Annotated in this window: 47 protein-coding genes; 21 read left to right on the top strand and 26 right to left on the bottom strand. The window is 32.9% G+C overall.

The genetic code is table 11. From position 1 onward, the window contains the following. Positions 1–469: 469 nt before the first annotated feature. The 4 genes from OH806_RS16395 to OH806_RS16380 all read right to left on the bottom strand — a co-directional run bounded on the left by OH806_RS16395 (position 470) and on the right by OH806_RS16380 (position 5,545). Positions 470–1,204 carry a hypothetical protein gene (locus OH806_RS16395; RefSeq protein WP_264744765.1) on the bottom strand — a complete coding sequence of 245 codons (735 nt, stop codon included), beginning with the start codon at positions 1,202–1,204 and terminating at the stop codon, positions 470–472. Between the two features lie 84 nt (positions 1,205–1,288). Next, positions 1,289–2,173, bottom strand: coding sequence for a tyrosine-type recombinase/integrase (locus tag OH806_RS16390; RefSeq protein WP_264744764.1), 885 nt, complete (start codon positions 2,171–2,173; stop codon positions 1,289–1,291). Continuing rightward, on the bottom strand, positions 2,170–2,997 hold the full coding sequence (locus OH806_RS16385) for a tyrosine-type recombinase/integrase (RefSeq protein WP_264744763.1): 828 nt from the start codon (positions 2,995–2,997) through the stop codon (positions 2,170–2,172). The genes OH806_RS16390 and OH806_RS16385 overlap by 4 nt, the downstream gene beginning before the upstream one ends. Before the next feature lie 28 nt (positions 2,998–3,025). After that, positions 3,026–5,545 (bottom strand): CHC2 zinc finger domain-containing protein, encoded by a 2,520-nt coding sequence (locus tag OH806_RS16380; protein WP_264744762.1) that lies wholly within the window; start codon positions 5,543–5,545, stop codon positions 3,026–3,028. Positions 5,546–5,681: 136 nt separating this feature from the next. Here OH806_RS16380 and OH806_RS16375 point away from each other — a divergent pair, with 136 nt between their 5' ends. Next, entirely contained in the window at positions 5,682–6,050 is a 369-nt protein-coding gene (locus tag OH806_RS16375; protein WP_264744761.1) for a helix-turn-helix domain-containing protein, read from the top strand. A gap of 87 nt (positions 6,051–6,137) precedes the next feature. Here OH806_RS16375 and OH806_RS16370 read toward each other — a convergent pair whose 3' ends face one another. From OH806_RS16370 to OH806_RS16345, 6 genes are all read right to left on the bottom strand, one after another. Next, positions 6,138–6,581, bottom strand: a complete 444-nt coding sequence (locus OH806_RS16370) for an Imm44 family immunity protein (RefSeq protein ID WP_264744760.1) — start codon at positions 6,579–6,581, stop codon at positions 6,138–6,140. Position 6,582: 1 nt separating this feature from the next. Further along, positions 6,583–7,260, bottom strand: coding sequence for a hypothetical protein (locus OH806_RS16365; RefSeq protein WP_264744759.1), 678 nt, complete (start codon positions 7,258–7,260; stop codon positions 6,583–6,585). 166 nt (positions 7,261–7,426) lie between these two features. Then, positions 7,427–7,873 carry a DUF4304 domain-containing protein gene (locus OH806_RS16360; protein WP_264744758.1) on the bottom strand — a complete coding sequence of 149 codons (447 nt, stop codon included), beginning with the start codon at positions 7,871–7,873 and terminating at the stop codon, positions 7,427–7,429. A gap of 7 nt (positions 7,874–7,880) precedes the next feature. Further along, a complete protein-coding gene (locus OH806_RS16355) occupies positions 7,881–11,468 on the bottom strand; it encodes a DUF6443 domain-containing protein (protein WP_264744757.1) in 3,588 nt (1,195 codons plus the stop codon). A 5-nt stretch (positions 11,469–11,473) separates the two neighbouring features. Then, the gene (locus OH806_RS16350) at positions 11,474–14,299 is read right to left on the bottom strand and encodes a hypothetical protein (protein WP_264744756.1); all 2,826 of its coding nucleotides are present in this window, start codon (positions 14,297–14,299) and stop codon (positions 11,474–11,476) included. Positions 14,300–14,303: 4 nt separating this feature from the next. Beyond that, entirely contained in the window at positions 14,304–15,881 is a 1,578-nt protein-coding gene (locus tag OH806_RS16345; protein ID WP_264744755.1) for a T9SS type A sorting domain-containing protein, read from the bottom strand. A gap of 614 nt (positions 15,882–16,495) precedes the next feature. Between OH806_RS16345 and OH806_RS16340 the strand changes: the two genes are divergently transcribed. Together OH806_RS16340 and OH806_RS16335 are read left to right on the top strand one after the other, a co-directional pair. After that, entirely contained in the window at positions 16,496–18,145 is a 1,650-nt protein-coding gene (locus OH806_RS16340; RefSeq protein WP_264744754.1) for an ABC1 kinase family protein, read from the top strand. A 297-nt stretch (positions 18,146–18,442) separates the two neighbouring features. Then, entirely contained in the window at positions 18,443–19,795 is a 1,353-nt protein-coding gene (locus OH806_RS16335; protein ID WP_264744753.1) for a DEAD/DEAH box helicase, read from the top strand. A gap of 29 nt (positions 19,796–19,824) precedes the next feature. On the opposite strand, the gene OH806_RS16330 is transcribed toward OH806_RS16335, so the two are convergent. Next, positions 19,825–20,271: a lipocalin family protein gene (locus OH806_RS16330; RefSeq protein ID WP_264744752.1), complete on the bottom strand. Its 447-nt coding sequence runs from the start codon at positions 20,269–20,271 to the stop codon at positions 19,825–19,827. Positions 20,272–20,416: 145 nt separating this feature from the next. Between OH806_RS16330 and tnpA the strand changes: the two genes are divergently transcribed. Further along, a complete protein-coding gene (tnpA, locus tag OH806_RS16325; RefSeq protein ID WP_264744751.1) occupies positions 20,417–20,869 on the top strand; it encodes an IS200/IS605 family transposase in 453 nt (150 codons plus the stop codon). Between the two features lie 101 nt (positions 20,870–20,970). Here tnpA and OH806_RS16320 read toward each other — a convergent pair whose 3' ends face one another. From OH806_RS16320 to OH806_RS16290, 7 genes are all read right to left on the bottom strand, one after another. Continuing rightward, entirely contained in the window at positions 20,971–21,627 is a 657-nt protein-coding gene (locus tag OH806_RS16320) for a GDSL-type esterase/lipase family protein (RefSeq protein ID WP_264744750.1), read from the bottom strand. Between the two features lie 60 nt (positions 21,628–21,687). Beyond that, positions 21,688–22,164 (bottom strand): lipocalin-like domain-containing protein, encoded by a 477-nt coding sequence (locus tag OH806_RS16315; RefSeq protein WP_264744749.1) that lies wholly within the window; start codon positions 22,162–22,164, stop codon positions 21,688–21,690. 195 nt (positions 22,165–22,359) lie between these two features. Beyond that, positions 22,360–23,523: an iron-containing alcohol dehydrogenase gene (locus OH806_RS16310; RefSeq protein ID WP_264744748.1), complete on the bottom strand. Its 1,164-nt coding sequence runs from the start codon at positions 23,521–23,523 to the stop codon at positions 22,360–22,362. Between the two features lie 70 nt (positions 23,524–23,593). Next, complete coding sequence (locus OH806_RS16305) at positions 23,594–24,520, bottom strand: hypothetical protein (RefSeq protein ID WP_264744747.1); 927 nt, start codon at positions 24,518–24,520, stop codon at positions 23,594–23,596. 88 nt (positions 24,521–24,608) lie between these two features. Further along, complete coding sequence (locus OH806_RS16300; protein WP_264744746.1) at positions 24,609–25,151, bottom strand: helix-turn-helix domain-containing protein; 543 nt, start codon at positions 25,149–25,151, stop codon at positions 24,609–24,611. 51 nt (positions 25,152–25,202) lie between these two features. Next, positions 25,203–25,820 carry a hypothetical protein gene (locus OH806_RS16295; protein WP_264744745.1) on the bottom strand — a complete coding sequence of 206 codons (618 nt, stop codon included), beginning with the start codon at positions 25,818–25,820 and terminating at the stop codon, positions 25,203–25,205. A gap of 40 nt (positions 25,821–25,860) precedes the next feature. Then, the gene (locus OH806_RS16290) at positions 25,861–26,265 is read right to left on the bottom strand and encodes a hypothetical protein (protein WP_264744744.1); all 405 of its coding nucleotides are present in this window, start codon (positions 26,263–26,265) and stop codon (positions 25,861–25,863) included. Between the two features lie 139 nt (positions 26,266–26,404). Here OH806_RS16290 and OH806_RS16285 point away from each other — a divergent pair, with 139 nt between their 5' ends. Further along, a complete protein-coding gene (locus tag OH806_RS16285; RefSeq protein WP_264744743.1) occupies positions 26,405–28,939 on the top strand; it encodes a phosphoenolpyruvate carboxylase in 2,535 nt (844 codons plus the stop codon). 48 nt (positions 28,940–28,987) lie between these two features. Here the strand turns inward: OH806_RS16285 and OH806_RS16280 are convergent, their stop codons facing one another. Next, the gene (locus OH806_RS16280) at positions 28,988–30,595 is read right to left on the bottom strand and encodes a S8 family peptidase (RefSeq protein ID WP_264744742.1); all 1,608 of its coding nucleotides are present in this window, start codon (positions 30,593–30,595) and stop codon (positions 28,988–28,990) included. An 88-nt stretch (positions 30,596–30,683) separates the two neighbouring features. Here OH806_RS16280 and OH806_RS16275 point away from each other — a divergent pair, with 88 nt between their 5' ends. The 4 genes from OH806_RS16275 to OH806_RS16260 all read left to right on the top strand — a co-directional run bounded on the left by OH806_RS16275 (position 30,684) and on the right by OH806_RS16260 (position 33,846). Then, positions 30,684–31,808, top strand: a complete 1,125-nt coding sequence (locus OH806_RS16275) for a DegT/DnrJ/EryC1/StrS family aminotransferase (protein WP_264744741.1) — start codon at positions 30,684–30,686, stop codon at positions 31,806–31,808. Positions 31,809–31,815: 7 nt separating this feature from the next. After that, a complete protein-coding gene (locus tag OH806_RS16270) occupies positions 31,816–32,274 on the top strand; it encodes a hypothetical protein (protein WP_264744740.1) in 459 nt (152 codons plus the stop codon). A gap of 11 nt (positions 32,275–32,285) precedes the next feature. Beyond that, positions 32,286–33,308 carry a UDP-glucose 4-epimerase GalE gene (galE, locus tag OH806_RS16265; RefSeq protein ID WP_264744739.1) on the top strand — a complete coding sequence of 341 codons (1,023 nt, stop codon included), beginning with the start codon at positions 32,286–32,288 and terminating at the stop codon, positions 33,306–33,308. Positions 33,309–33,405: 97 nt separating this feature from the next. Next, positions 33,406–33,846 (top strand): adenylyltransferase/cytidyltransferase family protein, encoded by a 441-nt coding sequence (locus OH806_RS16260; RefSeq protein ID WP_264744738.1) that lies wholly within the window; start codon positions 33,406–33,408, stop codon positions 33,844–33,846. Between the two features lie 36 nt (positions 33,847–33,882). Here the strand turns inward: OH806_RS16260 and OH806_RS16255 are convergent, their stop codons facing one another. The 5 genes from OH806_RS16255 to pnuC form a co-directional block, all read right to left on the bottom strand. Continuing rightward, complete coding sequence (locus OH806_RS16255; RefSeq protein ID WP_264744737.1) at positions 33,883–36,522, bottom strand: TonB-dependent receptor domain-containing protein; 2,640 nt, start codon at positions 36,520–36,522, stop codon at positions 33,883–33,885. Between the two features lie 156 nt (positions 36,523–36,678). Then, positions 36,679–37,704: an endolytic transglycosylase MltG gene (gene mltG / locus OH806_RS16250; protein WP_264744736.1), complete on the bottom strand. Its 1,026-nt coding sequence runs from the start codon at positions 37,702–37,704 to the stop codon at positions 36,679–36,681. A gap of 31 nt (positions 37,705–37,735) precedes the next feature. Then, entirely contained in the window at positions 37,736–38,503 is a 768-nt protein-coding gene (gene dapF / locus OH806_RS16245) for a diaminopimelate epimerase (RefSeq protein WP_264744735.1), read from the bottom strand. Between the two features lie 102 nt (positions 38,504–38,605). After that, entirely contained in the window at positions 38,606–39,262 is a 657-nt protein-coding gene (locus OH806_RS16240; protein ID WP_264744734.1) for a hypothetical protein, read from the bottom strand. 4 nt (positions 39,263–39,266) lie between these two features. Beyond that, entirely contained in the window at positions 39,267–39,938 is a 672-nt protein-coding gene (gene pnuC / locus OH806_RS16235; RefSeq protein WP_264744733.1) for a nicotinamide riboside transporter PnuC, read from the bottom strand. Between the two features lie 165 nt (positions 39,939–40,103). Here pnuC and OH806_RS16230 point away from each other — a divergent pair, with 165 nt between their 5' ends. The 7 genes from OH806_RS16230 (at position 40,104) to OH806_RS16200 (ending at position 50,682) form a co-directional block, all read left to right on the top strand. Further along, complete coding sequence (locus tag OH806_RS16230) at positions 40,104–41,735, top strand: APC family permease (RefSeq protein WP_264744732.1); 1,632 nt, start codon at positions 40,104–40,106, stop codon at positions 41,733–41,735. Positions 41,736–41,788: 53 nt separating this feature from the next. After that, the gene (locus OH806_RS16225) at positions 41,789–42,799 is read left to right on the top strand and encodes a WD40/YVTN/BNR-like repeat-containing protein (RefSeq protein ID WP_264744731.1); all 1,011 of its coding nucleotides are present in this window, start codon (positions 41,789–41,791) and stop codon (positions 42,797–42,799) included. A gap of 77 nt (positions 42,800–42,876) precedes the next feature. Next, the gene (locus OH806_RS16220) at positions 42,877–43,773 is read left to right on the top strand and encodes a sialate O-acetylesterase (protein WP_264744730.1); all 897 of its coding nucleotides are present in this window, start codon (positions 42,877–42,879) and stop codon (positions 43,771–43,773) included. A 110-nt stretch (positions 43,774–43,883) separates the two neighbouring features. Further along, positions 43,884–45,242 (top strand): oxygen-independent coproporphyrinogen III oxidase, encoded by a 1,359-nt coding sequence (hemN, locus tag OH806_RS16215; protein WP_264744729.1) that lies wholly within the window; start codon positions 43,884–43,886, stop codon positions 45,240–45,242. A gap of 46 nt (positions 45,243–45,288) precedes the next feature. Beyond that, positions 45,289–46,071 (top strand): hypothetical protein, encoded by a 783-nt coding sequence (locus tag OH806_RS16210; RefSeq protein ID WP_264744728.1) that lies wholly within the window; start codon positions 45,289–45,291, stop codon positions 46,069–46,071. 358 nt (positions 46,072–46,429) lie between these two features. Beyond that, complete coding sequence (gene secD / locus OH806_RS16205) at positions 46,430–49,342, top strand: protein translocase subunit SecD (RefSeq protein ID WP_264744727.1); 2,913 nt, start codon at positions 46,430–46,432, stop codon at positions 49,340–49,342. A gap of 116 nt (positions 49,343–49,458) precedes the next feature. Next, the gene (locus tag OH806_RS16200; protein WP_264744726.1) at positions 49,459–50,682 is read left to right on the top strand and encodes a TCR/Tet family MFS transporter; all 1,224 of its coding nucleotides are present in this window, start codon (positions 49,459–49,461) and stop codon (positions 50,680–50,682) included. Positions 50,683–50,756: 74 nt separating this feature from the next. Here the strand turns inward: OH806_RS16200 and OH806_RS16195 are convergent, their stop codons facing one another. After that, a complete protein-coding gene (locus OH806_RS16195; protein WP_264744725.1) occupies positions 50,757–51,701 on the bottom strand; it encodes a hypothetical protein in 945 nt (314 codons plus the stop codon). A gap of 248 nt (positions 51,702–51,949) precedes the next feature. On the opposite strand from OH806_RS16195, the gene OH806_RS16190 reads away from it, so the two are divergent. The 4 genes from OH806_RS16190 to OH806_RS16175 are packed head-to-tail and all read left to right on the top strand — an operon-like array spanning position 51,950 to position 54,161. Next, a complete protein-coding gene (locus OH806_RS16190; RefSeq protein ID WP_264744724.1) occupies positions 51,950–52,285 on the top strand; it encodes a Sec-independent protein translocase subunit TatA/TatB in 336 nt (111 codons plus the stop codon). 4 nt (positions 52,286–52,289) lie between these two features. Continuing rightward, complete coding sequence (locus OH806_RS16185) at positions 52,290–52,856, top strand: phosphatase PAP2 family protein (RefSeq protein ID WP_264744723.1); 567 nt, start codon at positions 52,290–52,292, stop codon at positions 52,854–52,856. Continuing rightward, a complete protein-coding gene (locus tag OH806_RS16180) occupies positions 52,853–53,671 on the top strand; it encodes a tetratricopeptide repeat protein (RefSeq protein ID WP_264744722.1) in 819 nt (272 codons plus the stop codon). Before OH806_RS16185 ends, OH806_RS16180 begins: the two co-directional genes overlap by 4 nt. A 31-nt stretch (positions 53,672–53,702) precedes the next feature. After that, complete coding sequence (locus OH806_RS16175; RefSeq protein WP_264744721.1) at positions 53,703–54,161, top strand: tRNA (cytidine(34)-2'-O)-methyltransferase; 459 nt, start codon at positions 53,703–53,705, stop codon at positions 54,159–54,161. 311 nt (positions 54,162–54,472) lie between these two features. On the opposite strand, the gene OH806_RS16170 is transcribed toward OH806_RS16175, so the two are convergent. Continuing rightward, entirely contained in the window at positions 54,473–54,826 is a 354-nt protein-coding gene (locus tag OH806_RS16170; protein WP_264744720.1) for a helix-turn-helix transcriptional regulator, read from the bottom strand. 175 nt (positions 54,827–55,001) lie between these two features. Between OH806_RS16170 and OH806_RS16165 the strand changes: the two genes are divergently transcribed. Next, positions 55,002–55,389 (top strand): hypothetical protein (locus OH806_RS16165; protein WP_264744719.1); only part of this gene is annotated, 388 nt, incomplete at its 3' end.

Below are 55,389 nucleotides of genomic sequence, written 5' to 3'. Positions count from 1 at the left end.
AAGGGCTACTCCTTCGACTCCGCTCAGGACAGGCTTTCAATGGAAAAACGCAGAGGGAGGGAAGCGGAGTGGTTTCCACGGAGTGTAGGAAAGCATTTTACATAATCTCAAATTATAGGCACTGAGGGATTTTGTGCGTAGCGAAGCCCTTCGACTTCGCTCAGGATGGCGGAGTGGAGAACAACGTTTTTGCGTTGGATGTGCGTATAATTTCGATTATGTAATTTGCTGTGGAGTTGGAGAAAGGAGAATATAAAAAAAGGAAGCCAACATCTTTAACAAGAATGCTAACTTCCTCAATGATATTGTTAATATCCTGAATCGGGATGCTAATATCTTTAATCAGCATAGGAACATCTTAAATCGGGATGCTAATATCCTAATCCCGAAGCCTAATATTTTGAACCAGGATTGTAATATTCTGAATCGGGATAGGAATATCTTAAATCGGGATGGCAGAATACTAATTTTATTTTGCTCTAGTAAATTGCAGCCCCGATACTTGTTTGTACTGCGGACTGGTTGCTCCAAACACGGATTTTACATATAATTTTACTTCCTGTGCGGTTTGTACTAATCCTATTAACGGGTCGTAAAGTTTTTGGTCTCTTTTTATTTTAGCATTGGAATAATCGGTATATGCATTAATAAGTGCTGTATTTTTCGCTTGTAAATCGGTAAGCTTATTTTGTAGAGCTGTTGTTTTCAATTCTTCTTCATTGGGGTTGTATTCTTGACTTTCGGTAAGGACTTGCAGCATATTGGAGAAGTGTGCAATTTTGCTGTCATAGCTTTGTTGTGATGTGGATATTGTTTTTGGGGTAGGTTCTCCGTCTTTAGCTATTGTTTGTATTTCTGTAGATTTTGCACTTTTACCCTGTAGTTTTTTGTTGAATCCTTTTGCATTGTCTACCGTAAGTTTGCTGACCCCTGATACAGCCAATGAGTTGATTATTTTGGTAGCTAAAGGATTAAGGTCTTTAAAAGCATTTATGCGGTCGTCTGTAGCATTATCAAATAATGTTTTTTTGTTTTGGGTTTCGGTGAGCTTTTGCAATGCATCTTGATAAAGGGTTTCTAAACTATCAATTTTAAGAGATTCTTTTACAGGATTGTATTGGTCTGCATATCCTTTGCAAAAAGAGATAAGGTCTTGCAGATTTGCAATATTCTTTGCGTGCCCTGTTTCTGAGGTACTTGCCATAATATGTGTTTTTAATGATTATTAATACAAATATAATTTTTTATTGTATAGGATGGTATTGGTTTATTATGGTTTGTGATTCTTTTACTTAATGAATAAAAACTTTTCCAGCTCCTGTTTCAGGTTTTCGAGTTCTGATTGATTAAAATATTCAAGACTTCGAATACATTTAAATCCTGCTTTGTATTGTACTTCTCTTAAATTATATTGTTTTAGCCAGAGATTGATTCTGCTGTTTCTGATTTGCTGTAAATTTTGGATTTCTATTTTTTTTCTGATTTCGGTGGTGATATTACTAAATTTGGTATTTCTGTCTGTGACGAAAAGTTTTTCAGTTTCTGTGTTTGTTTTCAAGAGTTTTACCAATTGGGGTCTTGTTTGTTTTATGTAATGATAGATGTCTAAAATCTGTGAAGCTTCTAAGGGTAAAATTCTCTCATTGAATCTGTTTTCTGTGGCTTTTGGGACTCTGATGAGTCCTTTTTCCAAATCAATATTTTTGAGTTCTAATTCTCGTAAACATCCTGAACTTAAAGCCTGATAAATGATTAATCCCAGAATGATTTTATCTCTTTTTCCGTAGATGTCGAACTTTTGTATTTGGTATTTTCTATTTGTAAATCTTGTGTAAATTTCGTTTAGCTCATCTTCTGTTAAAAATCCTGTAATTAATGGTCTTTTTGGTGTTTTTATTCTAAAGTTTTTTAATGGGTGGTCTTTCCTTTTTCCTTTCAATTGCAGATAATCAAAGTATTGTTCTACGGTTTTGATGTGATTGTTGATGGTATTCAGGGAGTATTTTTTCTGTAATAATTCTATTATATTTAATAATTCTTGTGTTGTTACGGTATCAAAATTCTGTTTTCGGGAACATTTGCTTTTCCATAATAAAATATGATTTTCTTTTTCTGTAACTGTTCTTTCTGCATAGTGATAATGTTCTTTTAAATAGTGTAAAAACTCTTTCATAAATGTGTATATCTCTGTGTGCTTTCTAAACTTCTGTGTCCTAAAAATGTACTTACTTTTTTAAGTTCCATTCCGTTTTTAAGAAGATGTGTTGCAATGCTGTGTCTTAGTAAATGAGGATATATTCTCTTTTTAATCTTGCTTTTTTCTGCAATCTTTTCGATGATAAATTCTATTCCTGAAGGCGTTAAATTCCCTTTTAATCCCTGTAAAAAACATTCTCCTTTAGGGATTCTTTCTTTTACATATTCTTCAAAAATTTCTAACGCTTTGCTATGTATCGGGATTTCTCTCTGATAGCCTGTTTTGGATTTTCTTACCAATACTTTTTGGTTTTCTAAATCAACGTCTTCCAATAATAATTCTGCCGCTTCACCGGCTCTTAATCCCAGATAATATAAGCAACATAAAACGGCTTTGTCTCTAGTGTTTAGGGTGGCTTCAAACAGACTTTGTATTTCTTCCGGACTTACTATTTCTATTTTCGGTATATAGGTTTTAAGACTTTTGCAGAAGAGGATATCTGTTTCTTTCCGTTTAATATTTTTTCTGTAATTTCTGTATAGTTTCAGGGCTGTTAAATAATTGTTTATCGTTCCGTTGCTCAATAGTTTTTCGGGATTATTTTTGTTTTTTCTTAGTTTCAGATAACTAATGTATTCTTTGGGAAGGTTTCCTTTTTCTCTGTATTCTTCGTATTCTTTGGCTATGGCTACTATTCTCTTGACATTCTTTTTCTGATAGTTCCTAAGTTCTAAATATCTTCTGAAGTTTTCCATATACGACTGTTTTGCTTTTGCATTATTTTGGATTTTTTCGGACACTAAATAACTTTTCTTTATTCATCAGTGTTTAATAATGGTTTGGTTTCCGATTGGCTTCCGTCTGGCTTCCGCTGGTTTCCGATTTTAATTGTTTTATCTGCTTTGCAAATTCTTCTTTCAAACCTTTTCTAACTTTCTGAATATTATCATTATAAGATATTTTATACTTAAATCCTCTGTTGGCAAAACCTATTTGTTTTAAATATTCTAATCGTACCAAATCATTGAGATAAACTTGTAACTGACTTTTCTTAAATCCTGTAATTTCCATGGCATCAAACCTCGTAAAGAGTGTATCGTTCTGACGGTTTTTTTCTCCAAAATGCTTTTTAAGTTTCTCAAAGAACTGTCGTAAACTTCCGTCTAGCTCATCAATTTTTAAAATAATGCTCTCGAATAATATCTCAACTGCATTTTCTATATCTTCAATTTCTGTGATTAAAAAATTATCTTTCGTTTCTCTTTGGTATTGGTGCAGGATGGTGATTTGCTTAATAATGGATTGAAACATTTCGTTTAAACGTCTCTTATTTTTTACATTATTGGGCAATTGTATTTGCGTTGCATAAGGATTTATCACTTCATAATGCTTTAGATTTCTAACTATCTTTTGTATAAAACTAATGGCTTTCTGTTCTCCGTTTTTATCGATAATTCCTGCAACTCGCTTGTTTTGATAGCTGATAATTTTCTCGGTTTGTTCTTCACTTTCATTAATAGCGATGATAAAACTTCGGTTCATATTGTCCTCATAAGTTTCGCCTTTTGTTGTGGCTGATAAAGAACTAAACTGACCTTTCACAATCTTATGAGATGATTTGTTATTTCCTTTTTTATCTTTTATGGTTACCGAACTTCTTAATACTTGATTCGATATAAATTCTCTGAGTGCATAGAGTGCATCTTCCTTTAAACCGTCTAAATCTTCGATGATGATGATCTTTTGGAATAAATCAAATTCTCCCCAATTGTATAAACTAGATTCCGTGATTCTCGTAAATCGGAGTACATCTTCTTGTGGCATTAAATCAGCAATCCTGCTTATTATATGGGTTTTTCCGCTTCCGCTTGAACCTTGTACAATTCCGTGTAACGGACTTTTGTTTAAATAACTTATTGTAATTAAGAATAAAAGCAGTCTGCTGTTTTCCTCCCCAATTATTCCTGCTTGTTCGATGAGTTGGTTTAAGGATTTTAATAAATCTTTTTGTTGTAGAAACTCCGTGGCGGACTGCCATTGAGTTTCTTTTGTAGATTCTTCATTTCGCTTCGCTTCATTCAGAATGACAGAATGTTTGTCATTCTGAGCGTAGTCGAAGAATCCCGCTGATTTTGCAGATTCAGCAGATTTTAATTGCGTGTCGAGGCTCTCGAATTGCCTCCCTAAAGTCAGCGAATCTCCTTTGTCGATTTCAGATGAAAATAAAAATTTCCGCTTTTCTAATAATTCTGTAAATATTGTTTCATCGTGTAATTGCAAGGTTTCGTTTACATCTTTATTGGGCACTTCGACTACGCTCAGTGTGATATTGCTACATTCTTGTTTCAAAAGTTCTGCATATTTCTTAACTGCTTCTTTTCCTGCTTTGTCATTATCAAAACAAAAGATTATTTCTTTAGATTCTTCGCTTTGCTCAGAATGACACCAGTTTTTTATCGCCTGTAAAATCTCTTCGTTTAATCCATTGGTTCCAAAACAGCTTATCACTTCGACAAGCTCAGTGTGACAGCCTTTTTGGATAATTTCTTTTATCTGAAGTAAACTTGCACAATCGATTATTGCTTCTGTAAGAATGAGTTTCTTAGTATCTTTATTTGGATATCCTGGATAAATTCCTCTGCGGTTTTTCAGATAATAATGTTTAGAATTATTATTGTCGATTATCGACCTAAAATAAAAGCTTACGATTTCTCCGGATTTATTTTTCAGCGGAAAAACAATGCATTTGTTTCCAAAAACCTGATAGGCTTTTTCCTTCGTTCTGTTGTTGATGAGTCCTTTATCTAATAATAATCCTACTTCTATGGCATTATTGATTAATTCTTCACTTTTCCGTTCTCCGTGATGGAACTGACCCGAGTTGTAACCAATCTCTAAAATTGAGTTATCCAAATTTCTTTTCTCAATATATTGTTTTGCAGGAGTGGAGCAGTAGAGGGCTTTTCTAAAATACCCAAACATATTTTCTAAAAAAAGGGCAGACCTTTCTCCTGAGAAATCAGTCTGCCCAAGGTTCTCCGCAGTACCTCTAGTATTTTTAATTATTAATTTTCCGTTATTTATTAAAAGGCTTTCAGCCTTTTTTATCGCTTCATGTTTTGATAAGACTGAGCCTGTCGAAGTCTCATAATCTTCTATAAATTGGATAACATCTCCCGATTTTCCGCAAGAATGACATTTGTAAAAGTTCTTTTCAAGATTTACCTGCAGACTTGCTGTTCTGTCTTCGTGATAGAAGCAATGAAGCATAGAGTTTTTAGGCTCAAGGTGGTAATACTTCAATACTTCAGATAAACTTAATCGTTCTTTGATTGCGGAGATTTCCATAGAATATTTATATTGTGTTATTTTGATACAACACAAAAGTAAAATAAAAGTATCAAATTAACAACATTATTTTTATCAAAATTATACATATTGTGTGATTTGTGCTTTTTAGATAACTTCGTGTAAAGTTCAAGACATGCAACACATTGGTAAAAACATAAAGAAGATAAGAGAAGAAAAGGGATTAACGCAACAAGCGATTGCTGATTTAATTGCAATGCATCGTTCTAATTATTCTCGTGTAGAAACTGGCGACAGAGATTTATCAATTGAAGCCATTAGTAAAATCGCCAAGTTTTTTAATATGTCTATTGATGATTTAGTAAATTTCGAAGGGGAGATTCCTAATGAGATAACTTTTGAAGATAAAAATACCATTGAACAAATGCAACTTATTCAACAATTAGACGAAGAGGATAGAACGACCGTTTTTAAGATTGTAGAAACCATGCTTACAAAGAAAAAATTTAAAGACTTCTTTAATAAAAATGTAGCAACTTTATAAAACAAAAACCACTGCAATTGCAGTGGCTTTTTATTGTTATCCGCTCAAAGTCGGGAGACTTTGCGGAGCGGGAGGGGTTGGAAAGGCTTATAACAAGCCTTTCTCATTAAAATAGTTTTCTAAATCTTGTTTAAATTGTTCCCAATTAAAATCTTTTATCTTCTTTTTTATACTTTCTAATGTATCTAAGGATAATAAGATTTCTCTGGAGATGATTTTTTTTCGCTCTTCTTCTGAGGAACTTTGAAATTCCTCAAAATCTAATTTTATAGAATATTCTAAACATTTTTCTATTTCATATTCAAAGCCTTCACTCTTTATAATTTTTTTATCTTTTGTATATCTAGCTTTTTTAGGTTTATAAAATTGTTCAAACCCTTGACTAACACATATAATTCCAATAACGACTTCTTTAATATCATTACCATAGTTCTTATTTTTTAAATACCTCTCCATATCATCAGACAATTCTGTAATGATATTTGTATTTGTAATTTCTCGACTTATTGTTATTGCTAATCCAAAATTCATTTTATCTAAATATTTTATTTCCTGGAGGAAGGGTTCCGTGAGCAAAAAAGTATCCGTAAATCATTATTTTTTCCTGTATTTTTATAGTGGATTGATTGCCATAAAATATTGGATTCATAACCAATCCTTTTCTCGTTAAATCAGCTTCTGAATATCGATTATTTGTCGTTGTTTCTCCATATTTCCATACATCACCTGCATTTAAGTAGGTTGTGCCTCCTCTTACATTAGGATAAAAACCACTTCTTGTTGCTTCTAACTGATATAAAACACCTTGAGGTTTGAGATCTCGTTTTTCAATACCATCTATTTCTCTTTCCATTTTAAGGTAAAGAGAAATTCCAGCAGCTGTTCCCAAAATTCCATATCCAACCCATTTTGGCCAAGCTGCATCTGATGGTTCTACTATCATTACATCCGCGGTTATAAAACCTAATACAGATTGCTCCCATCCGCTATTATTATTTTCTGGAACTTGATGGGTAAATTTCAGTATCTTCCCAGTACCGGCTTGATTTGCTACTGTTGGATTCGTCCACCACCACAAAGTATTATTATTAATAGAATATCCCCCACCGGTATATTGTGAAAAGCTTAGAGCAGGTCCCTGTCCGATACTAGCTAATAAATTGTTAGTATAATCAGCACTCCAGTTGATGGAGTTTCCGTCATAATCCATAGAGTTTCCCCAAGTATTGGTAAATCCGGCACCTGTATTGTACCAAGTTGTACCGTGAGCAGAGCATTAATTTACCTTTTGAGACAGCCTCTTTTGTTTATCCGCCACACGATAAAATCGTGCGGGAGCGTGGGTTATTAAATCTACCTTTTTTGTCATATTAATTTTAAACTACAGGTAATTGAAAATACTGTTTAACTACTAAAGGAATATCATTCAAATGAGGGCGATTTCTCAATTCTTCAAGCAAATCATCTTCTATATTAATTGATTGAATTTTATCAACAAGTTCTTTTTGAAGTACTTTCTTCAATCCATCTTCTCTCTCTTTATCAGATATATTACTTTCAAGATTCAATAATAAATTAATTTCTTCTCTTTCATCAATATTTATAGAAGTTACTCTATTATATATATGCATCATATCGTTTAGCGGAATTGCATTTAAGATATATCCATAATTTATATAGTAGTAATTTCCAAACTGAGACTTTTGTAGATTAACTATTTTATTAATTGAACTATCATTAAACACCCAACTATTTCCTTTTCTTTTAAATCCTATTGGACTAAGAACATTGCTTATTATATTAATTAATTCTTTTTTTTCCATTTTCTTTTTAATAAAAATCTAAAACCGTATTCCATGTCCCTCCATATTGTGCTTCAAATGCATTTTTATATTTTAATAACTGTTGTGTTCCTAATTGAATTTGTTTAGGGTTATAAGGTTTAAGTTCATAAATTGTTTTTGTACTAAAATCTACAAAATCAGGTCTGATTCCAGGTACTTTATTAAATTCTTTAAATGTATTTATTCCGTCAGCCAGACCTACTTTATAAGCCTTATGCATCTGTCTGCCAAGCGCAAGAGAAGACTTTGTATAAACTTGAGGGAATATTCTCGGAGAAATTCTTGCATAAACATTATTCACCACTCCGGATAAATATTTCCCTGCACCAATCGATTTCCAACCTGCAGCAAATAAACCTTCGCCTGCAAATGACATCGGAATATCCATAAATAGAAATGTTTCAAGATTTCCTATAGATTTTCCAATCTTTGTTTCATTAATGGCTGTTTGCCAAGTACTATATGCTTGATCTATGTTCCAGTTTTGTAAAGCTCCCAGAATACCACTTTCGAAAACAGCTCTATTATATGAAGCATATCCTCTTTTTCCAGTCATTACAACTTCAGGGATATTTACATCAATTCCATTGAATGCATTCCAAAATCCTGCAAAAGCATCACCGCCAACACCGCTATTAGATTGTCCCCACGCATCTAATGATTCTGATAAATGCTTTACGCCACCTCCTCCTTGTAAATAACTCATTACTGAGTTAATATGTTCTCCAGTGAATGTCCAACCTTCATTCGTTTCTACAATTTTTCTACCATCAGGGTCAATGAAAGAAATAGGATTATTCATCACATAGGCATACGGACTGAAAGAATCATACATTTCCGCCAATTGGTCAGTACCGTTCCATCTTCCCAGGTCGGGCATATATTGTCTCCAACCGTAGTCTAGGAAGCCTGTTTCTTGCAACTCTTTTCCATTGTATTTATAGGAATGAAAACTCCCAAAGGAAGAGGAGTTAGAACCTCCAATATGATTTAGCCCGAAAGGATAATAATTGTTGGTGCTTATAATTTCAAGAACGCCTTCGCTGTTTTTTGCAAAACTTACCCTTGCATTTCCCAAGTGGTCTTTGTACTGGTAAATATAACGATTTTCTTTAAAACTGTAAAATCCTTCTGCAGTGGCTACAAAATCGAGTTTCCATTCCGGGGTTCCTGTTCCCGGAAATGCAATACGGGAGCTGTATGCCTGTTGTTCGAAGGCTGTTTCCGTTCTGCAGGTTATACATATTGCGCCATCTTCCACATATTCATACTGAAAACCATCCAGATAATCCGTCATTGTGGTATTAGGCGTTCCTCTTGGAGGTGTGTTGGTATAGGTTTTACGGAGTTTTGTTCCGTCAGCACGATACAGATAGTTGATATTGGAAGAGGAAGTCAATCCAATAGGATTTACCTGAGTGATGGCCAACTGATTAGCAAGATTCAGGAAATTGTAATTGATAGATTGGATACCTTTATCAAGCATATCTTTCATATTTCCGTTATCATCATAGGAAATGATATTGTTTCCGCCTTCATATCCTGTGTCGTTCAAAGAGTTTTCAATGACCTTGGTTAGCGTGTTTCCTGAGTATTGATACACCAAATCATCAACCAAAGTAGATGTTGTACCATAAATAGGGAATGCATTTCTTTTCAGAGTTGCGATGTTTCCGTTGATATCATACGTCAGATTTTCATTGAAATTATTATTAAACGGAGTGGTAGAATTGGGTTCAGAATAAATAGCGTCCTGCAGTCTGTTTAGTCCGTCATAAGCATAGTTGTATCTTTTCAGTACATCTTCATTAGCATTTTTCCAGTCAATTTCTGAGATGTTCCCTACAAACTTACCTGAAGCGATATTGGTATTCACAGGGTTGGTGTATCGCATTTCATACCCGAAAAGTTTTCCGTTCAGGTTTGAAGGATCGTTGATTTTGGTGAGCCATCCTCGGATGTTGTAAGTATAATCTATACTTTGAAGCGGAGAAGCGGGGTTTGTACCGCCGACTTTTTTATTTTTCAGCTGAGAAAGCTCGTTATACTCATTTTGAGCTAAATACTCCACCGGATTATTGTCTATTTGATGGGTATGTGTCAATAATCTGTTCTGGTTGTCATAGGTAAAAGTCTGGGTGATGACCTTCTCCGTATCTGTATTTAATCTTTTATGAAATACTTTAGTTAGTTTTGCCAAGCCTGAAAAATCGAGCTCAGATTCTGTTTTGGTGTATCCTCCCAAATGATTGATGGAATATGTGCCTATCACTCTTCCTTTTTCATCATAATAATTGTAGCTTTTCGTCCAGTTATCATCTTCAATGTTTTTTATCAGGCTCATCACAGGAAGACTTTTGGTGCTTACTGCATTAGTTGTGGCATTATCAGATAATATACTTTTTCCCATTATTGAAGAAGGAAAAGAAGGATTGAAGCTGTATGAAGGATAAGTATCGTAATAGTTGACCGCTAATATTTTTTCAAGAGAACTAAAATAATTATTGGTGTACTGCACCTGCATTCCATCTTGAGTAAATCCGGAATTATGCCTATTTTCTACAATAACTAAATTTCCTGCCTGAGACTGCATATTTGCCCTGCTTCCTCCCGAAATGATTGAGGTATAGACCACTCTTCCAAACGTATCATATTTGGTCATCAGCCATTTCCCTTGTGCTTCAAGATTGGCATCCCTGGATAGAATCAGTCTATCAGCTTTATCATACACCATATATTCCCAGCCTTTACCAGGAATTTTCTTTTCCACCAGTCGATTCCAACCATCATATCGATACTGATAGCAAAGATTGTTTAAAGTTGCTTCATCGGTAAGTCCTGATTTTGAAGCCAAAGGCGGAATGGAGTATACCAACTTGCCATACTCATTGTATACATAATAAGTGTCGACATTTTGATTTCCGTCTTTTTTTCTCGTTAGTATGGTTTGTCCTTTCATGTTTTTGAACTGAAAGGTTGTATTTCCATCTTCATCCGTCACAGAGGATTTGTATAAAGAATTTGCAGGATATATTCCTGAAAGGCTTAATACACTATTAGTTCTGCCTTCTGTCCAGCTTGTTACTACGATATATTTTTTCACTTCATCCATGGAAGTATTTGAACTGTAACCGAACTGAACGGGATGCGCACTCCATTCGTTTCCTACTTGTTTTTGTTGCTGAATTCTTCCTAAAGGGGAAGATTCCAATACCTTTTCAGCATATATTTTTTCATTTCCGTATTGGGATGAAGCATTGGAAATCGGAGTGTTGTAAATAGCTCCGTTTTGCGTTGTTGCTTGAGGAATGGGAAGGTAGCTTTTGATTTGTCTTCCATATTCATCATATTCCAGAGGGAGGGCAATATCTTTTCCTGTAGGAGTTGCTTTGATGCTGATACTCTGTTTTGCTCTTCCCAATCCGTCAAAATATTGTACAGATTCGGTTTTTTTAGAACAGTCTTCTGATAGGCAGTTTTTTTCGTATATATAATTTTCCGAAGAGGTAAGGTTGGTTTGCGCGTATATAAAGCCCACGACCAACAAATTGAGTAGTATTATTATTTTCTTCATTGTGTTTAGTTTTTGTAGTTGTATTGATATTCTTTCAGGATAACTCCATTCATATCCACAATCTTTTCAAGCTGATTTTTGGCATTGTATTTATAGATTACCCTTATTCCATCAGGAGGAGTTGAAGTGGTAATACCTATGAGAGGATCATAGCTTATTGTAGTAATCTGAAATTCTTTCAGCTCCGGAGTTTTCCTGAAGTTATCCAATGCGAGAAGAAGTGCCTGTTCATTAGCCGGATTTTGGGCATCTGCATTGGAAGCATCCACAATGGTCTGAATATATGGAGATACCTGTGCGTAGGTTGCCCCTTCTATTTTTGCTATAGGTTGTGTTTTATCGTATCCGTATACAATTGCTGTAGGGATGCCGACAGAAGAGGTAAACTGAAGAATATTTCCTTTTTCGTCATACAGGTCAAACTTCATGGTCGTTTTTGTAGTGCCATCACTTATGTTGGTTCCTAATACCGAAGTAGGTAATGTATTACTTGTATTATCATATTTTGTTTCTGCTTTAGAAACTGTTTTATTGTCGTTTTTTTCTTCAACTACCACAGGAACACTTATAATATGAGCGTTGGAAAGGTGAGTATACCCTGATTCAGGATAGGTATAGAATTGCTCTATGGTATTTCCATCGGCTATTTTTTTTGTTGAAGCTACTTCAAAGTTATACACATTGAAATTGGTTTCAGATTGTTGTTCTATACTCTGATTATTATCAAAATAAGAGGTTGAAGTAACCGATGATTTTTTGAGCCAGGATAGTTTGGAGGTAAGGTTGTCTGTACCGAGAAGCTCATATTCCTGTACATTCGGGAGCTCTTCAAAGGTATAATCGTTTTGCTCAGAAACAAGAACCTGGTTTTGCGCATTATATATTTCTTTTCTTTCAAGCAATCCTCCATTGGTGAATGAATAATAAGGCCAGTAATTTCCGTTTTTAGGATAATCATTTGGGGTTTTGTAGTAGTATTTTACATATCCGTTATTGTCATCTGTTTCGGAAATCTTCACGTTTTTATACAAAATATAGCTGTTAGCATTAGGATCTAGCCCCGAAGAAAAAGAAAACCCTGATGAAGAGTTGCTGTCTAAGAAATTACTGTAATCATATTTAACAATTTTTACGGGAGTATTTTCCGACTTGCTGTTGTAATATTTTATGCTGGCTACTCTTACTCCGGAGCTTGTGATTGCATTCGGGAAAGGAAGGGGAGTATGCTCAATGCCATATAGGGTTGCTGTACCTCTTCCTCCAGATCCCGTTATCATTAATGTATAACCTCCGGGAGCAAGATCGTATTCCCTTACATTCTCATACAAAGAAGAACTACAGGTGGTTGCAGAGATAGAGTTGCCATCGCTTTTTATCATATAGTCCACATAAGTTGGGGTATTGGCTTCCCAATACGGAGGAGCGGGAAATAATTCATCAACACCAAACACTACATATATTTTTCTTGTATGGTTTCCTGATATTGTGAATGTGTAATTGGTTGTTTGGTTGGTATCGTATTGTATATTATTGAAAGATTCAAGATATTGTACGTCGGAATCACTGAAACTGCTTCCGTTTACTATAGAATTCACATAGCTCGGCTCAGCTCGGTTCTTGTAATTTTGGTTCGATTCAAAAGTGTATTCCATCACTCCTTTTGTAGGGGTAATCACTTTTTTTAGGATTCCTAGAACTTTGTTTTCAATATATAGGCTATATAAATTGCTACATAAAGAATAAATACTCACCCCCAATGACGGACGCGGAACAGAATCCCCATATTCAAATTCTGTTACTTCCGAAATAAGCCCATTCTTATCAATTTTTTTGAGTTTGGCTAAGATTCTTTTGTAATCGGGATTATAAGGGTTGGAAGATTGATAATGATATCCGTATGAAGTATACTCAAAAGCATATCCTGAAATCACGTGGTTGTAGTTGTCTTTTAGGATTACTTTTTGAACCTGATAGGGATCATTCATAGTATTTTCATAAGACGGCTCATAGAGATATTCAAATTCAACTTTTCCGAATCCTGGAGAGGTAATCGTTTTCAGTTTACATGTTTGGTAAGATAATGTTACACCGTTATTTTTATATTTTATATCTTTTTGATAAGAAAAATTAGCAAGTTCTGTATTATTGGCATCTTTGATTTGAGTTAAGAAGAAGGCAGATTTGTATATCTTTCCGCCGGAGGTATGAACATTGCGCTCTTGGTTACTTTTGCTATGGTCATTAAAGATATATTTTATTCCTTTTGTATCGGTTATTGTAAAGGATTCTAGAATAAGAGTTGCTGTATTGCTTGTACGGATGTATTCAATCTTCAATTTATTAGAGGAAAGATTAATCAGTTCAAATGTATTATTAGTAGTATCTCTTTTAAATTTGAACTTTCCCGAAATTCCAGGCAAGCTATAGTAATAAATATCATCAAAATTATTTTTAGTATAGTTTCCGTTACTTGTATCATCGTACATTTCATCAATATCATTTATAATACTTCTTGAAATTACCCCTCCGGCAAATAATGACCATCCCGTCCCTGTTTGACTAGCTGGTTCATACTGAGAAACATTCATCGGATTGTAGGAGAGACCTACATTTAGGCTTATTCCTCTGTTATAGGTTGGTAACCCCAATAAAGAAAATGAAATATCGGGAATACCTGTTGCATTGGATATAGGAGTATTGGCATAGGTTGCAAGAGAGGAAACAGAAGGGACTGGTTTTGAGAAATCTCCAAAGTTAATCTCTTGTTGGGCTTTTATATGTTGGCTGGAAGTAAATGCTGCCAGGCCAAGTACTGTAATTATTCTTCTCATTTGTCTATTTTTTAATCAATTTAGCGTTAGCAGTTTTATTTTCATTGGTTTTGATGGTCACCAGATAAGCTCCCTGAATCAGATTCTGAGTGTTTATTTTGGTCACATTGTTCTTGGTTTTCAGGCTTTGTAATTGTCTTCCGCTCATATCAAATAAGTTGATTTCTGCTTCAAAAACCTGTCCTGAGCCTGTCGAAGGGTCAAAACCGATTTCCACATAAGCATAATCTGAAACTGGATTTGGGTAAATCCTGATGTTTTGTTTTTCAATCAACTGGTCAATCTGCTTATCACCCAATTTCACAATCTTCCAGTTCTCTTTTCCGAGCTCTTCGGCACTTGTTCCTGCCAAAATTATCGACCCGTCTCGGTTCAGCTTGATGTCCGAAAGTCTTTCTTCACGCTTTCTAGATTCACCTTTTACATGTTTTCGCCATTCTTCTTTGCCTTCAGAATTTAGATAAAGCATCCAAAACGTCTCATCATCTGCCTCAATTCGTCCTTCTGCCTGAGTATATCCGCCCAACAAAATACCTTTGGAAGACTTATCATCCGCAGAATGAATCACACTCATACCCATCAAAACATCCCTGTTTTTGAAATTATAAGATTGTTGCCAAATTTCTTCCCCTTTTTCATTGATGGAAATCAGCCAAATATCTGTTCCTTCTTCCAGACCTGAAGTCTTGTTTCCAGACCTTTCAGAACGGCTTTCTCCGCCCACTAAATATCCCGTTGAAGTCAAAGAAAGAGTGCGCAAATGGTCGTCTCCCTTGCCTCCGAAATTCTTCTCCCACTCTAATTTTCCGTCTTTGTTGAGTTTAATTATCCAATAATCGCCTTCACCGAAATTTTCAGTTTTTTTCGACCCATTCATTCCACTTCTCGAATATATCCCTACCAAAACACCTCCGTCTTTTGTAGGAATCATTTTTTCTACTTCATCCAGACCTTTTCCGCCAAGTACAATTTGAGAGGCTATGCCTCCGTTTTTATCTAGTCTGATGACTAAAACATCTTTTGAACCAAAGCCTTTATATTGAGAATCCTGAGCGGAGACGAAGGACCCGGCTACAAAAAATCCTAAATCTGTCGTCTGAACCACAGCTTTAGCCTCTTCATCCGTATTTGAACCAATAGTTTTCTGCCACATTTCATCTCCAAATTCATTGATTCTTACAAGCCAAATATCCGAACCGCCTTTTGATTCCTCTTTTTTATCCAACCCTTTCCCTGAATAAGACGTTCCTGCCAATAAAAATCCGCCTTCCTGTGTTGCAACCGTTGCCGACAAAAAATCATGATTCGAACCTGAAAAATACTTTTCCCAAACTTCTTCTCCCTGTTGGTTTAGCTTCACCAAATGAAAATCGTAGCCATTATTTTGCTTGTTTTCAGTAGATTGTTGTTTTGAAGTTTGTATCGAACTTCCCGAAATCAAATATTGCTGGTCGATTGTTGTGGTAACCTGACTCAGAAAATCCTGTGTCGAGGATTTGATGTCTTTCTGCCAGACCACTTCCTGAGCAGAGACGCTCAAAATTGTGCACATCATGAGGGCACTGAGGTAATTTTTTTTCATATTTAATTATTTTTTAATGCGCGAACTTATATTTTATTTTAATTTCCTGCAATAGTGAAATCCACATATTTTATTATTCCGTTATCTTTAATTCGTTTCTTTTCTGCAAATCTACCATCTCATAACGACAAACCATGTCGTATTTTCAATAGATGCAAAATTACATACCGGGGTTGGATTTTATAAAAGCAGAAAGCACGAGCAAAAGTCAATCCGGCAAAGAGGTACTGCGAAGAACCCGACAACCAAAAAAGACTCCGCCCGTGCCATATAAGATACACGGGCGTAAGCCTATCAAAATTTGGTTGCCTTAGAAGATTCGCAGTTTTCTTTGCCCAAATTGATAGCTTACGCTTTTGTTTTTGTTAAAATCTGCTACGAATATAAAAATATTTTTTAAATACTATCAAAGAAAATCTTACTAAGGAAAGCATAATCTTGGTAATGTTTAAACTATAAACACTTCAAAAGATTAATTGGCAATTGCAGTATTAGGCTTAGCAGGTTTAATATTAACGTAGGCGAATAAAATTTTGATAAAGACATACATAATAACGGAATAGGAATAATTTTTGGAGTTACTTTGTGACTTCATTTTTTTATACATACAATATATGTTTGATAAACAGCAAAGAAAACTGAAAAGGTCTGCAAAATTAATTTCCGTATTGAGTAAATATGGCTTTAAAGATATTTTAGCACGAATGAACGGCGGAAACAAACAGGAAGAAGAAACTTCAAATCCTGATGAAGTTATTTCCAAAGGAACGGTGTATGAAAGAATAAGACTGGCGCTGGAAGAATTAGGTCCTACATTTGTAAAATTAGGGCAAACTTTCAGCAATAGGGAAGACCTTCTACCTCCCGAACTGATTCAGGAATTGCAAAAGCTACAGGATAAAGTAGATACTGTAGAAATGAATGTAGAAGAAATTCTGGAAAACGAATTCAGTATTATGGTGTCCGACCATTTTTTAGAGGTTCCGAAAGCTCCTTTGGCAACTGCTTCCATTGCACAGGTGTATAAAGCTATATTGTTAGATGGAACACCTGTCATTATAAAAATCAGAAAACCCAATGTTCAGTCCGTTATAGAAGATGATTTGCTGCTGATAAAAGATTTAGAAAAATTGATTTCATCTTATTCTGAAATAGGTGAAAAACTTAATCTTAAACAAGCAATTTCAACATTTGAAAAATCATTATTGGAAGAAGTTTCTTTAATAAACGAAAAAGAAAATATCTTGCAGTTCAGAAGAAATTTCAAAAACAATAAAGAAACATACGTTCCGAAAGTATATGAAGAGTTTTCCAACAACAATGTGCTTTGCATGGAGTTTATTGATGGAATAAAAGTAACAGATACATCAACTCTTCTTGCACATAATATAGATTCCGCAAAAGTTTCAGAGGTGGGATTACGATTATTTGTATCTCAGATTTTAGATTATGGCTTTTTTCATGCCGATCCTCACGCAGGAAATATATTGGTGAAAAAAGACGGAAAAGTTGTTTTCATAGATTTTGGCGCAGTAGGAAAAATTCCGCCAAACGATAAAGAAATCCTTGAAAATCTTATTGTAAGTTTTGTTGCCAAGAATTCACACAAAATTGTTAGAAACCTAAAAAAAATGGCAGTAAGCTATGAAATTCCTGATGAAAGAAGATTTGAAAGTGATGTGGAAGATATTCTCAACTTCGTTCACAGTTCGTCATTGAAAGAAATCAATGCTCAGGTTATCATTAATAAAATGAAAGATGTTTTGAAGGAAAACAGACTCTATATGCCCGATTATTTTTATCTTTTATTCAAAGGAATTAGCCTGATAGAAGGAGTTGGAAGAAGCATTAATCCTAATCTGGATATCGTAAAAAGTCTGCAACCTTACACTAAAAAAATATTTACTAAAAAGATAAATCCTAAAAATCTTCTGAAAAGTGGAGTAGACCGAATGATGAATTTCACGGATAATGTTGATGAAATCCCGAAAGAGCTACGTTCTGTTTTACAAAAACTGGATGAAAACAAATTCACTGTCTCCAGTGAGATTAAGAATATTGAAAAAACAAATCAACTTATAAAATCAAGTATTATTAATTTGATTTTAGCCATGATTTTGGGCGCAAATATCATTGCGACAGCTATTGTTTTTGTTTCAGAATCAGGGCCTAGAATAGGAGAGTTGTCATTGGTTGCTATATTGGGTTTTATTTTTTCTGTCTTTTTGATTGTCGTTATTTTGTTAAGAGTTACAAGAAAGTAATTCAATGTAACATCTGTCATTTTGAATGGAACGAAGTGGAGTGAAAAATCTACTATTTTTTGTTGAGAGTCTTACTTGTTAGAAGAGATAGAAGGTATTCGTTAAATAAAAATGTTTGAGATGCTTCGACAAGCTCAGCATGACATCTCGAATACTGACTGTTTTTATTAACAATTCATTCATTTGTAACATTGTTATGCTGAGCTTGTCGAAGCATCTTAATTTCATATATAAAACTTCGGAAATCCTTCATATTAGCTAATAAAGTTTAAAAAATTAATTGTCTATCTTTGCAAAATGGAAAAACTCACTTTTGCAGATTTTGACCTTCCGGTTAAAATTCTTGATGTTTTAGCAGATTTGGAATTGTTCGAGCCTACACCTATTCAGGAAAAAAGTATTAAACCGATACTTTCGGGAAGAGATGTGATGGGGATTGCACAAACCGGGACTGGTAAAACATTAGCTTATCTTTTGCCTGTTCTTAAAACCTGGAAATATAATAAAAACGGAAATCCAACGGTTTTGGTACTGGTTCCTACAAGAGAATTGGTAGTTCAGGTAACCGAAATTTTAGAAAAATTAACCGAAAATATTTCTGCAAGAGCAATCGGAGTATATGGTGGAAAAAATATCAATACTCAGAAACTTTTATTTGATAATGGGTGTGATATATTGATAGGAACTCCGGGAAGAGTGATGGATTTGTCTATTGATAATGCAATTTCGTTAAAAGAAGTTCAAAAACTAATCATTGATGAGTTTGATGAAATGCTGAATCTTGGTTTCAGACCTCAGTTGACTCATATTTTTGAAATGATGAAGGAAAAGAGACAGAATATTCTTTTTTCTGCAACAATGACAGAAGCCGTAGACGAAATGTTGGATGAATATTTTGCAAGTCCTGTTGAAATTTCACTAGCAAAGTCGGGAACTCCACTTGAGAAAATTGAGCAAACTGCTTATAAAGTAGAGAATTTTAATACTAAGATTAATCTACTAGAATATTTATTGAAAAACAATACTGATATGTCTAAAGTATTAATTTTCAATAACAATAAAAGACATGCAGACTTATTATTCACTAAAATTGATGAGCTTTTCCCTGGTCAGTTTGATGTAATTCACTCTAATAAATCTCAAAATTACAGATTGAAAGCGATGAAGAGCTTTGAAAATGAAGAAGTAAGAGGTTTGATTACAACAGATGTCATGGCTAGAGGTCTGGATATTTCAAATATTACTCATGTTATCAATTTTGAAACTCCTGATATTCCGGAACAGTATATTCACAGAATCGGTAGAACAGGTAGAGCAGATAAAGACGGAAATGCAATAACATTTGTAACCAAAAAAGAAGAACCTCTGATTCTTGATATTGAATTGTTAATGGATAAAGAATTGACTTTTGTTGATTTCCCTGAAGAAGTGAAAGTTAATCCTAAGAAAATAGCTGCTGAAGAAGAGCATATTGCGATGAAAAATCCTGTTCAGGTTAAGCTGAATGAAGGAGGAGGAGCTTTCCATGAAAAGAAAGCGAAAAACAAGAAAGAAAACTGGGGTGGACCTTCAAAAAGAAAAGCTCCGAAGAAATTTGGAGCAAACAGAGCTCAGCAAAAAGCAATTTCTAAGTCTAAGAAAAAGAAATAAAAAAACTCCCTCAATTTGAGGGAGTTTTTTTATTTTACAAGATGTAATTCATAAATATCATCATAACCGTCATTGTTATAATCTTCACCATCCATACTTGAATCAATTACAACAAACTCGGCTTTTGTTAAAGACTTAACTGGAGTAGTTACACCATCTACAACAAGTACTTTTGTTGTTTTGTTATAAGTGTAACTTGTTTCATCATAATAATGATTACAAGAACCATTATAGAATTCATAATAGTTAGATTTTAGTTTACCGTCTGCTGTAAATTCTGAAGTTTGCTTTTTTTCACAATCATCAAGAATATTATTTGATAAAATTGTAGAATTATCTTTTCCCGAAATTACTCTCACCTGTGAGTGTTTCCATGTACCTACGATTGTTGTTTCATCTTCATTGTCATCATTACTACAAGAACCTAAGGCTAAAGTTGAAGCCGCAGCTACGGCTAGAAATAAAATTTTTTTCATGTTTTTTTTATAAATTATTTTTCACAAAGAAATCAAAAAATGTTTAATCTAAAGAATTCCTCGAGGCTCTGCCTCGGGGTAAAAAGAGGAAAAGTTTGAAAAACGGATGGTTTTTCAAAAGAATAAAAAGATGTAGCTTTGATTAATGGACGACCATATTTTGAAAAGACATAATAAAACCTTACTTCTTTACCATATTGTTTTTCCTGTTAAATACAGGAATTCGGTTATTAGTGAAGAAGTTGGAATTGGTTTGAAAGAAATATGTATTGAATTGTCTCATCGCTATGAAATTCATTTTTTAGAAATTGGTTATGAAGATAACCATGTTCATTTTTTGATACAAAGTGTTCCCAATTTGTCAATTAGTGAAATTTGTATGAAAGTAAAAAGTATCACAGCTAAAGAAATTTTCAAACGTTTTCCCGAAGTTAAAGCTAAGCTTTGGGGTGGAAGTTTTTGGACAAGTGGTTATTATGCAAACACAGTAGGTCAATATGGAAACAAAGATGTCATTAAAAAATATATAGAAAATCAAGGAAAAGAAAAAGAATATCAAAAAGTGCATGAGGCTCAGCTTACACTTTTTGACTTTTAATACTTCGGGGCTCTGCCCCGGGGTAGTTTATTAATGCAAAATTATTTTAAATGATTTAATGTATTGAAAAACAGCACATTGTGTTTTGTTTTAACTCTAAGCTATTTGATGTAAGGTTCCATTATCTTAGTCCAAACCTGGTATCCTTCAGGAGTTATATGAAGCATATCTTCTAGAAAAAGGTCTTTTCGTACGTTTCCGTTTGTATCTTCCATTGCTTTTGTAATATCAATAAACTCAGCATTGGGTTCTTTATCCATAAATGCTTTTATTTTTTTGTTGGCATTTCTCATTTGAGACCAAAGATTTTCGCGGCTGGGAGAGTATTTCATCGAAATATAATCAACCTGAATATTTGGAAATTTCTCTCGGATCTTTTTATAGAAAACTTTGTATCTGTTTACAACTTCTTTTGGTTTTAGTTTAGGATTATCCGCAAAGTCATTCTCACCGCAATAAATAATGATTTGTTTGGGTTGATAGGGATTTAAAAGTTCTTCTGAAAAGTAATTCAAGTCTGTAAGTCTGGAACCTCCAAAACCTCTATTGATAATAGTCTTGTTGGGGAAATAATCAGAAACATCAGTCCATTTTGTGAAAGATGAACTTCCTACTAAAAGAATTGCATCTTTAGGAGGCGTATTTTCCTGATTTAATTTTTTGAAATTCTGAATATCTTGCCAGAACATTGGCTTTTTCTCTTGTGAAAAGAGAAGTGTAAAAGTCAGTAGTAAAAATACTGAAAGAAACTTCTTCATTGTTAAAAATTTAATTAATACATTTAATAAAAAACTCCCGAGGTTATCGAGAGTTTGTTTTTATCTTTTATAGCTTACATAAATATTGTCTGATATTCCATCACCGTCAAAATCTAATGGAATTGGTAAATCGATATCTATTACCTGCATAAGCTTTAATTCTTTACTTGTAAGCACAGTCACTCTGTATTTTTGCTCACCTTCTTCACTGAATTTAAGATTTAAATCTTTAGTTTCTTCGTTGTAAGTATAAGTACCTTCACTTGTGTCACTTATTTGGCAATTATCAGCAGTTCCTGAATAAGCTACATATTTTACAATATAATCTGTTCTGAAAGTGATAACACTTTTTGCGGCACAATCATCAGGAATTTCTGTTTGAATTACAGTTTTATTATCTTTTCCCGAAATATATTCTATTTTGCTCACTTTCCAGTCGCCTTTCATTATGTCTAGTTCATAAGCTTTGATATCATCATCTTCACAAGAAGTAAGCGCTAACGCTGAAAAGGCAAACAAAAGTAGTTGTTTTTTCATTTTTACAAATTTAAGAATGTGCTAAAATATAAATAAATTTGAAATATTTATAATGAAATTCAGGTTTTTTAACCGAATATTTGCAAATAAAGGGATTTGTATATTCAAGGTTAAAAAGTTTAGAGTTTGGTATTGTATAAGAAGGTACGGGCACCAACTAATTTTAGACCCCAAACTCTAAACAGTTAATATTTTTTAATAACTCATTTCCACAATTTTGGAAGCATCCTGAGGAGTAAGGTTTTTATATTCTCCCAGACCTAACCAATTTCTTTCTGTGAAGGCTTTTTCAACTCTTTCAGCTGTTCCCTTATAATCTTCGGTATATTCTGAAAGTTTAGTTTTGATATGTAAACTATGGAAGAATTCTTCTAGTTTTTTGATTCCTAATTCTGCTTTTTCTTCTAAAGAACCATCTTTTATGCCCCAAACTCTTTCAGCATATTGAGCAAGTTTACCTTTTTTGGTTTCAAAATTATAACGATAATGTGAAGGTGCAATAATAGCTAAAGTTCTTGCGTGATCAATTCCGAAATAAGCTGTTAATTCGTGTCCCATTGCATGAACTGCCCAATCTGTAATTACTCCTTTCTGGATAAGTCCGTTAAGAGCCATTGTACAACACCACATGAAGTTTGCGGCAGCATCATAATTAAATTCATCAGTCAAAACTTTAGGAGCAGTTTCCTGTAGACTGATTAAGATACTTTCAGCAATTCTTTCCTGTAAATCAGCAGAAGAAGGAGCTGTCATGTATTGTTCTAAAACGTGAGTATAAGCATCTGTAAGACCGTTTACAATTTGATTTTTAGGAATTGACCTTATCACTTCAGGATCCAAAACTGAAAACTGAGGGAAAAGTCCGGGACCTCCGCTGGATAATTTTTCGTTGGTTTCTCTTCTTGAAATTACATATCCTGAGTTCATTTCCGAACCTGTAGCAGGAAGAGTAAGTACACTCCCAAAAGGCATACCTTCACCTTCAAAAGTTCTTACAGATTTTGTAAGTATGTCCCAAGGTTCACCATCGTAATTTGCTGCTGCAGAAAGGAATTTTGTTCCGTCGATAACAGAACCACCGCCAACTGCCAAAAGATAAGTGATATTTTTTTCTTTGATAACATTCAACGCATCAATTAACACTTCATATTCCGGATTGGCAGGAACACCTCCGAATTCATATAAATCATGTTCTTTTAAAGCGTTTTTTACCTGATCATAAACACCATTGCTTTTGATGCTTCCTCCTCCATAAATCATTAATATTTTGGCATCTTTAGGAATTTCTTTGGAAATTTTTGCAATTTCCCCTTTTCCGAAAAGTATTTTTGTTGGGTTTTTAAACTCGAAATTAAGCATTGTTCTTTAATTTATTTTACCCCAAATTTAAGGAATACAATGAGAAAATAGAGTTAAGAAAGTTGTAAAATTATTCGATTTTAAACTTTTCATTTTTGCAGTCTAAGGTGATAACATGATTCAAAAAGATTTTATTTCCCAGCATCCCTGTCATTCCCGAACTTTTCATCAAAAAGTTTTGAATTTTAGATGTTCCTTCTATATAAGTGATTTCATTTAATTTTAATTTTTTATCTCCGAACAAAATTGTTTGATTGGAAGGAGATGATTTTATGGTGAGTGTCTTTCCCCATGAATTACCTTTTTCAATTTTTAAATTTGCCTTTGGAATTCTGTATTTAGCCCAAGTTTCTTTGTGGGTTATAAGCTCATAACCGCTAGTTCCGGAGTCATACATTAGTTTTAGATTTTCGTTCCCAATTCTTGCAGGAAGTAAGATTTTTCTTTTTTTGAACTCAAAATTATGAAATCCATTTTCTTTAATTTCATTAAGAAATGAACAGGTATTTTCTTTAAAATTTAAAATAATTACTCTTTTTTCGAGTAAATCAGTCCCAATGGTTCCGATAATATTTTTGGCATCCTGACTTTTTAAATCTAAAGGTTTTCCATAATCTAGAGTTTTAAAATTTTGAGAAGTAATTTCCATTTTACCAATTTTAAAGTTTGATAGAATATCTTTAATATTATTTTTAGGAAAAAAAATATTTTGAATTGATTCTAAAGATTTGCTGTAGAAAATAGTTGTTGGACTTCCTGTATCCAGTTGCATATAGAATGTTTTATCAACTCCTTTTATCTGTACAGGAAGTAATAATGCAGAATATGGATTATCCGCATTTGAAATCCATCGTAAAGGAATATTTTCTGATGTTCCTGAAATAGTTAAATTGTTTTCAGGCGGTGTGAATTTTTTATTAAAATAAATATATCCTCCGACAATTGTAATCGTAAATGTAATTAATAAACCAAGGAGAATTTTCTTAAATATTTTCATTCCGTTCTTTTTCTGCAAGATTCGGAATTGAATGAGAAATAATAAGAAAACTAGTTACGTCAATAATACGTCAATGTAATGACAAGTTTTATAAAATATTGTTTTTCAGTTTTATATATAAATCTGATTTTTGGCTTAAACTAGAGCCGTTTTTGAAAATAATATATACATTAATGAAAAAAAGAGTAACCAAAAAAACAAGAAAAAGTGGGAATTTCAGTGAAAAGGCTTTTTGAATAAACGGACTTACAATCATTGATATACTCAAAACACAACACCAGATAATCTGAATACTTAAGATGCTTTTTCCTAATTCTTTTACTCTTGAATCTTTACTTCTGGCAATTAAAATAGATGGAAAAATAATATTTCCTAAAGGCAAAATGATAAAAGAAAGAGCAGAAATGTTAATGAGTTTCACACGATTAATATCTATATCAGATTCTTGTAAATCAAAAAGATTTTCAGGTTCCGTTTCTAATGCTGAAGCTAGAGATTTTAGGGTAAAACCTTTTGGCGTGTTTCCAGCCTCAATTCTTTGAATTGTTCTTAATGAAAGTCCTGATTTTTCGGCAAGTTCAGACTGAGTTAAATTTTGAGTTTCTCTTAATGCCTGAACTTTATTTTTCATTTTTTGGAATGGTTTTAATTTTGCACCAAATTTATAAAATCTAAAAATATTTTAGAGAGCAGGTTTAGAGCAATCATCACTTTTAAAATAAATTCCGTTGCTGTTGGATTCTAATTTTCCTGTTTTCCTGTTGATTTTTACAAGAAAAGATTCTTTTGTTAATGGGCAGTTTTTCGTTTTTGAAAGGTATAAATAGATAAAATTAGCATCTATTTTATAAGAACTTGCCAGTTTGTTGTTTGTATAAACTTTGTATCCGTAGGTTTCAGCAACCAGAATAGCTTCAGGCAAGTTATCAATAAAACCAATGAATTCTCTTAATTGTTGTTCGCTAGAAAAATATTTTGACTTTCCGTTTTCACAGGCGATAATATAAGAAAAACAGTTTTCACCCAAACATTTTTGAAAGAATCCCTTTTCCGGAGCAGGATCATTGATGGTCATAAATTCGGGCATCTGACTTTCATAAATGATTGCCTCATCAACATCAATATTATTTCTTAACACCGACCAATAATCAATTTTTTTATCAGGAACAATAAAAGGGTACAGATAATCTGTGGTATCAAAAACTAGTGGTATTTTTTGAAAATCATCAGGAACAGCCTTTGTTGTCTGCGAAAAAATAAGACCAGATAAAAGGAAAAAAGCCGTTGTAAATATTTTCATATTGAATGATAGTGTTCTGCAAATTTAGTAAAGAAGATACTTATTCCAATACAATTTTATAATATCCCTTTTCGTCGGTAACATCAATGTTTATTCCGGTAAAAGTTAATTTATTGATTTGATACCCATCGCAACCTCCTTTAAATTCAGATGACTGTATTGAAAAATCAATATTCTTAACATTAGAATAGAATTTATAATTTTTTGTTCCATTATAAGCTCCCACATTTTCCAGAATAATCATATCATCTGATGTTTTCGTTAATTGAACTTGAACTTGATTCTCATCAACAACTGAATATGTAATGAGAGCACCATTGGTTATCAAATTTTCGTCGTTAGAATTAACAAATTTAAAAGCTATCGTTTGAGGAGCATTATAACAACCTTCTCCACAATTTATCAAAGTGAAAACGAGCAGAAGAAATAGTAATAATTTTTTCATAGGATTAATTTTTGTGAAATGTAAAATTAATTAATTGACTTTTATAAATGCTGTTTGTTGTTTTTTAAAAGTAAAAATATTTATAAAATTTTAAACTAAATAAATTAAAATTAAAACCAAAATCTCCTACATTTGTTATATGATACACGACCAACGCGCAGAAAAATTCAGGCAGATTGTGGAAAATAAGTTCCAGATTTATAATTCATTATTTATGAGTCTGCCTTATGATAAAATGACCAATATCGGGATGCTTCTTCCGTTTCTTTATGAAGAAAGTAAAATAGGATATGAAGCGGAGAAAACACCGGAAGAAATTGTTGAAGAATTCTTTAAAAACCATACAGACTTACAAACCGAAGAGCAGAAACTGGAATTGCTCTTTAAAATCATACAGTATATAGAAAGACAGGTTGTTTTGTTTGATAGTATTGAAGATGCGGCATTTCCCAATCTTCATTCTGAAAGTGATAGCGGAACGATAACCAATCTTTTTGAGCGTTCTTTACAAGATCATAAATTGGAAAAAGTTCGTGAAAAGCTGAAAGATTTCAGTATAAAAGTGGTTTTTACGGCTCACCCGACACAATTTTATCCGAGTTCGGTTCAGAGAATTATTCAGGATTTGAGAACGGCAATTACTTCAGATTCTGTTACGAATATTGATACCTTGTTGCAACAATTAGGAAAAACCCCTTTTGTAAATAAAGAAAAACCAACTCCGATTGATGAAGCGTTGAGCATTATTTCTTATTTAAGGTACGTATATTACGATACGATTGGAGAATTATTCACTAAAATCAAGAAAACGTTCGGAAACGGACATTTTCATTTGCATGAGGATATTATTCAATTAGGTTTTTGGCCGGGAGGAGACCGAGACGGAAATCCTTTTGTAACAGCAGAAGTAACAAAGAAAGTAGCAGGAGAATTACGTTCGGCGATTTTAAAATCGTATTACAGTCATTTAAAATATATAAGAAGAAGATTGAGCTTCAGAGGAGTTTCAGAAGTTCTGACTGTTCTCAATGATGAATTATATGCCGCTATTTTTGACGGAAAGGAAATCACCGTTGATGATATTCTGAAAAGAACTGATGAAGCTGAAAAGATTTTAGTGGAACAGCACAATTCGTTGTTTTTAGATTTACTTGTGAATTTTAGAGACAGGGTGAAAATCTTTGGGACGCATTTTGCGACATTGGATATTCGTCAGGATAGTAGAGTTCATCAGCAGGTTATTGATGAAGTGTATGCTAAAATTTACGGAGATATTGAGGTTTCTAACGAAGATAAATTCAACCAGTTAATTCAGATTTCAAATAAAGTTAATTCAGATGATTTTGAAGGTATTGTGAAAGATACTTTATTAACGGTTTCTCAAGTTTCAGAAATTCAACAACTGAATGGTTTGAGAGGTATGAACCGTTACATTATTTCCAATTCTGACGATGTGAAGGATGTAATGAATGTATATGCATTTTTCAAAATTTGTGGATATAAGGATGATGAAATCAAGATGGATATTGTTCCTCTTTTTGAAACCATGGAAGGTCTCGCCAATGCCGAGAATGTAATGAAAGAGTTGTATGAAAATCCGATTTATAAAAAACATTTGGAAAGAAGAGGAAATCAGCAGACTATAATGCTTGGTTTTTCAGATGGTACAAAAGATGGAGGATATCTGAAAGCCAATTGGGAAATTTATAAAGCAAAAGAAGTTTTAACCAAAATTTCTGACGAAAACGGAATTAAAGTTATTTTCTTCGACGGAAGAGGAGGTCCTCCTGCAAGAGGTGGAGGAAAAACCCATGATTTCTATGCTTCACAAGGCAAAACGATTGCTAATCATAAGATTGAGTTAACGATTCAGGGACAAACTATTACCAGTATTTTTGGAAATAAAGAACAGGCTCAATTCAATTTTGAACAACTTTTAACAGCTGGAATTGAAAATGATGTCTTTAAAAATGCTAAAAAAGATTTAACGGAAAAAGAAAGAAAATTAATCATAGAACTTGCCGAAATCAGTTATCAAAAATATTCAGATTTAAAAGCTCATCCTATGTTTGTTCCGTACTTACAGGAAATGAGTACGCTGGAATATTATGGTAAAACAAATATAGGAAGCCGTCCGTCAAAAAGAGGAGGTGGTAATGAATTGAAGTTTGAAGATTTAAGGGCTATTCCGTTTGTTGGCTCTTGGTCACAGTTGAAGCAAAATGTTCCGGGATTCTTTGGTTTTGGTTATGCGATGCAAAAGATGAAGGAACAGGGAAGATTTGATGAAGTTAAGGAACTGTACAGAGGTTCAGATTTCTTTAAAACATTGGTGCTAAATTCAATGATGAGTATGAATAAAACCTATTTCCCATTAACGTATTACATTAAAAAGAATCCTAAGTTTGGCGATTTTTGGAATATTTTGTTTAAAGAATATAACCTTTCAAAAGATATTATGCTGGAACTTACAGGCTTTTCAATGCTTCAGCAAGAAGACCTTATTTCTATGAAATCGGTGAAAATTCGTGAAAAAATTGTACTTCCTTTATTGAGCATTCAGCAATATGCTCTAATGAAGATTCAGAAAGGAGAAGGTAATCTTGAAGCATATGGAAAATTAGTGACACGTTCGTTGTTTGGGAATATTAATGCGAGTAGAAATTCGGCATAGAAATTATATACAAAGAGCTGTTTATAACTGATAAACAGCTCTTTTTTATTACTCTTTTATGAATTTTTCATAGTAAACCTTATCTTTCGTCTGAACTTTCAGGTAATAAACACCTTTAGGGAAATAATCAACTTCTATTGATTTCTCATTGATGTTTTTTGTAATTAACCTACCTAAGTTGTCATGAATTTCTAAGGATAAAACTTCACTTTCAGTAGCTATATTTAAAATATTACTAACCGGATTTGGGAAAATGCTAAGTTTCTGTTTTTTTACTAAGTCAGAAGTATTTAAAACCTGATTATAAAAACTTCCAAAGTTTAAAATTCCGTAACCCATTTGATCAGTATAACTAGGATAGAGAGAAGCTGTTTGTCTTAATCTGTTTTTCATTGTATCTCTATTCATTGTAGAAAATGCCTGAATAAGGCAAGCAACACCTCCTGCTGCAATGGGTGTGGCAATAGAAGTTCCACTAACAACTGTTGTTGAATTATTGTTTACGGTTGTAGAACTTGTCCCTCTTGTACTTCCGTCAGGTTTTATAACGCCTAATGAATTAGGGCCGAAAGATGAAAAAGTTGAAGAATTTCCTGTAGAGTCAACAGATCCAATGGTAAAAACTTTTGAGTTATCCGCAGGAGTTAAAATATAGTGCCAAGGTTGGGCTCCTGAATTTCCCGCAGCAATTAATACAAAAATTCCTTTATTAGAAGCAATTTCTGCTCCTCTTGCAATAAAAGACTTTGAACCATTCATATCAGAATAAGTATAATTGTATTGTGGGTCATCAAAAGTATAATATCCTAGAGAGGTTGTGATAATTTCAACACCTTTTCTGTCGGCTTCTTCAGCAGCTTCAATCCAATATAATTCCTCTTCGGGAATTTCTACATCTGCATTTTCGCTTCGGTAAAGGTAAAAATTAGCATCGGGAGCCGAACCAATAAAAGTATTTTCTATATAACCTCCAATTGCTCCTAAAACTACTGTTCCGTGAGCATTCAGTGAAGGTTCATAGATATTGGTCGATTTTGTAACAAAATCATAACCTCCTTTAATTTGATTATTATTGTTAAGTCTGGAAAATGCGGAACCCGTATTCACAGTTGGAAACCCTGTATCAATAACGGCGATTGTAACTCCCGTTCCTGTATAGCCTGCAAGATGAAGAGGTCTTAAATTAATCTGGTCAATTTGCTCAGAACCGGAACCATAATCAAATAAAGTCTGTGTTTTATTGGTTGAGTAAAAATCTTGCCATTTGTTATGATGTGCTATTTTAGTTCCTGTTGATGACAAGTTTTTAGCAAAACTTTCAACACTTTGTACATAGGTTTGAGATTGAAGGGTCGTAATTTGAGCCGGAGTTGCATTTACAGCAACACCATTTAGCCATTTTGAGTAGTCTGTTACCGTAAAACCAAGATTTTGAATATTCTGAATATAAGTTTGTTCAATAGGAGCGTCCTGGTCGTTCAATGCAATTCCTAATGTTGTACGTCTGTCGAGGGATTTTTGGCTAAGCTCTGAAAGAGGATTAGCATAAAAAGCAGCTTTATTGGGCTTGTCTTTAAAAAAGACAAAAACAAGTTGTGTTTGAGCAAACGAAATAGAATAAGCTGCTAAAAGACAAGATAATAAAATTTTTTTCATATATTTCTTTTGTATAAAGATAAAACAAAATCAATAAAATTTTTAAAAGGATTTTAAATTCCTTATTTTTACACAAATATTTTATTTTATGAAAAAAATTCAGATGGTTGACTTGCAAAGTCAGTATTACAAAATAAAGAATGAAGTAGACAATGCAGTGTTAAATGTAATGGATTCAGCGGCTTTTATCAATGGTCCTGAAGTTAAGTCTTTCCAGAATGAATTGGAGTCTTATTTAGACGTAAAGCATGTTATTCCTTGTGCAAATGGTACAGATGCGCTTCAAATTGCCTTAATGTCTCTTGATTTACAGGAAGGTGATGAGGTGATTACAGCAGATTTTACATTTGCTGCAACAGTGGAAGTTATTCATTTATTAAAACTTAAATCTGTTTTGGTAGATGTAGATTATGATACATTTACAATTTCTATTGAGGCTATCAAAAAAGCAATAACTCCTAAAACAAAAGCAATTATTCCTGTACATATTTTCGGACAATGTGCCAATATGGAAGAAATTTTGAAAATTGCTGAGGAGCATAATTTATATGTAATTGAAGATAATGCCCAGGCAATAGGTGCAGATTATACTTTTTCAGACGGAACCGTAAAAAAATCGGGGACGATGTCTACTGTGGGAACAACTTCATTTTTTCCTTCTAAAAATTTAGGTTGTTATGGTGATGGAGGTGCAATTTTTACCAATAATGACGATTTAGCACACCGTTTGAGAGGTATTGTAAATCACGGAATGTATGAAAGGTATTATCATGATGAGGTTGGGGTGAATTCACGTCTGGATAGTATTCAGGCTGCGGTTTTAAGAAAAAAACTTCCTCATTTGGATTCTTATAATGAAGCAAGAAGAAAGGCAGCAGATTTTTATGATGAAGCCTTTGCTAATCACGAAAATATTTTAACGCCCAAAAGAGCAGAGAATTCTACTCACGTTTTTCATCAATATACATTGAGAATTTTGAATGGTAAACGTAATGAACTTCAAAAATTCTTAGCAGAAAAAGATATTCCGGCGATGATTTATTATCCTGTGGCGTTGAGAAAACAAAAAGCATATTATCAGGAAAGTAACGCTTCTGACTTTGTGAATACGGATAAACTTTTAGACCAGGTTATCTCTCTTCCGATGCATACAGAATTGGATGATGAACAGTTGAAGTATATTACGGATGCTGTGCTGGAGTTTATGGGGTAATGAAATAATGAGAGAAGAATTTTTTTTAAAAGGAAGAAAATATAAATTCTTTTTAGGATTTCATTTTTTAGTTGTGATACTTTATGCACTTTATACTGCTAATACTTTGAAATCTTATAATTCTTCAAGTTATGATCAATATTATAAAGAGAGTATTTCTTTAAATATTGCTAAATACTCTTTTTATATTGTAATTAATTTAATTTGTACTTTATTAATTTATTATAAAGCTAAAAAAACAAAAATTATACTTAATATTTTTGCTGGATTGATAGGTGTTTTGGTACTTTATGCCCAATTTACTCTGTTTAAAACCTATGAAAATAATACTTATTATAATTTTGTAATTCTTTTTAATTCATTGGTGATTGTTTTTATTACTTTTTATATTTTTTATTTAAATATTAATAAGAAAGAAAAAAATATAGTTAATGAAATAGAGGAAATAGGAAAACACGAAGATTAAAAAAATAAAACATGGCAATATTAGTCACAGGTGGACTTGGATATATTGGTTCTCACACGGTTGTGGAACTTTTAAATAATAACTTTGATGTTGTTATTGTTGATGATTTATCTAATTCAGAAAAATTTATATTACAAAATATAGAAGAAGTTACAGGAAAGAAACCTGTTTTTTATCCATTTGATTTAAAAAGGAAGGAACTTCTCTCACAGGTTTTTGATGCTCATAAGATAGATGGATGTATCAATTTTGCAGCTTATAAAGCAGTAGGAGAGAGCCAGGAAAAACCAATTGATTATTATGAGAATAATCTTTTTACTTTAATTAATATTCTGCAGGAATTTAAAGAAAGAGAGATTTCTAATTTTATATTCAGTTCTTCTTGTACAGTTTACGGACAGGCTGATACAATGCCAATTGATGAAAATACGCCTTTGAAAATACCAGAAAGTGTTTATGGTAAGACAAAGCAGATGGGAGAAGAAATCCTGATTGATTTTGCTAAAGCATATCAAAGAAAAATAACGTTGTTAAGATATTTTAATCCGATAGGAGCACATCCGTCTGCAAAATTGGGTGAATTACCGATTGGTATACCTAATAATTTAGTACCTTACGTTACTCAAACTGCAGCAGGAATCAGAGAAAAATTGAGTATTTGGGGTAATGATTATCCTACTGTAGATGGAACAGCAGTTCGAGATTATATTTATGTTGTAGATTTGGCTAAAGCTCACGTTGCAGCTCTAAAAAGATTAATGGAAAACAAATCTGAAGAAACAACAGTTGATATTTACAACTTGGGAACTGGGAATGGTTCATCGGTTTTGGAAGTCGTAAAAGCATTTGAAAAAGCAAATAATGTAGAAGTTCCTTATCAAATCTGTGATAGAAGAGAAGGGGATATTACAATTGCATATGCTAATGCTGATAAAGCAGAAAAAGAACTCAACTGGAAGTCTGAGACCACTCTGGAAGATGCATTGAGAACGACTTGGGAGTGGCAAAAATATTTGAAATCAAGAGAACTTTAAATTATTTATAAAATAATTAACAAAGATTATCCAAAGCTAAATGTTTCTATAGTAAACAAAAGAGTTTTGGTGAAATTTAAAAATAAGTCAGAATTATATGAAAACACAAAAAATTGGTATTACATTTTCCTCATTCGATTTGTTACACGCAGGGCACATTAAAATGCTTGAAGAAGCAAAAACAGTTTGTGATTATCTAATTGTAGGGTTACAAATTGACCCCTCTCATGATAGACCAACGAAGAATAAACCTACCCAAACTATTGTTGAAAGGTATATTCAATTAAAAGCAGTGAATGCTGTTGATGAAATTATTCCTTATTATACAGAAGAAGATTTAGAGGATATTTTGAAGTCTTTTGTTATTGATGTAAGAATCATAGGAGATGATTATATGGATAGAGATTTTACGGGGAAAAAATACTGTGAAGAAAAAGGAATTGAAATCTTTTATAACAAAAGAGATCATAGATTTTCATCAAGTGATTTAAGAAGACGAATTCACGAGGCAGAAGAACAAAAGCTAGCTAAAAAATAAAAAATCCCGAATTTATTTTCGGGATTTTTTATGTTATTACATTGGACCTTGTTGGTCATCTTCACCTTTGGTATTTGAATTGATATCCTTTTTCGGTTTTGGTTTTATATCAATTTTTTCCCCTTGTTTGAATCTATAAGTAAATGAAAGTGCAAACTGTCTTGGTTGCCATTGCATTTCCATATTACGCGTAAATTGTTCGGTATTTGAGAAATTTCTCATTCTTCTTGTGTTGAAAATATCTCTGATATTGAATCCAATTGTTCCATTACCGTTCCAGATTGTTTTCGATGCTCCCAAGTCTATTCCATACATTGCTTTTCTATCATTCATTGCAGTTTTTTCGCCGGCTCTGTAGAAGCTTTGTAGCTGTACACTAAATGTTTTATCGATTTTAAAAGTATTATTAAATCTTAAGCGATAAGAAAAACCTGTGCCAGAGAAATCGTTACGAGTATTCGGATTTTCTGGGAATAAATTAAAGCTTCCTGTATTTTTATACCCGTATAAATCTGCGGAAAGCATCATTTTCCACCAAGAGAAAGGATCATAAGTACCATTAAGATCTAATCCGTAATTAGTTTCAGAGCCAACATTTACAGGCTTTGTATAAATAGAACCATTCAAAAGATATTGATATCTGTTTTGCTCGTCCTGAGATTTTTTGAAGTATAATGTAGGGTTAAATGTAATTTTCTTGTTTGAAATACTATAACCTAATTCAAATGAGTTTTCATAAGTTGGATTTAGGTCGGAATTTCCTTGGAAGTAATTTCTATCATCATCAAAGGACATGAAAGGAATTAATGAAAATGCTCTTGGTCTATTAATTCTTCTAGAGTAGTTTAATAATAACTGATCCTTATTTCCTAAATCATAGCTTAAGAATACAGAGGGGAAGAATTGAGTATAGTTTTTCTTAACCGTTTCATGTTTTGGTTCGTAACTATCTTGTGTTCCTTCAATCAACTTATTATAATCAAAATTAATATTAATGGATGATGTTTCACTTCTTAATCCTAATTGATATGCGAATTTCTCACCAATTTTACTTTTAAATTGAGCATATATTCCCAAAATGCTTTCTGAATAAACTGTATTGCTGGTGAAATCATATCTTGTGTAATAAGGGCTTCCTCCATTACTTTCATTCACAAAATAGTTATAAGTATTTTTATTATAGTCATATCTTGCTCCCGCTTCAAATTTAGAGTTATCACCAATAGGCAATTCATAATCTGCTTTACCAATAAAGGTTTTGGTTTGAGAATGGGTATCTACATTATTGATCAGATTTTTTTCAGTTAAATTCTTGGTAATATTATATGAATTTTGTCTGATAACATTTGTACCATCTGACTTATTAGTTTGATAACTACCAGAAATGTAAACAACTTGTCCATTATCCCCAATTTTTTGATCTAAACCGAAATCTAGTTGAGTAGCAAAGTTTTTATTATTACCAACGCTATTTCTTGTTCTGGATAACTTCTCTGATGTTCTTGGCCCAATTTCAATGGTCGAGTTAGGATCATTGGGATCGGCTCCCATTACTGTACGATACTCAATTTCATCGTAAATATTGAGAGCATTTTGATCATTGTTAAAACTTCTGAGCATTCCAGATAAATTAACAGATGTTTTATCAGAAATGTCATGGGTAAATCCAGCTGTGAGGTTATAGTTATCACCTTCTCTTTTTGTTTTTCCATCTTGAATACTAGTTTGAGTATAAGGAAAACTATTTAAAGGAATACTATTAATGTCAGTAAACTTTTGTATAGTAGAGTTTTTGCTAGTGCTCTCATTTTTTTGATAACCACCACCTCCGTTTACATGCCAAGTCCAGTTTCCTTTTCTCCAATTCAAATTAGCATTAAGGTTTGTTCTTGGCAGGTATCCTACAGAGCCAGTAACGCTTCCGTTGAACCCCATTTTTTTATCTTTTTTAAGGATAATATTCAAAATACCTGCTGTTCCTGAAGCTTCAAACTTTGAAGAAGGATTGGTAATTACTTCAACTCTTTCAATTTGGTCGGCAGGAATACTTTGTAATGCATTTGCTCCATCATCAATTCCTAAAAGTGAAGAAGGCTTACCGTTGATTAAGAATTTTACATTAGAATTACCTCTCATAGAAACAGTTCCATCTGTATCAACAGAAACTGAAGGTACATTGGTTAAAACATCTTGTAAATTTCCTCCCTTGCTTACAATATCCTGAGAGGGGTCGTATGTTTTTTTGTCAAGCTCCACTTTGTATGGCTTTGTAGCTTGTGCAGTAATAACAACACCTTGTATGTCCTGAGTTTTTAAGTTAGTAGTACTTTTTTCAGGTTCTATAGATAATGCACCGATATTTCCTGCAGAAGTAATTTGTTTGTTTACAAGGCTTTTTTTGTAATCAATAGCTTCAACAGTTATGTCATAATTTCCCGGAGCAAGATCTAGTTTATATTGTCCCTTTTCATCAGTAAGAGTTGCATCGCTAAACAGTTTATTAGCTTTGTTACTGAAAGTTACAGATGCATAAGGTACAGGCATATTGTCTTTATTAACAATTGATCCTGAAATACCTACTTTATCCTGAGCAAAAGCCAGTGCTGCTGCTGACAGAACAAATGTAAGCCCTAACGTTTTTTTTGTGAAAAGGTGGATAATTTCCGTCTGGTTCATAGATTTGTTTTATGTAAATCGTCAATTATTATTCATAATATTTTAAAATTATCAATTGTGGAAATTCTAAAATAAGATAATTTTTTATTTGTATATGTTATATATGTCGCTTTTAATAGCCGAATGTTAATTATTATTTTGTTAAAATAAAGTTAATTATTTTATATTTTTTGAATTCAACCAATTCTGATAAGCTTTTGCATTTATAGCATGTTCTTCTGCACTTGCAGTAAACTTATGATATCCAAATCTTGCAGGATCTGCACACATAAAAATATAATTGTTTTTTTCGGCATTCAACACTGCATCTACTGAATTTTTATCTACAATACAAATCGGTCCTGGAGGAATTCCTGCATTTGCATAAGTATTGTAGGGAGATGGAGTAGAGAGATGTTTGTAAAAGACTCTTTTTATCGTTTCTTTAAAATTAGTCTGTTTGTTTATAGCATAAATTACAGTCGGGTCAGATTGTAGTTTCATTCCTTTTCTGTAACGATTCAGATATAAACCGGCAATTGTTTCCATTTCATCTTTTTTGCCTCCAGATTCTTTGTAAACAATCGAAGCAAGAGCATAAATTTGCTCTCTTGTTAATCCTGATTCCTGTTCTTTAGTTTTTCTTTCGCTGGTCCAAAACTCATTATATTGATCTTCAAATTTTTTGAAAAACTCTTTTGGTGTTACAGTCCAATAAAAATTGTAAGTATCAATAAACAGATATTTCTTTAAATCTTCAGCATTTTTATATCCTTTTTCTGTTGCAATAGCATTAAGATCATTTACGAATTTTAAAGAATCAAGTTCTGTTTTTTTAGTTACTTTACCAATCATTTGATACATATCCCCAAAATCACCGATTCTAAAACTATTTTCAGTTTGATTTCCGGCTTTAATCATATTAACGAGGTTTGTATTTCCTAATCCTTTTTGGAAATGGTAACGTCCGGGTTTAAAGTATTTTTCAAGGTCTTTAGATTTAGCAACAATTTCGAAAGACTCTTTATCTTTCACATATTTTGCTGTAGAATCTAGAATTTGTTTAAAACTCGCATTATGAGGAATCAAAACATATCCGTCTTTTTCTACATTATTGCCATAATATTTATTATAAAATCTCAAACCGAAAAATCCTCCTATTACAAAAACAAGTAAGATGATAATGAGAATAGCTTTTTTCATAAATGTTGATTAAAAAAGTTTTTGCTAATTTTTAAATAAGGTCTATTTTACCTCTAAAAACTTGTTTTGCGGGACCTTCCAGCCAAATGTTTTGGAAGTTATCAGCATTTTTTTCAGCATAAACCTTCAGATTTCCGCCTAGCGTTTTAACTTTTATGGAGGTTAGATTGTTTTTTTGAAGAAAAGTTAAAGCTGAAGCTGTAACTCCTGTTCCACAGCTGTAAGTTTCATCCTCAACGCCTCGTTCATAGGTTCTTACGAATATTTCATCATCAGAAATTTTTTCCACAAAGTTGACATTGATACCGTTTTCCTTATAATTCTCAGAATTTCTGATGCTGTTTCCTTGTGCAAAAACATTATAATTTACTAAGTCTTCTACATATTTTACATAATGAGGAGAGCCTGTATTCATTACAGTATCTTCTCCATCGTTGGAAATTGTGTTTACATCAATCATTTTCAGTTTTACAATTCCGTTGTGGATTTCGGCTTCGTGTTCACCATCAATTGCTATAAATTTGCATTTATCTTCGAAAATATCAAGAAAAAAAGCAAAAGCAACAAGACATCTGCCTCCGTTTCCGCACATTGTACTTTCTCCTCCATCAGAATTGTAATAAACCATTTTGAAATCGTAATTTTCATCATTTTCCAGAAGGATAAGACCGTCTGCGCCGATTCCAAAACGTCTGTCACAAAGTTTTTCTATTATATTTTTATCTTTTGGAAACTGTAAATCTCTATTGTCAATCATTACAAAATCATTTCCTGTTCCCTGATATTTATAAAATTCCATATTAATTCTTATTTTTTTCTAAAAAAAGCTTACAAAATTAATGATATTTAAAAGAAAAACGAACAGTGTTAGCTGTTCGTTTTATTATTTAGAATGATTATATTATCTTCTAAACCCGCTTCCTGAATTTGAGGAAGATGTGCTTTGCTGTGAGTTGTTCTGCGGAGCAGGTTGTGAACTGTTTCTGAAACCACCTCCAGAGTTGGAACTGCTATTGGAACTTGGCTGAGAAGTTGAATTTCTGAATCCGCTGTTACTGCTGTTTTGTCTCTGGCTACTTTGCTGTTGGTTTCTAAATCCGCTTCCTTGGTTATTCTGATTACCTTGGTTGTTTGAATTTGAATTTCTAAAACCACCGCTATTGTTATTATTTTGTTGCTGGTTTTGATTTCTGAAACCACTATTGTTGTTTCCGCTTCCTGTAGGATTTCCTCTGAATCCATTATTTGGTCTTGCAGAAGTTGTAGCATTTGCTCTTCTTTCTACATAAACTTTTCTTCTTGAATTATTGTAGTTTTGATAATAATATGGCATACCATTATCATAATAATAATTAATATCATTTCTGTAATAATATCCATCGTTTCCATAATATCCGCCGCTTCCATAATATCCAGATGGAGCATAGTAATATCCGTTGTTATAATATGGGTCACCATAACCGTAATTGTTACTAGCATATCCGTCAGAATATGCAAGGCAAGAAGTTAAACTACTAATAGCAAAAACACTGAGCGCTATTTTTAATAAATTTTTCATGACTTTATTGTACTTTTTTTTGTTTAAAACTTTTTTTCCAATTTAGGTATCCTAAGATAGCCATTATTGTAAATACCAAATATTGAACCGAAGTGATCCCAAGTCCTTTATAAATCATCATTGGTATGCAAATAAAATCTCCGATAATCCAAAAAATCCAGTTCTCAATGCGCTGTTTGGCCATAAACCACATTCCGATTAAAAATGTTGAAGTGGTAAAAATATCTAGCCAATTTCCCCAATCAAGATGATACAAACCTAAATTTGTACCCTCCATCGAAAATTTATTGTCAATATAAGGTTTGTAATAATATATGATGGTAACTATAATTAAGCTGAGTATAAAAAGAAGACTTCCGTAAATCCATTCTTTTTTTGTAGCCCAGGAAACTTCCACATGTATTTGGTCTTCTGAATTTTTTGACCACAAAATCCATCCATATACACTCATTACAGAATAATAAACATTAATCATACAATCTCCCAATAATCCGAAATTGAAAAGAATATATACATAGATCAGTGTGGAAATGATGCCTGTAGGATATACCCAGATATTTTTTTTAATTGAAAAATATACGCTCAGAATTCCGAAGAATGCACCACAGCTTTCTAATAGAATTTGTAGTGGAGTGTAGGTTTCATAGGGTTTTACGAAAAGATCGTATAAATTCATGTTATCAAAAATACGTAAAAAAAAGCATATTTTAAAATGATTTAAATAATATGTGAATCAGTGTTTTAACCGTTTTTATTTAAATTTATTAATGAAAATTTATCAATAAACATTCAGAGTTGTAAAATTTTTATATTTTCGTAAATCTTAAATAAATAATGGAATATGTCAAAAATTTGGGTTAAAAAACCAATGAGCGCTTATGAAGCTGATATCAAAAAGAGCCAGTTGAAACGTGTTTTAGGGAAATGGAGTCTTACTGCTATTGGAATCGGAGCAATTATTGGAGGAGGAATCTTTGTACTTACAGGAACGGGAGCTTATTATAATGCAGGACCTGCATTAGCTTTATCATTTGTAATTGCGGGGATTGCCTGTGTATTTGCAGCTTTGTGTTATGCAGAGTTTGCTTCTATTCTTCCGGTTGAAGGTTCTGCTTATGCGTATGCGTATGGAACAGTAGGAGAGATTTTCGCTTGGATTATCGGTTGGGGACTGATATTGGAGTATGCAATGGGATCAATGACGGTCGCCGTATCCTGGTCGGGATATTTTGGTAAACTCCTCAAAATGTTTGGCCTTCATCTTCCTTATTGGATGACAACGGATCCTGGAACAGCTGCTAAAGCTTTCGGTGAAGCTACAGCACAAATCGCAAAAGGAAACTTACCCGCAGATAAATTATTGACATTTCAAGAAACTATTAGCATGTATAATAATGCTCCAGAAATATTCGGATTTAAACTTTTCTTGAATTTGCCAGCATTAGTTATTGTTCTTTTGGTTATTTCAATCTTGGTTAGAGGTACAAAAGGAGCAGCAAAAGCAAATAATTTTATCGTAATGCTTAAAGTTTCAGCAATTATCTTCGTAATTATTGCAGGAGCGTTCTTTATAAACCCAGAAAATTGGAGTCCTTTTATTCCTGCGGCAACTACAATTACAGAAAATGGTGTTTCTCATAGTGCTTATGGTATAGGAGGAGTTATTGCAGGAGCGTCAGCAATTTTCTTCGCTTATGTTGGATTTGATGCTGTTTCTACACAAGCAGGAGAGGCTATTAATCCTAAAAAAGATGTTCCGTTTGCTATTATTGCTTCGTTGGTAATTTGTACGTTATTATACATTTTGGTATCTCTTGTTTTAACAGGTATGATGCATTATACAGATTTTAATCCGCTTGGTAAATATCCGGATGCAATCAAAGCTCCAGTAGCTTATGCATTTGATATTGCAGGTCAGGCTTGGGCAGGATATATTATTACAATTGCTGCAACAGTTGGTTTGATTTCAGTATTGATGGTAATGATTATGGGACAGTCAAGAATCTTCTTGGGTATGTCTAAAGACGGATTAATTCCTAAAACATTCTCAAAAGTAAATCCTAAAACGGCAGTTCCTACTAAAAATTTATGGATTTTGGGCGTTGTAATTGCTGTTGTTGCTTCCCTTACTCCAATTAATGATTTAGCTCATATGACAAGTTTCGGAACGTTGTTTGCGTTTACAATGGTATGTGTTGCAGTTTGGATATTAAGAGTAAAAGAACCGAATTTGCAGAGAAACTTCAAAGTTCCGGCTTTACCTTTAATTGCTTGTTTGGGTATTGCAATTAACATATACTTGATTTTCAATTTAAGCTATGAAGCGAAAATGTATTCATTTGCTTGGTTAATAATAGGTTTCATTATTTATTTCCTGTACAGTAAGAAACATTCAAAACTTCAAAATGGAGGTTTTGGAGAAACTTTCAAAGCAGAACAAGAACCTTTGGAAAAACCAGATTTAGATTTATAAAATATATTGTTAAAAAATCCACAGATTCTGTGGATTTTTTATTTTTGTTTATTATGAAAAAGACATTTTCCTTTTTACTTTCAGTGTTGGGTATATTTATGTATTCTCAGCAAATAGAGAGCTTTAAAACTATTTTTAATGATAAAATAAGTATCAGAGCTATTGAAATCTATGACAATAAAGTTTGGTATAGCGGAACTGATTCTAAATTCGGTTTTGTGGATTTAGTTAATCCTAAAAATCATAAACAAACTCAGCTTTCGGAGAAAAAACTTCAGTTTAGAACATTAGCTCAGGATAAAGAATCATTTTATGCAATTAATATTGAGAGTCCTGCTGAATTTTTTAAGATTGATAAAAAAACTTTAAAATCTGAAATTGTATTTAAGGATACCGTAAAAACTGCTTTTTATGATGCCTTTCATTTTGTTAATAATGATTTAGGATATGCTTTTAGCGATCCGAATGCAGGTCGTTTAAAATTGATGGTTTATAAAAATGGAGATTGGCGTTTTTATCAAAATGATTTTAAATTGAATGATGGCGAAGCTGCATTTGCAGCAAGTAATACAAATATAGCTTCATCAAAAAATTATCTATGGATTGCAACTGGAGGAAAAGTTTCAAGAATTTTAAGATTAAATCTGAAGAATGAAAAACTAGAGGTTTTTAATACTCCTTTTGTACAGGGAGAACCTTCTCAAGGTATGTATTCTATAGACTTTCTTGATGATAAGTTTGGAATTGCAGTGGGTGGAGATTATACCAAGCAATTTGAAGGCATTAATAATATTGCAACTACTCATGATGGAGGGAAAATATGGCAGATTCAGGCATCTGGCAAAAATGCAGGATATATAACTTGTGTGAAAATAAAGCCAAAATCAAAAGGAAAAGAAATAATTTCGGTAGGAGATCAGCATATAAGTTATTCCTCTGATTATGGAAAAACTTGGAAGAAAATTTCTGATGAAAAAGGTTTTTTTGTTTGTGAATGGATTGATCAAAATACCATTGTTTTTGCTGGAAAGGATAAAGTTTCTGTGATGAAGTTGAAATTTTAAATCCTGACTATAGAACATATCTCTATAAATATTATTGTATTTAATTTTTCTAGGGTTAATTTTGTTTAAAAATTAATATGAAATTCATTAAATTATTTCTCTTTATACTATTTCCTGTTTTATTTTCTTCACAAAAAATAAGGGTTTTTATTTTGGCAGGACAATCGAATATGAATGGTTTTGGTTATAATAAAGACCTATCTAATGATTTGAAAACATTCAAAGATGTTTATATTTTTCAGGGAAATTCTGTACCTGATGGAGATTTGAACGGAGGTGTTGGGAAATGGGATGTTTTGAAACCTGGAAATGGAACTGGTTTTAAATCTGATGGAAAAACGAATATGCTTTCAGATAGATTCGGAGTAGAATTATCATTTGCAAAAAGAATGAAAGAACTTTTTCCAAATGATAAAATTGCTTTAATAAAATATGCAAGAGAAGGAACCTCAATCGATAGTCTTGCTGCAGGTAATTTTGGATGTTGGGATGCTGATTTTAATGGGAAAAATGGAATTAACCAATATGATAATTTTCTGAAAACCATTAAAAACGCTTTGGCAGAAACGGATATAGACGGAAATGGAAAGAAAGATGAGATCATACCTTCCGGAATTATTTGGATGCAGGGCGAGGGTGATGCAAGTTATAATGAAGAAATTGCAAATCGCTATTACAATCACCTGAAGATTTTGATGAATCAAATGAGAGCTACAATGTTGATAGATGACTTACCTGTAGTTATCGGAAAAATTTCAGATTCTGGAAAGGATAAATCGGGTAGGGTATGGAAAATGGGTGAGCTTGTGCAGTATGCTCAGGAAAAATTTGTTTTGAATGACAAAAAAGCAGCGATTGTTCGTTCTACTAAAAATTATGGCTATGGAAATGATCCTTGGCATTATAACAGTGAAGGATACATTGATTTAGGAAAAAATTTCGCTGACGAAGTATTTAGACTGATTATAAAATAAATCTTAAAAATAAAAGGCTGATATAATTTATGATTTAAAATTCATAAGTTATATTTAATTTTGCATTATGAAATTTCAAACGAAATTTCTAAATAAATTTTACATTTCGAATGAATTCTTTAATTGACAAATATAATATTCCGGGACCGCGTTATACATCTTATCCTACAGTTCCTTATTGGGATGAGAGTACTTTTTCACCTGAAAAATGGAAAGAAAGTGTAATAAAGTCTTTTCATGAGACAAATTCTAAAGAAGGAATTTCCATATACATTCACTTGCCTTTTTGTGAGGCTTTGTGTACTTTTTGTGCATGTCATAAGCGTATTACAAAGCAGCATAGTGTAGAAATACCTTATTTGGAAAGTGTTTTGAAAGAATGGCAATTGTACCTTCAGCTTTTTGACGAAAAACCAAAATTAAAAGAATTGCATTTGGGAGGCGGAACACCTACGTTTTTCTCTCCTGAAAATCTTAAAAAATTATTGACGGGTATTTTTAATACTGTTGAAATAGCAGAACATCCGGAATTTTCTTTTGAAGGACATCCGAACAACACAACAAGAGAACATTTACAGACTTTATTTGATTTAGGGTTCAGAAGGGTGAGTTTTGGTGTTCAGGATTATGATCCGAAAGTTCAAAAAGCTATCAATAGAATTCAGCCTTTTGAAAAAGTAAAAGAAGTTACAGAATTAGCGCGAGAAATTGGATATAAAGGAGTTAGCCATGATTTGGTTTTCGGGCTTCCGCATCAGCATTGGGATGCAATGGAGTATACTATTAGAAAAACTTTGGAATTGAAACCAGATAGATTGGCATTTTATTCTTATGCTCACGTTCCTTGGGTAAAAGGTGTTGGGCAAAGAGGTTTCGATGAAAATGACCTTCCAAGTGGAGAAGAAAAACGTCGCTTGTATGAAGATGGAAAAAAATTGTTACAGGACTTAGGTTACATAGAAGTAGGAATGGATCATTTTTCTCTTGAACATGACGATCTGTACCAGTCTTTAATTCATAAAAAACTACACCGAAATTTCATGGGGTATACTTCAAGCAAAACTCAGTTGATGGTTGGTTTAGGAATGTCTGCAATTTCAGATTCTTGGTATGCTTTTGCTCAGAATGTAAAAACAGTAGAAGAATATCAGCAAATGGTTGAAGAAGGCAAAATCCCTGTAGTAAAAGGACATATTTTAAATGAAGAAGATCTGATTGTAAGAAGACATATTCTGAATTTGATGTGTCAGCTTGAGACAACCTTTGATATTGAGAATTCTTTTCCTGAGCTTGAAAATGCCTTTGAAATGTTGAAAGAAATGGAAAACGATGAATTGGTTGAAATTCATAATAATCAGATAAAAATTACGGAAAAAGGAAGGGCATTTACAAGAAATGTAGCAATGGTTTTTGACCTTAGAATGATGAGAAATAAACCTGAAACAAGGATTTTTTCTATGACGATTTAAAAAAAACTGATAAAAAAATCATAGATTAAACTAAAAACTAACTGCCATGAATAAAATTGTAAAAACATTAGTATTTTCATTATTGTTGTGTTTTCAGCAATTGTTTTCCCAAGGTTTACAAGAATCATTGGACTGGATAAACTCTAAAAGACTGGAAGGTTTTGATTATTTTAGTGGCTCTGTTGCTGTTGCTTCAGGAAACCGTTTACAGGTAACTCCTGAAAAAATAAGAATTGAAAACGATAAAGGAGATATCTATACCTGGTTTAGCTGGAGTACTATTAATGACCTAAGGATTAATGATGATGAAGCTGGAAAAAATATTTTATATATTGTTTCAAATTATATTCATGAAGGTTTGCCTTTATATATTGGTATTCACTTCAAAACAAAGGAATTAAGAGACCGATTTTCAAAGGCTGTTCAGCACGTTGCGAAATTGCAGGGCGGACCGGATTTAATCTATGATAATTACGATGCTTCAAAAAGTAATGCTGTAACATGGCTGAAATCCAGAGGGATAGATGTTTTTGAGGGTGATAATAAATTAAGACTGGATATTACGGAAAGCCAGATTAAAAAATATTTTTTAAAGGCTACAGATTTTGATATCATTCAATGGAAAGATGTAAAAGAAATTAAATCAGAAGTTTACGATAAAAATAAAAAATATTATCGTATTCAGATTATTGGTCCAACAGACGATAAAGGAAATATTAAAATAATTAAGTTTTATGTGTTCCAAAACATTGCGAGTAAATATGTAAATGCTCTCAATTCACTGGCTGTTAAGAACGGAGCCAGTCTTGTAAAAGATAATTTGTTTTAAGCAAAAAAAAATCGACTCAATTTTGAGTTGATTTTTTGTTTAATGATGGTTTCATGCCAAAAATATATTCTTCTGAACTAACGCTTTATAAATTAAGAATAAAAGAAGAAATAGAAGATGTTATTAGAAATGAATTTTGTATAATATTTTGATATTTAGTATATTGGGGTTTTTAATGAAAATGTTACCTTTGTCAAAATTGAAAAATCAATTAAAATAAGGGTTAAAAATTGATAAATTTTTAATGCAGATAATATACCCGATATATCTGAAAATAAATGATTTCTGCTGTTAAAAATTCATAAAATTCAATAAAATGATTATATTTGCCGACTTAATTTAACGTAGTTATAACAAAATGCAAGGAAAAGGACTTATTACAATTGTTGCTATTGTACTAGGGTTAATTTGCTTAAACGAGCTATTACCAACATGGTACGCCAGCAAAATTGAAAAGCAGGCGACTGCTATTGCAGGAGACAATCCGGAAAAGTACCAGAAAGAAATCGCAAGACTTTCTAAGGATACTTTGAATTTAGGGTTCAATAAACTTTATTACTCAAAAGCCAAAGACAAGGAAATGAAACTTGGTCTTGACTTGAAAGGAGGGATCAACGTTCTTTTGGAAATTAACCAGAGAGACTTGGTGAATGATTTAACGAATTATTCTACCAATCCGGTTCTTATTGAGGCTTTAAATAAAACTGATGAAGTTCAGAAGAATTCTACAAAATCTTACATCGATAATTTCTTTGAGCAGTTTGATGCTGTAAACAAAGCAAAAGGTACAAACTTAAAGCTTGCTGACCCTGAGCTTTTCGGAAATACTAATCTTACTGAGATTAAGTACAATACTTCTGATGATCAGGTGAAAAGCATTGTTAAAAGAAGAATTGATGCTTCTGTAGGAACTGCTTTTGAGGTAATCAGAACAAGAATTGATAAACTTGGAGCTATTCAGCCAAACGTACAGAGAGTACCTGGTACAGCTAGAATTTCTGTTGAGATGCCTGGTATGAAAGATATCGACAAGGTAAAGAAAATGCTTCAGACTTCTGCAAAACTTCAGTTTTGGGAAGTACAACAAATTAACGAAATAGTTCCTTATTTCCAGACATTATCTACTGTTGTAGCTGCAAAAGGAGATTCTATGGGAGTTGCTAAAAACGTTAATTTCATGAACTTAATGCAAGGTGGTAAATCAATGAGCCAAAGTGCAGTAGGAAGTGTGAAATTGACTGATACAGCAGCCGTAAATAAAATTTTGAACAGCAAAATTGCTCAATCTTTACGTCCTGCAAACATTAAATATACTCAGTTTATGTGGGGATATAAGCCTGAAGCAACAGATGCTGAAAGCTTAGTATTGTATGCAATCAGAGGTAATATTAACCAAAAGGCTCCAGTAGACGGTGCTGTTGAGACTGCTAATATCAGCTATGATGAACTGAGCAGAATAGTAGTAGACATGCAGATGGATTCTAAAGGTGCTAAGGAATGGAAAACATTAACTGAGAAAAACGTTGGAAAACCAGTTGCTGTAACTCTTGATAACAGAGTTTATACTGCTCCGAACGTTGTAGGTGCAATTCCTAACGGTAGAACTCAGATTTCTGGTAACTTCTCTCAGGAAGAAGCTAAAGAATTGGTAGACGTTTTAGGAGCAGGTAAATTACCTGCAGGTGCAAAAGTTGTTCAGGCTACACAAGTTGGGCCTTCTTTAGGACAGGAATCTATTAATGCAGGTTTCTTATCTTTTGCTATTGCATTCTTAATCATTATCGTTTATATCATTGTTTATTATGGTGGAGCGGGAGTTTATGCCGTTATCGCAATGGTAATAAACTTATTTTATATTTTCGGAATTATGGATTCCGGAGACTTTACTCTTACACTTCCGGGTATTGCAGGTATTGTACTTACAATGGCAATGGCGGTGGATACCAACGTAATTATCTACGAAAGAACTAAAGAAGAATTATTTGCTGGGAAAAGTATACTTGAAGCGTACAAAGATGGTTTCAAACATGCATTAAGTGCAATTATTGACGGGCATTTAACAACTTTACTTACTGCGGTTGTATTATTCTTCTTCGGAACAGGACCTATTAAAGGTTTTGCATTAACATTGATGATTGGTATTGTAATGACTTTATTTACGTCTGTATTGCTTTCAAGAGTAATGATATTTAACAGATTAAATAAAGGAAAACATCTTTCAGTTTGGACTCCACCAACTAAGAATTTATTCAGAAATGTTTGGATTGATTTTATCGGAAAAAGAAAATATGCTTATATCGTTTCAGCTATTTTAACGGTTATCTGTATTGGTTCTATATTTACAAATGGATTTAAATATGGTATCGACTTTACAGGAGGTAGAAACTATGTGGTAAGATTTGATAAAGAGGTAAACGCTAACCAGATTGAAGAAGATTTAGTTAAACTTTTCAAGACCGAAGATGGTAAAAACTCTTCAGTTGAAGCTAAAACTTATGGAAATTCTAAGCAATTAAAGATTTCAACTGATTATCTAATTGAAGATGAATCTTTAAAAGCAGACCAGGTAATTGAACAAAAACTATTTGAAGGTTTGAAAAATAATCTTCCAGGTAACTTGACTTTAACTGAGTTTAAATCTGCAGATAAAGACCATGCAGGTATTATTTCTTCTGAAAAAGTAGGACCAACTGTTGCAGATGATATCCAAACTCATGGTATTCTTGCAGTAGTAGCTGCATTGGCAGGTATCTTTATCTATATTTTATTCAGATTTAGAAAATGGCAGTTCTCTCTTGGTGCTGTTGCAGCATTATTCCACGATGCGGTAATTATTTTGGGAGCTTATTCGTTGCTTCACAAATTCATGCCATTCAACATGGAAATCAATCAGGATTTCATTGCTGCTATTTTGACGGTATTAGGTTACTCAATCAACGATACGGTAATTATCTTCGATAGAATTAGAGAGTATTTGAGAGAGAAAAAATCTTTAACATTAGCTGGATTATTTGATGACTCTATTTCTAGTACATTAGGTAGAACGTTCAATACTTCATTCACTACAATCTTAGTAATCTTGGCAATCTTCATCTTTGGAGGAGATAACTTGAGAGGGTTTATGTTTGCAATGTTGATTGGTATCGGATTCGGGACATACTCATCAATCTTTATTGCATCGGCTATTGCTTACGATTTCTTGAAAACAGGAAAAGAAGAAGAAGTACATGGTAAAACGACTTCAAATAAAGAAGTTCTTGCTTCAAAATAATTTATACTACAATAAATAAGAAAAAACCTTTCAATTTTGAAAGGTTTTTTTGTTACTGATACTGAATTGAATTTTTTTAATGATTATTTTTCTGATTTGATTACTTTTGCACAACTATGGAAAATTCAAGGAAGAAAGCTGCTATAAGTTTTATATTTATTACGCTGTTAATCGATATTACGGGATGGGGAATAATCATTCCGGTAGTTCCTAAATTAATTAAGGAGCTCATTCATGCAGACATAAGTGAGGCTGCTAAATATGGTGGTTGGTTGGGGTTTGCATATGCCTTTACCCAGTTTGTATTTTCTCCGGTTGTAGGAAATCTGAGTGATAAATTCGGAAGAAGACCAATCATTTTAATTTCACTTTTGGGGTTTGCTGTAGATTATATTTTCCTTGCTTTGGCTCCTACAATCTGGTGGCTTTTTTTAGGAAGAATTATTGCGGGTATTACAGGTGCAAGTGTAACTACAGCCAGTGCTTATATTGCTGATATTTCGACAGATAAAGACCGCGCGAAAAACTTTGGATTAATTGGTGCAGCCTTCGGATTAGGATTTATTATTGGACCTGTTTTAGGTGGAATGTTAGGGCATTATGGGGCAAGAGTTCCTTTTTATGCAGCAGCAGGATTATGTCTTTTAAATTTTCTTTACGGATATTTTATTCTTCCTGAAAGTTTAGATAAAGATAAAAGAAGAGAATTTGATTGGAAGAGAGCTAATCCTATAGGTTCATTTAAGTTTTTAGGAAAGCATCCTGAAATTTCAGGTTTAGTGACTTCATTGGTTTTAATCTATATTGCTGGTCATGCTGTACAAAGTAACTGGAATTTCTTTACCATGTATGAATTCAATTGGAATGAAAGAATGGTCGGAATTTCTTTAGGTGTTGTAGGTTTGTTGGTAGGATTGGTTCAGGGTGGATTAATAAGATGGACGACTCCAAGATTGGGTGAACAGAAAAGTATTTATTACGGATTGACCTTGTATGCGATAGGAATGTTGTTGTTTGCTTTTGCTACACAAGGCTGGATGATGTTTGTATTCCTTATTCCTTATTGTTTAGGAGGAATTTGTGGGCCGGCTCTTCAGTCTGTAATCACGAAAAGTGTTCCGTCAAATGAGCAAGGTGAATTGCAGGGTGCATTAACGAGTTTAATGAGTGCAACTTCAATTATCGGACCTCCAATGATGACGAATTTGTTTTACTATTTTACACATGATGAAGCACCTTTTAAATTTTCAGGAGCGCCGTTCTTTTTGGCGTTTATTTTAATGACAATAAGTGTGGTGATTACTTACCTTAATTTCCAAAAGAAAAATATTAAAAAATAAAATTTATTTTATAATAAAAACGGGGAGTCAAAATTTTGGCTCCCCATTTTCTATACTATTGAAAATAATGAGTATTACGGATAAAGAGACTTAGTTCCGTTGCTTACAATATTGCTTCCTAATCCGGAGAATGATACTGAAAAATTAGTCGAATTGAAGCTTAAAGAACCTGTAGGTGTACAAAGTCCAAGAGCATATCTGCATTGTCCATAAGCTCCGGTTCTTTTCGTCACTTTACTTTCACTTTTCGCTTTTCCTAAACTTATGGATGCCCAATCACTTACATCTACATTAGAAACAGATGAACCTGTGTAGTAAATTGTAATTTTGTACCCCATTTCTCCTCTTTTAGAACCCCAAAGCCAATTGGCTGTCCACCATTGTTTGTACCATTTAGATGAAACTTTTGCCTGTGTATTATTAGGCGTTTCAGAATTCCCTCTTTCATCCATCATTACCAATCCTGCAAGAACATTATCCCAGATAATTCCGGAATCATTGTAAAAGCACAATGTAGTAAATTTTTCTCCTTTGTTGTTCCAGGAGATTTCAAGTACATCAGAATTCACTGTGATTTCTCTTCCGAACAAATTTTTTAGTTCACTTTGAGCTGTTGTTAATTCTTCTCCGGAATTAAGATTCTGAATTTTTCCGATTTTTACCGATTCAGGATTCAAAATGTTTCCTGTTGCGACATAATTGTCTTTTTGCGAGATTAAGTTTTGAGAAATTTCCAATCCTTTTTGAGTTGAAATTTTACCTAAAACACTTACTCCTGTAATTTGTAAATCAGTTTTTAGATGTTTCTCAAGATTGATTTTCGAATCGCTAATTTGAGCTTGAACAATTTCAGGAAATGTTTGATTCGTTGGTGCAATTTCCTTTTTTAAATCATTAATTGTTAGTTTCTGAACAACATTTTCCTGAGTTTGAATTTCTCTGTCTTCGTTTTGACAGCTAGTAAGAGTAAATGCAGATAAAATTGCAAATACCTTGAATGTAGTTAGCAGTTTTTTCATAGTTAAATATTTTTAAGGTTTAGTGTTTTAAAATTAATAAAATTTTCAATATTAATCTATTTTTAGTGAATTAATTGTTGTTAATGCTTGAAAATTATTAATTTTCCTTAGTAAGAATGAGCTTTTTGGAATTAAAAGAACATTGAAAACCAATGTTTAATTTGAAGGCAAGGATTCCATTTATTAAAATTTATTTAAAATAGTATGTAAGTATATCATATGTATATAATCTTTTGTAATTTTACAGAATGGAATTAAGCATTGGAGAAATGGCGCTGATTGCAGTAGCAATCGTTGTATTATTCGGACCGGATAAACTTCCACAAATTGCACGTGACCTTGGGTCGGGTGTAAGAAAAATGCGTGGTGCTGTAGAAGACATCAAAACGGAAATAATGAAAGAAGCAGATAATCCTGTTTCTGAGATTAAACGTGAGATTGAAAAGGTGAAAGATGCTGCAAAAGATTTCAACCCAATGAAGGATATTGAGAAAGATATTCTTACAGAACCTAAAGCATCTAATGAGCCTCCGAAACCTAAACCTGTAGATGACGATACTTACGAAGGACCAGTAAGCAGATAAGAGAATGGAGGAGATTATTCAGGAAGATAAAAAAGTCTTTTTGTTTCTCAATAATTTGGGAGACTCGTCTTTTGATCAATTTTGGATGCTGATTTCTAGTACCTGGATTTGGGTTCCACTTTATATTATATTTTGTTATTTTTTATTCAAAAATTATAAACTAAGGTCTTTAGTTTTTATACTTATATTTGTTGCAATTGGGGTTACGGTTTCAGACCAGCTTGCAAGTGTTTTCAAATATGGTGTGGCAAGATTAAGACCTTGTCACGACCCAACTTTAGAGCATCATATGCGTATTGTGAAATGCGGAGGGCAGTTCGGATTTTATTCAGCTCATGCTTCTAATACATTCTTTTTAGCTACCTATTTAAGTATTTTATTAAAAAATAAGCTTAAATGGTTTCCTTATGCTATATTTGTGTGGGCTGTAGTGGTTTCTTATAGCCGAATTTATTTAGGAGTGCATTTCCCGATAGATATTTTGGTGGGGGCGTTTGTTGGTATTTTATTGGGTGTTATTTTCAGTGCACTTGCAAAAAAAGTCATCAACAAACAAACTAAAACCATATGAAAAAACATCTACTTATTTTAACTTTCGGAATCACATCATTACATTTCTATGCTCAGGATGCAAAAGTTGCCGAAGAATGCTTTAAAAAAGCAGACTACAAATGTGCAGAAGAGCAATACTCAAAATTAGCTGAGAAAGAGAAAATTCAGAAGTTCCAATCAGAATATTATAATAATCTCGGTACGGCACAAAGAAGATTAGGAAAACCTGCATTGGCTTTTAAATCTTATGAATCGGCTTTGAAATCAAATCCTATGTCGGCTTCTGTTTATGCCAATCTGGCTTCTTTACACAGCCAGAGAGGAAGTAAAACAAAAGCATTGGAGTATATTGAAAAAGGTCTTCAGGTTGATTCTGAAAATATAGATATGTATCTTACTCGTTCTAAAATCTACGACAGTCAGGGAAAAAAAGATTTGGCTGTAAAAGACCTGAATCAGATTTTAAGCTTTGCTCCGGATAATATTTTTGCTAAAACAGGATTGGCGAATCTTAAAAAGAATAATGGTGATTTGGAGGGATCTTTGAAAGATTATAATCAGTTGATTTCCGAAAAACCGGAATCTCTTTTGTATAATGGAAGAGCAGATGTTTATCTTAAAATGAAAAAATCTAAAGAAGCTCTTATAGATGTAAATAAAGCTATTTCTATTGACCCTAAATTTGCACAATCTTATGTTACGAAAGCACTGATTTTATTTGATACAGCAAAACCGAAAGAAGCCTGTACCAATCTTGATAAAGCGGTTGCTTTGGGGTATGAAAAAAATATACTAACAGATTATTATTCTAAATGTACAACACCCGCAAAATAATTACATAAAGCATTTATTTTTAGATTTCAACATGTTAAACATTGTTCTTGTAGAGCCTGAAATACCGAATAATACGGGGAATATCGGGAGATTGTGTGTGGGTACGGAAAGTAGATTGCACCTTATTCATCCTTTCGGATTTGTAATTAATGATAAAAACCTGAAACGTTCCGGTTTAGATTACTGGGTACATCTGGACGTTACAGAATATCCTAATGTTGAAGAATGGATAAAAAATATTCCGGATTTGTCACGTGTTTTTTTGATGAGTTCTCATGCTGAAAAATCTTATCTGGAAACTGATTTTCAGGATGGAGACTGGCTTGTTTTTGGGAAAGAAAGCGTAGGGCTGAGTAAAGAAGTCTTGGAGCGTTTTGATAATCATGTAACGATACCAATGTCAAAATTAATCAGAAGTTTTAATATTGCTAATTCTGTTGCTTTTGTAGTGGGGGAAGCAAAAAGGCAGATTGCTCTTAAGAATTTGTAACACAGATAAAAAAGACACCTATCAGGTGTCTTTTTGTATTTTATTTATTAAACTTGTTTAAACTTACCAAAAAATAAACCACAAAAGACACAAAAGTTTTTTTAGTTTATTATAAAAATCTAGATAAGCACACTTTAGCTTTTTTGAAAATCTTTGATTTTCTTCTTATATGGACTTTAAAGCAATATCATTTTAAAACTTTAAATAACTAAAGTGTTTAGGAAAAACCCATACACTAAAAAAACTTTTGTGTCTTTTGCGGTTAAAATAAAAGTGTAAACACACTCTATATTAAAAAAGAGAAAACAGATCTATTTACCTTCCCGCAAGGTTTTTATTTCTTCTTTTAGTCTTTGGTTTTCTTCTTTTAGCATAGAAATATAATCTTGTAAGTTTTCTAATAAAGACTCTGGAACGTTGTAATAATTATTGGTATTTCCAATGTTGCCCGAACTGTCATCAAAATTATTCATTACGTTGGTGGCTTCCGAATTTTCTCTTATCTCTTCTACATCTACTTCCAGAAGCTTTGCAATACGTTCCCATTCAGAATTGGAGATGCCTATCTCGCCCTTTTCTTTTCTCTGATATTGGGTCTGGCTGATGCTGAGATGCTCGGCAATATCCTGCTGAGAAAATTTTCTTTCTTTACGTGCCTTTATCAATTTTTCTTTTACCATAGCTACTTTTTACAAATATAAGGTTATGCGAATAAATTCGAATAAAACCCGAATAAAATTATTGAAAAATTTTTGACTTTTATTGTTAAGTTTGTTAAATAATAATCACATGATTGTGATTAAAGAAAAAGTATTATATTTAACAACCAAAAAAAAACGTATGAAGAAAAATTTATTTCTCAGGCTATTGCTAATGTCAGCATTTGCCTTTATGCTACACTCCTGTGTACACGATGAGATTACTACCTCTATAAATCCCCAATCTAAAGAATATCATTCTAAAAGTCTCTGGAAAGAAGATGAAAAGTATATCGAAAACGTAATAAAGGTTTTCGAAAAGTATGGTGACGAAAATTATTTTACAGCCAATTTCGGAAACATCTATTGGGATTATGCAATAACAATGGGAACAAAAGAAACCTTTCTGGAGGCTCCCGTTATAAAGAATGGTAAAGTAAATTTTATACTCGTCGTTGAAAAAGAGGGTGACAGAGTATTTTTTAGAAGAAAAGACAATGAAGAATCTAAAAAATTCTTCAATGCTCTCG

It is taken from the genome of Chryseobacterium oryctis (genome assembly GCF_025971925.1).
Taxonomy (GTDB): Bacteria; Bacteroidota; Bacteroidia; order Flavobacteriales; family Weeksellaceae; genus Chryseobacterium; species Chryseobacterium oryctis.
Note: the sequence above shows the minus strand (reverse complement) of the source record. Positions and strands in the feature narration are given on the sequence as shown.

Bases quoted from the DNA above. Each gene is read 5' to 3' on its own strand.
- OH806_RS16375 (WP_264744761.1), top strand. From the start codon at position 5,682: ATGCAACACATTGGTAAAAACATAAAGAAGATAAGAGAAGAAAAGGGA.
- galE (WP_264744739.1), top strand. From the start codon at position 32,286: ATGGCAATATTAGTCACAGGTGGACTTGGATATATTGGTTCTCACACG.
- OH806_RS16315 (WP_264744749.1), bottom strand. From the start codon at position 22,164: ATGAAAAAACAACTACTTTTGTTTGCCTTTTCAGCGTTAGCGCTTACT.
- OH806_RS16380 (WP_264744762.1), bottom strand. From the start codon at position 5,545: ATGGAAATCTCCGCAATCAAAGAACGATTAAGTTTATCTGAAGTATTG.
- pnuC (WP_264744733.1), bottom strand. From the start codon at position 39,938: ATGAATTTATACGATCTTTTCGTAAAACCCTATGAAACCTACACTCCA.
- OH806_RS16340 (WP_264744754.1), top strand. From the start codon at position 16,496: ATGTTTGATAAACAGCAAAGAAAACTGAAAAGGTCTGCAAAATTAATT.
- OH806_RS16200 (WP_264744726.1), top strand. From the start codon at position 49,459: ATGGAAAATTCAAGGAAGAAAGCTGCTATAAGTTTTATATTTATTACG.
- OH806_RS16305 (WP_264744747.1), bottom strand. From the start codon at position 24,520: ATGAAAATATTTAAGAAAATTCTCCTTGGTTTATTAATTACATTTACG.
- mltG (WP_264744736.1), bottom strand. From the start codon at position 37,704: ATGAAAAAAGCTATTCTCATTATCATCTTACTTGTTTTTGTAATAGGA.
- hemN (WP_264744729.1), top strand. From the start codon at position 43,884: ATGAATTCTTTAATTGACAAATATAATATTCCGGGACCGCGTTATACA.
- OH806_RS16175 (WP_264744721.1), top strand. From the start codon at position 53,703: ATGTTAAACATTGTTCTTGTAGAGCCTGAAATACCGAATAATACGGGG.
- OH806_RS16365 (WP_264744759.1), bottom strand. From the start codon at position 7,260: ATGGATTATGACGGAAACTCCATCAACTGGAGTGCTGATTATACTAAC.
- OH806_RS16320 (WP_264744750.1), bottom strand. From the start codon at position 21,627: ATGAAGAAGTTTCTTTCAGTATTTTTACTACTGACTTTTACACTTCTC.
- OH806_RS16355 (WP_264744757.1), bottom strand. From the start codon at position 11,468: ATGAAGAAAATAATAATACTACTCAATTTGTTGGTCGTGGGCTTTATA.
- OH806_RS16220 (WP_264744730.1), top strand. From the start codon at position 42,877: ATGAAATTCATTAAATTATTTCTCTTTATACTATTTCCTGTTTTATTT.
- secD (WP_264744727.1), top strand. From the start codon at position 46,430: ATGCAAGGAAAAGGACTTATTACAATTGTTGCTATTGTACTAGGGTTA.
- OH806_RS16350 (WP_264744756.1), bottom strand. From the start codon at position 14,299: ATGAGAAGAATAATTACAGTACTTGGCCTGGCAGCATTTACTTCCAGC.
- tnpA (WP_264744751.1), top strand. From the start codon at position 20,417: ATGGACGACCATATTTTGAAAAGACATAATAAAACCTTACTTCTTTAC.
- OH806_RS16335 (WP_264744753.1), top strand. From the start codon at position 18,443: ATGGAAAAACTCACTTTTGCAGATTTTGACCTTCCGGTTAAAATTCTT.
- OH806_RS16195 (WP_264744725.1), bottom strand. From the start codon at position 51,701: ATGAAAAAACTGCTAACTACATTCAAGGTATTTGCAATTTTATCTGCA.
- OH806_RS16180 (WP_264744722.1), top strand. From the start codon at position 52,853: ATGAAAAAACATCTACTTATTTTAACTTTCGGAATCACATCATTACAT.
- OH806_RS16310 (WP_264744748.1), bottom strand. From the start codon at position 23,523: ATGCTTAATTTCGAGTTTAAAAACCCAACAAAAATACTTTTCGGAAAA.
- OH806_RS16270 (WP_264744740.1), top strand. From the start codon at position 31,816: ATGAGAGAAGAATTTTTTTTAAAAGGAAGAAAATATAAATTCTTTTTA.
- OH806_RS16370 (WP_264744760.1), bottom strand. From the start codon at position 6,581: ATGAATTTTGGATTAGCAATAACAATAAGTCGAGAAATTACAAATACA.
- OH806_RS16345 (WP_264744755.1), bottom strand. From the start codon at position 15,881: ATGAAAAAAAATTACCTCAGTGCCCTCATGATGTGCACAATTTTGAGC.
- OH806_RS16360 (WP_264744758.1), bottom strand. From the start codon at position 7,873: ATGGAAAAAAAAGAATTAATTAATATAATAAGCAATGTTCTTAGTCCA.
- OH806_RS16230 (WP_264744732.1), top strand. From the start codon at position 40,104: ATGTCAAAAATTTGGGTTAAAAAACCAATGAGCGCTTATGAAGCTGAT.
- OH806_RS16295 (WP_264744745.1), bottom strand. From the start codon at position 25,820: ATGAAAATATTTACAACGGCTTTTTTCCTTTTATCTGGTCTTATTTTT.
- OH806_RS16190 (WP_264744724.1), top strand. From the start codon at position 51,950: ATGGAATTAAGCATTGGAGAAATGGCGCTGATTGCAGTAGCAATCGTT.
- OH806_RS16285 (WP_264744743.1), top strand. From the start codon at position 26,405: ATGATACACGACCAACGCGCAGAAAAATTCAGGCAGATTGTGGAAAAT.
- OH806_RS16260 (WP_264744738.1), top strand. From the start codon at position 33,406: ATGAAAACACAAAAAATTGGTATTACATTTTCCTCATTCGATTTGTTA.
- OH806_RS16300 (WP_264744746.1), bottom strand. From the start codon at position 25,151: ATGAAAAATAAAGTTCAGGCATTAAGAGAAACTCAAAATTTAACTCAG.
- dapF (WP_264744735.1), bottom strand. From the start codon at position 38,503: ATGGAATTTTATAAATATCAGGGAACAGGAAATGATTTTGTAATGATT.
- OH806_RS16210 (WP_264744728.1), top strand. From the start codon at position 45,289: ATGAATAAAATTGTAAAAACATTAGTATTTTCATTATTGTTGTGTTTT.
- OH806_RS16275 (WP_264744741.1), top strand. From the start codon at position 30,684: ATGAAAAAAATTCAGATGGTTGACTTGCAAAGTCAGTATTACAAAATA.
- OH806_RS16185 (WP_264744723.1), top strand. From the start codon at position 52,290: ATGGAGGAGATTATTCAGGAAGATAAAAAAGTCTTTTTGTTTCTCAAT.
- OH806_RS16390 (WP_264744764.1), bottom strand. From the start codon at position 2,173: ATGAAAGAGTTTTTACACTATTTAAAAGAACATTATCACTATGCAGAA.
- OH806_RS16280 (WP_264744742.1), bottom strand. From the start codon at position 30,595: ATGAAAAAAATTTTATTATCTTGTCTTTTAGCAGCTTATTCTATTTCG.
- OH806_RS16255 (WP_264744737.1), bottom strand. From the start codon at position 36,522: ATGAACCAGACGGAAATTATCCACCTTTTCACAAAAAAAACGTTAGGG.
- OH806_RS16240 (WP_264744734.1), bottom strand. From the start codon at position 39,262: ATGAAAAATTTATTAAAAATAGCGCTCAGTGTTTTTGCTATTAGTAGT.
- OH806_RS16395 (WP_264744765.1), bottom strand. From the start codon at position 1,204: ATGGCAAGTACCTCAGAAACAGGGCACGCAAAGAATATTGCAAATCTG.
- OH806_RS16225 (WP_264744731.1), top strand. From the start codon at position 41,789: ATGAAAAAGACATTTTCCTTTTTACTTTCAGTGTTGGGTATATTTATG.
- OH806_RS16290 (WP_264744744.1), bottom strand. From the start codon at position 26,265: ATGAAAAAATTATTACTATTTCTTCTGCTCGTTTTCACTTTGATAAAT.
- OH806_RS16330 (WP_264744752.1), bottom strand. From the start codon at position 20,271: ATGAAAAAAATTTTATTTCTAGCCGTAGCTGCGGCTTCAACTTTAGCC.